We start from the raw sequence: 57,671 nt of genomic DNA, 5'->3' as shown, positions 1-57,671 counted from the left end.
TAACGCGACAGCGCTGCGGCGGCACGATTCTCCGACGACATCAATGCGATGTGCAGCATGTCTTCGCGCGACAGACGCGAGCCGACCGACAGGCGCGAACCCGTGCCCTTCTCGTAGTCGCGATCTTCGTCCGTCACTTCCATGACGTCCGTCATCGGCACGCCGGCGTCGAGCGACACCATCGCCGTCATCAGCTTCGAGATCGAAGCGATCGGCAGGACGGCTTGCGAGTTCTTGTCGAACAGCGATTCGCCAGTGCGCTCATCGACCACATAGGCGACCGAGGAACGGAGTGCGAGCGCGTCCGGCGTTTCATGCAGACCGAAAGCACGGCCCGTCGAGAGACGCTCCGGCGCTTGCGGCGCAAAGTTGACGGTGCGATACGACGTCACGACACGGCGCTTGCCGTTCTTGTAGACGACGCGTTTGACGGCGACCTTCTTCGCTGCGGGTCCGTCATCCTCGACGGCCGCGAGCTTACGGGCTTTGCCGCCAGCCTTGGCGCTCTTCGTTTCACGAGCGGCAGGTGTGGCGGCAGCGCGTTTGGCACCGGATTTGGACGTGGCGACGGCTTTCGTCGCCTTGGGATTCGCGCACGCGCGTTTCTGAGCGGCAGTCTTGGCCGTCTTCGGCGAGCATTCGCTCGTTTTACCGGCGGCGTGAACGACTGCCGGGGCACCGGCGGCGAGCGAGATCGCCACGACGGCAGCACCCCAGAGACGGGAGCGGCACAGACGCGCAAGGGTGGTGATCGCGTACATAGATTGGGGGTAGCGTAAGGTTGGCAGGCAACGAGTTTGGGAGAAGTTTAGTAACTTCCGAAAAAATAAGCAATATGAATGACTTAGCTGAAATACTTAAACCGGCATCTGGCAGTTTTGTGCAGCGCAACGCGCCAAATTACACATCCGCCAAATTTTGCCAAATTACGCCAACCCCTTGATATACGTTAGGTCAAAAAGTGCGCCCACTCGTCGAGCGGCGCGCGTTCGGTGACGAGACCGTTTTCCACGGCAGCAGGGTCGGCATAACCCATCGCCATGCCGCACACGACCATTCGGGTCTCCGGCAGTTGCAGCTCCGCAGCAATCGCCTGATGAAACGTGGCAAACGCCGCCTGCGGACAGGTGTCCAGCCCCCGCGCCCGCGCTGCGACCATCACGCTTTGCAGGAACATGCCGTAATCCAGCCAACTCCCCTGCTCCAGATGCCGGTCGATCGTGAAGAGCAACCCGACCGGCGCGTCGAAAAAGGTGAAGTTGCGGGCGTGCTGACCATGCATGCGTGCTTTGTCGGCGCGACCGATACCCAGCAAGCCGTACAGATCCCAGCCCACCTTGCGACGCCTTGCCTGATACGGCTCGGTCCATTCGCGCGGGTAGTACGCGTACTCCTCCTGATGCATCAACCGCTGCGCCGGATCGTTGAACGCGTCCAGCAGACGCGACGTCAACCGCTTCAATGCCTGCCCGGTGAGCACGTAGGTCTGCCACGGTTGGATGTTGCTGCCGGAGGGCGCTCGCGATGCCACCGACAGGATCTCCGCGATGGTGGCTTGCGGTACCGGCGTCGGCAAATAGGCTCGGATCGAACGTCGGCTACGAATCGCCTCGTCGACATATTTCACGCTTAGCCCGGCGTTCTCGTTGACAGACGAGGGATGCGTACTTTCCCCAGCCGGTGGCGTCGGTGCCGATATCGCGGCTGGCGCAGCTGGCGCGCCATCGGCACGCGAAGGGTCATACTTCATAGCGATACGCTCACTACAAATCGTGAATGGAAGGCGACGCCCTGCCCGGAACGATCACATCAGGCACGAGGCTCACGTTCCCGACGACGTCGCGGCGGCTGTCGTCGCCCGCCGCTCGATGACGAGCGCAACGCCAAGCGCCGCGACTACCATACCGGCCGCGCTCAGCGGCGAGAGTGTCTCGCCGAACAACAGCCATGCCATGACGGCGGTGGTCGGGGGCGTCAGATACATCAAGCTGGAGACCTTGGTCGCCGCGCCGTGACGGATCAGAAGAAAAAGCAGCGAAATCGCACCGATAGACAGCGCCAGCACCGACCAGGCGAGCGCCCCGATCATCTCGAGATTCCAGCGCACCTGCATCGTCTCCAGCGCCCACGCAGCGGGCAGCGTCACCACGAAGGCCGCGCCGAACTGCACGACGGTGCCCACGCGTAAATCGAAATGCGCACAGAAGCGCTTCTGATAGAGCGTGCCCGCCGTAATCGCGAACAGGCTCAACACGCACAGCAACACGGCACCCGCGCCGACGCCGCGAACGCCTACCTTGTTCGCCACCACCAGGCCGACACCGATAAAACCGCAAAGCAGCCCCAGCCACTGGCGACGCGACACCGGCTCCCCGACAACACGCGCGAAGATCGCCGTCAGGAGTGGCTGAATGCCGACGACCAGCGCCGCCAATCCTGCGGGCGCACCCTGCTTGATCGCCGCCCAGACGCCGCCGAGGTACACCGCCTGAATCAGAATGCCGGAGACGGCCAGGTGTGCGATCAGCGGCCAGTCGACCCGCTGGGGATTCGTCGCGGTCGTCGCAGACGCGCGCGTTAGGTGACCCGTTGTGTCACCCGTTGTGGCGACCGGGCGCATCGGCCACGGGGTGCGTGTCAGGAGCGCAATGGGCAACATCACGACCAACGTAAAGCCGAAGCGCCACGCAAGGAACGTCAGCGGTTCGGCGTTCGGCATGCCGTACTTCGCGACGATGAACCCGGTACTCCAGATCAGCACGAACCACCACGGCATGGTCGCGCTCCAGATCGCCGTGACCGAGCCGGCCGATGCCATTGGCGCACGTGGTGAACTCGATGCGGAAGTCGCCGACGGGGGCTGCGCAGGTGGGGCCGTCCGATGCTCGCTCATACGAGAACACCGCCTGCGCTTGCGTGAAATCCGCCACGAACAGTCCGCTGGAACCGACTGGCAAGACGAATCGTTGCAAAATGCGCGGCAACCGTCTGGTCGATATCGCGACCGTACCCGCCTGCCATCGCAATCGCCACCGGCAACCCGCGCTCGGCACAGGCCGTCAGCACCCGATGGTCACGTGCGAGCAGGCCGTCGTGCGTCAGCGAGAGACGCCCGAGCCTGTCATTTTCCAGCGGATCGGCGCCCGCCAGATAAATGACGAGCGCCGGCGTGAATTGCGCGAACAGATCCGTCAGCGCATGACCGAGCGCGACAAGATACTCATCGTCGCCGCAGCCGTCGGGCAACGCCACGTCGAGGTCGCCGGTCGCCTTGTGAAACGGGTAGTTGTGTTCGCCATGCAGCGAGAGTGTAAAGACGCTCGGATCGTGCTCGAAAATGGCGGCCGTGCCGTTGCCCTGATGCACGTCGAGATCGATGATCGCCACGCGCGTGCCCGGCCCCAGTTCGGCCTGCATCGTTCGCGCCGCAACGGCTGCGTCATTGAAGACACAGAACCCCTCCCCACGATCGGCGTAAGCGTGGTGCGTACCGCCAGCCAGATTGGCCGCCACGCCATCGGCCAACGCGGCTCGGCACGCCACCACCGTCGCCCCGGCAGAACGTCGGGAGCGCTCAACCATCTGCGGTGACCACGGAAACCCGATGCTGCGCTGCTCTTTCGGATCCAGCTCGCCTGCACTTACGCGCTCAACGTACTCCCGCGAGTGCACTCGCCCGAGCATCACGTCATCTGCGGGCAACGCCTCCGCCAGTTCGACGTGCGGCAGCTCACCGGCGACGCGTTCGCGCAACCGAGCGTACTTTTCCATTGGGAACCGGTGTCCGGGGGGAAGCGGCAGAACGAAGTGATCGCTGTAAAACGCTTGCATCGATGCGAGAGGCCGGCGGAACGGCACGCGAAAAAGCGTTGAATGACAGCGGCACTGGAGAACGGCAGTAGCGAGGCATTCCTCCAAACGCAGGCATGCCAGACACACGTGACCGCTCCGCCAGTGCCGGAACGAATCGATAGTACCATCGGCCGCCGGGGTCCGCCGGGGTGCCAAATTGGTGCAAAACCCGATGCCGTACACGGTGCAAAGCCGCACCACGACAGGATTTGCGTCTTAATGAATGTTCGCCGCAACGCGATGTCACCAATCCGTCATGGGATCCCAAGCCACTGATTTTGTAAGCTTTTGTTGAATTTGTGCAACGCACAAAAATGTCTTGACAGTCACAAAAATATCTCTAAACTTGCATTTGTGCGATGCACAAAAGAGATCGCACTTACTGAGAAGGCCCCAACCGTGTTTTCACCGGGATAAGGTGAGAACCAACGAGCGAACACGGAGTGGGTCGATATGTTGTGTATGACACCATAGGAGAACGCCATGTCGTTTCTGACCCCCGAGCAACTCGCCGCCGCACACAAAGCCAATCTGGAAACCCTGTTTGGTCTGACCAACAAAGCCTTCGAAGGCGTTGAAAAGCTGGTCGAACTGAACCTGCAAGCCGTGAAGGCATCGCTGGCCGAGTCCGCATCGACCGCACAAAAGGCTTTCGCTGTGAAGGACGCGCAAGAGCTGCTCGCCCTGCAAGCCAACCTGGTTCAGCCGGCTGCCGAAAAGGCACTCGCGTATGGCCGTCACCTGTATGAAATCGCTTCGTCGACGCAAGCCGAAGTGACCAAGGTGGCCGAAGCTCAACTGGCCGAAGGCTCGCAGAACGTGCAAGCGCTGTTCGACAACCTGGCCAAGAACGCCCCGGCCGGTTCGGAGTCCGCCGTTGCACTGGCCAAGTCGGCTCTGTCCGCTGCCAACAGCGCGTTCGACAGCGTCCAGAAGGCCACCAAGCAAGCCGTCGAAATCGCTGAGACGAACTTCGCTGCTGCGACGAACGTCGCCTCGAAGGCTGCGGCTCAGGCTTCGCGTGCTGCTACCGCCAAGAAGTAATCGATAGCGTCCTGTCAGTCGTTACCCGGGACGCCAACCGTTTGTCGCTGCACCCCAAGTTGTAGCAACACCCAGTTGTCTCCTCGGTACCGCAGGTACCTTTCGAACCCGGCCTTGAGCCGGGTTTTCTTTTTGTGTTGCCGCATTCGCGAAAGCGCGAGGCACGCCCCCACTTGCGACGCCCATAAAAAAACCGCCACTCCCAAGGGAATGGCGGTTCTTTGTTCCTGCGTGCTCGCGAACGCAGTATGCCAAATGCGCAGTCTTACTTCTTGCGCGGCGGCGGAACGTCGGTGCAAACGCCTTCGTAGATTTCAGCGGCCATACCGACCGACTCAGCCAACGTCGGGTGCGGGTGAATGGTCTTGCCGATATCGACAGCGTCCGCGCCCATCTCGACGGCCAGGCAAAGTTCGCCGATCAGGTCGCCCGCATGCGTGCCAACGATAGCGCCGCCGAGAATACGGTGCGTCTCTTCGTCGAACAGCAGCTTGGTGAAACCTTCGTCGCGACCGTTTGCAATTGCGCGGCCCGATGCGGCCCACGGGAACACGGCCTTACCGAACTTGACGCCTTCAGCCTTAAGCTGATCTTCCGTCTTGCCCGCCCAGGCCACTTCCGGATCGGTGTAAGCGACCGACGGGATCTGGATCGCGTCGAAATAAGCCTTTTCGCCGTTTGCCGCTTCGGCAGCCACGTGCGCCTCATGCACCGCCTTGTGCGCCAGCATCGGCTGACCGACGATGTCGCCGATCGCGAAGATGTTCGGCACATTGGTGCGCATCTGCTTGTCCACCGAAATGAACCCGCGATCGCCCACCACCACACCGGCCTTCTCGGCGCTGATCTTCTTGCCGTTCGGGCTGCGGCCCACGGCCACCAGCACGAGGTCGTAACGCTGCGGCTCCGCCGGAGCGGCTTCGCCTTCGAACTTCACGTAGATGCCGTCGGCCTTGGCTTCCGCACCCACCGTCTTGGTCTTGAGCATGACGCGACCAAAACGCTTGTCGTTCATCTTTTGCCAGACTTTGACCAGATCGCGGTCAGCGCCCTGCATCAGACCGTCGAGCATTTCGACGACGTCGATCTCCGCGCCCAGCGCGCTGTAGACCGTGGCCATTTCCAGACCGATGATGCCGCCACCGATCACCAGCATCTTTTTCGGAATCTGGCGCAGCTCAAGCGCGCCCGTCGAATCGACGATGCGCGGATCTTCCGGCAGGAACGGCAGCTTCACGGCTTGCGAGCCCGCAGCGATAATCGCCTGCGCGAACTTCACGACCGTCTTCTTGCCGTCCTTATCGACGACTTCGACGTGATTCGCATCGAGGAAGGCGCCGACGCCGGTCACGACTTCGACCTTGCGCATCTTCGCCATACCGGCCAAACCACCGGTCAGCTTGCCAACGACGCTTTCCTTGTACGCACGCAGCTTGTCGAGATCGACCTCGGGCTTCGCGAACGAAATGCCGTGATGGCCGAGCGACTGCGCCTCTTCGAGCACGGCGGCCGTATGCAACAGCGCCTTCGACGGAATGCAACCCACGTTCAGGCAGACACCGCCGAGCGTGGCGTAGCGTTCGACGAGGACCGTTTTGCGTCCGAGGTCAGCGCTGCGGAATGCGGCCGAGTATCCGCCCGGGCCTGCACCCAGCACGAGCACTTCACATTCGATGTCGGCGCTGCCGCTGTGTTTAGCAGCAACCGGGGCCGGTGCGCTCGCGGCAGCAGCGGGTGCCGCTGCCGGCGCTGGCGCTGCGGCCGGTGCGGCTGCGGGCGCGGCGGCCTTGGCGGCGCCGGCATCTTCCGCTTCCACGATGGCGATCAACGTTCCTTCGCTGGCCTTGTCACCCACTTTGATCTTCACTTCCTTGACCGTGCCCGCCACTTCGGACGGCACTTCCATGGAAGCCTTGTCGGATTCGAGCGTGATGAGCGACGCATCTTTGGCGATCTTGTCGCCGGGCTTGATCATCACTTCGATGACATCTACGCCCTCTGCGCCGATATCCGGCACCTTGACTTCAATGAGACTCATGCGGGGTCTCCCTGTCGCATTTATGACTTGATGGTGGTATCGATCGGAAACGCATGCACCTGATACGGCCCGGCCGAACTCTTGTCGAATTCCGCCCCCGCCTTCACGCCGGCTTCGGCGATGGCACGTGCGCTCAGATCCTGGTCGTAGAGGGCATACATGGCACCGAGCGCAAAATTGCGCCCGGAACCGATCCCCCAGAACCGATCGAAAACAAACACTTCCCGGTAGGAATAGACCCCGTAGATCCCTGTCGGATTCGCGATCACGCTCGTGATCTGCGACGACTCGTACGGGTCGTCTTCCTCTTCCTTGGTGTTGAGGAAATACTCTTCCTTAAGCTTCTGATGGACCCGGCAGAACGTGCGGAAAACTTCGTCTCGCGAATGGAGACGACACTCATCCGCCATACCGGAGAGAATGGCACGCATGACCGGAAAATGTGCCGTCGTGCCGGCCAGACCGACATAGGAATCCCCCACGAGAAAAACCTTGCGGTTCTCTTCGTAGGATTGCGACAGCCGGGTATCGCCGAACGTCACGAGCGAATCGGCGGCAATGGCGATTTCCCCTGCCTTCTTGACGACTACCACGGTGGTCATGATGCCCTCCCCGTCCAGAATCCTGAAGCTTGCGCAAATGCCGCCGGTGCGCTCACGCGCCGCCGGCGGCAAAAAACCATTACAGCATCGCGCGACGGAAGTCCGCCAACAGTTGACCCAGGTAGGCGTTGAAGCGAGCCGCTTCTGCGCCATCGATCACGCGGTGATCGTAGGACAGCGACAGCGGCAGCGTCAGTTGCGGCAGGAACTGCTGCTTGCGCTCATCCCACACCGGCTTCTGATACGAACGCGACAGACCCAGAATGGCCACTTCCGGTGCGTTGATGATCGGCGTGAAGGTCGTGCCACCGATGCCGCCGAGCGACGAAATCGAGAAGCAGCCACCTTGCATCTGGTCCGGCTTGAGCTTGCCTTCGCGCGCAAGCTTTGCCAGTTCCGACGTTTCGCGAGCGATCTCAAACACGCCCTTCTTGTCCGCGTCGCGCACAACCGGCACCACGAGGCCGTTCGGCGTGTCGGCAGCGAAACCGATGTGGAAGTACTGCTTGAAGACCAGATTGTCGCCGTCGAGGCTGGCGTTGAACGTCGGGAATTTCTTCAGGGCCAGCACGCAGGCCTTGATGACGAACGCAAGCATCGTGACCTTGATGCCGGCCTTTTCGTTTTCCTTGTTCAACTGCACGCGGAACGCTTCGAGTTCACCGATATCCGCTTCGTCGTTGTTTGTGACGTGCGGGATCATGACCCAGTTGCGGTGCAGGTTTGCGCCGGAGATCTTCTTGATGCGCGAGAGTGCCTTCGGTTCGACCGGACCGTACTTGGCGAAGTCGACCTTCGGCCACGGCAGCAGATTCAACTCGCCACCACCTGCCGGCGCAGCGCCTGCAGCGGCCGGACGGTTGCCGGAAAGCGCGCTCTTGACGAAATTGCGCACGTCGTCGACAACCACGCGGCCCTTCGGACCCGTGCCCTTGACCTGCGTGACATCCACACCCAGTTCGCGTGCGAACTTACGCACCGACGGACTGGCGTGGCTGATCGGCTGGCTGCCTTGTGCTGCCGCAGGTGCAGCAGCCGGTGCCGGCGCTGCTGCCGGAGCCGGCGCCGGTGCGGGCGCTGCTGCGGCCGGTGCCGGTGCAGCGGCGGGTGCGGCGGCCTTGGCGGGTGCCGCAGCCGGAGCAGCGGCCGCGCCTTCGAGCACGACGATCAGCGAACCTTCGGAGACCTTATCGCCGACGTTCACCTTCAGTTCTTTCACGACACCGGCGGCCGGGCTCGGCACATCCATCGAGGCCTTGTCCGACTCCAGCGTCACGAGCGATTGCTCGGCGGTGACGGTGTCGCCCACCTTCACCAGCACTTCGATCACGGGCACGTCGTCATAGCCGCCGATATCCGGCACCTTGACGTCGATCTTGCTGGTACCGCCGGCGGCCGGGGCAGCAGGCGCTGCCGGGGCTGCGGCCGGGGCAGCGGCGGGTGCCGCAGCTTGCGGTGCTGCAGCCGGAGCGGCCGGGGCAGCTGCACCATTGGCCTGTGCGCCCGAGCCGTTGGCGGTCTCGAGCGTCAAAATCACAGAACCTTCGGACACTTCATCGCCGACCTTCAGGCTCAGCGCTTTGATGACACCTGCTGCCGGGCTCGGCACGTCCATCGTGGCCTTATCCGACTCCAGCGTGATCAGGGCCTGCTCGGCGTCGATCTTGTCGCCCGCCTTCACCAGCACTTCAATTACGGGCAAGTCCTTGAAGTCACCGATATCCGGGACTTTCACTTCGATCACTTGACTCATTTTCCACAGTCTCCTCGAGGCTGCGCTTGACGTGCGGCACACGCCTGTACGTCGCTGGGGGGCGACTGACAGGCATGCTCACCGCACGCAGCGGCCTTTAGACGGTCATCGGGTTGGGTTTGTTCGGATCCAGGTTGTACTTGGCAATTGCCTCGGCAACCTTGCTAGCCGGAATCGTGCCTTCGTCGGCCAGCGCCTTGAGCGCCGCGACCGTGACCCAGTTACGATCCACCTCGAAGAAGTGACGCAGCTTTTCGCGCGTATCCGAGCGGCCATAACCGTCGGTGCCGAGCACAACATAACGGCCACGAACGAACGGACGGATCTGATCGGCATACGTACGAATGTAGTCGGTCGATGCGATGACCGGACCGCGCGTATCGTTCAGGCACTTCTCGACGTGCGACAGACGTGCCGTCTCAGTCGGATGCAGCAGGTTGTGACGCGCCACATCGTTGCCTTCGCGAGCCAGTTCCGTGAAGCTCGGGCAGCTCCACAGATCCGATTCGACGCCCCAGTCGTTCTTGAGCATTTCGGCAGCAGCGATCACTTCGTTGAAGATCGTGCCCGAACCCAGCAGTTGCACGCGCGGTGCCTTGCTGTTGTCCGTGCCGCGACGGAACGCGTACATCCCCTTCAGGATGTCGTTCTCCACGCCTTCCGGCATCGCCGGGTGCGCGTAGTTTTCGTTCATCACGGTGAGGTAGTAGTACACGTCTTCCTGATCCTGCACCATGCGGCGCAGACCATCCTGAACGATCACGGCAAGTTCGTAAGCGAACGTCGGATCGTACGGGAGGCAGTTCGGAATCGACGATGCCCACAGCAGCGAGTGACCGTCTTCGTGCTGGAGACCTTCACCGTTAAGCGTCGTACGACCGGCCGTGCCACCCACGAGGAAACCGCGCGCACGCATGTCGCCAGCGGCCCAGGCCAGATCGCCGATACGCTGGAAGCCGAACATCGAATAGAAGATGTAGAACGGGATCATCGTCTCGCCGTGCGTCGAGTACGACGTTGCGGCAGCGATCCAGTCACACATACCACCGGCTTCGTTGATGCCTTCCTGCAGAATCTGTCCGCTCTCAGATTCCTTGTAGAACATCAGTTGATCCTGATCCTGCGGGATGTAACGCTGGCCGACCTGGCTCCAGATACCGATCTGGCGGAACAGGCCTTCCATACCGAACGTGCGCGACTCATCCGGCACGATCGGCACAATGCGCTGACCCAGCGCCTTGTCCTTGAGCAGCACGTTGAGAATACGCACGAACGCCATCGTCGTCGAAATCTCACGGCCTTCGGCGGTCGCCTTGAGCAGTGCGTCGAAGGCAGTCAGTGCCGGCACCGGCAGCGAAGCGGCCTTGGTGCGGCGTTGCGGCAGGTAGCCACCCAGCTCCATGCGGCGAGCGCGCATGTATTCCAGTTCCTTCGAACCTTCTTCGAACTTGATGTACGGCACGTCAGCAATCTGATCGTCCGAGATCGGCAGCTTGAACTGGTCGCGGAATTTCTTGAGCGACTCCACCGGCATCTTCTTCTGCTGGTGGGTGATGTTCATGGCCTGACCGGCCTCGCCCATGCCATAGCCCTTAATGGTCTTGGCCAGGATGACGGTCGGCTGACCCTTGTGCGTCGTGGCCGAATGATAGGCCGCGTAGATTTTGTGCGGATCGTGGCCGCCACGGTTCAGCGCCCAGATGTCTTCATCCGACCAGTCGGCGACCATCGCCTTCAGTGCCGGCGTGTTGAAGAAGTTCTCGCGAACGAAAGCGCCGTCCTTCGACTTGTACGTCTGATATTCGCCGTCCACGCATTCCATCATGCGCTTCATCAGCAAGCCCTGCTTGTCACGGGCGAGCAGCGAGTCCCAACGGCTACCCCAGACCACCTTGATGACGTTCCAGCCGGCACCACGGAATTCCGATTCGAGTTCCTGGATGATCTTGCCGTTACCGCGCACCGGGCCGTCCAGGCGCTGCAGGTTACAGTTGATCACGAACACGAGGTTGTCGAGCTGTTCGCGGCCGGCCATGCCGATTGCGCCGAGCGATTCCGGCTCGTCCGTCTCGCCGTCGCCGAGGAATGCCCAGACCTTGCGGCCTTCGGTCTTCACGATGTTGCGCGACTCGAGGTACTTCATGAAGCGCGCCTGGTAGATCGCCATGATCGGGCCCAGACCCATCGACACCGTCGGGAACTGCCAGAAGTCCGGCATCAGCCACGGGTGCGGGTACGACGACAGACCGCCGCCGTCCACTTCCTGACGGAAGTTCTCGAGCTGCGTCATTTCCAGACGACCCAGCAGGAACGCACGGCTGTACACGCCCGGCGACGAGTGACCCTGCACGAAGACCAGATCGCCACCGTGTTTGTCGGACGGGGCGTGCCAGAAGTGGTTAAAGCCAACGTCGTAGAGCGTAGCGGCCGAGGCGAACGAAGCGATGTGACCGCCGACGTTCGTGTCCTTACCGGCACGCAGCACCATCGCGATCGCATTCCAGCGGGTGTACGAGCGGATCTTGTGCTCGACATCCTGATCGCCCGGAATACGGGCCTGCTGGTCGACGGGGATGGTGTTGATGTAGGGGGTATTTGCCGAGAAAGGCAGATGCTCGCCGTTGATTCGGGCGAATTCGATCAGCTTTTCGAGCAGGTAATGCGCGCGCTCCGGGCCTTCGGCAGCCAGCACGCCTTCGAGCGAGGCCAGCCATTCTTGCGTTTCTTGGGGATCGGCGTCCGCAGGGGATACGATCTTCAGGGCTTCTTCAGGTACGGCGGACATCGTGTCTCCTTGTCTGTCGTTAGCGGGTTGGCGTAATGGTCGTAACCCGCTTCATGGACGGGCCTACCGGCATTTTTACCGGGGCATTGTACGAAGGTTATTCCCGCCTTCGCAAGCGAAATTTCAGATTACGATAGCAATTTTCATAATGCGGAAATCTGCTGCACTGCACATAAAATCAATGGGTTGCCGACACCATCAGATCACGATTTTTGGGCGTACCGATCGGTCTCAAGGGTGATTTGAGCGGCCGTCTTACCAAAAAGATCGGACACTTCCGAAAAGCAAGGCCTGACTGACTCGGACAGCGGGAAACCGGTCGGCCTGCGCTACAATCTCGCCATGCTTTCGCCACGCCTCGCAAACTCATCCCCGCCGTCCCGGTCCGCTGCTACGCCAGCCCGCTCCAATCGTTGGTTGCAGGGGTTTGCGGAGTCGCACTACTACTTGCTGGTGCCGCTCGTCTCCATTGTGATCTTCCTGGTGGTGATGAGTTTGATTCTGTGGAGCCTGAACCGTCGCGAAACGGAGCAGCAGCAGGACACGCTTTATCGAAACGTCGCGTGGGCGCAGCAGCAGATCCGCCTCAATATGCTGGCCATTCAGGACCAGATCAGTTCGCTCGCGCGCGATACCGCGGCGAAGCCGCAGGACGTGGCGCACTTCCAGAACACGGCAAGCGAGCTGATGCAGAATCATGCAGACATTGTCTTCATGAACTGGCTGGATGCGTCGCAACGGCCGAAGTGGGCCGTCCCGGCGGACTCCCCTTTCGCTTCGCGGCTACAAGGCTCGGCTCAGCACCCCATGGAGGACGAGCTGTTGGTGGCGTTTCGCGCAGCGCGTGACTCACGGCGGTCCGCTTACTCCACGCTGATCTACGACGCCTCGGGGGCCAGCTACATCGTCGTTCAGGTACCTGTACTGCGCGAGCGCGAGTTTCTCGGCACGATCAGCGCGGTGTATTCGGTCGAGGGCCTGCTCATTCACGAGTTGCCTCAGGAACTCGGCGACAAATTCAAGGTGTCGTTCATCGACACGCACAACAACGAGCTGGCGACGACGTCCACACGACCACCGCTGCCACGCGACGTTTCGTACGAGTTGCTACTCGATCCGCCCGGCCACAGTCTTGCCGTGCGCATTTACTCGTATCCGGCGGTCGGCAACTTCGTCAATAACACGCTGGTTTGGCTGATTGCCGGATTGTCCTGCTTCGTGCTCTGGAGCCTCTGGAGCCTCTGGCGACACACGCGCCAGCGGTTCGAAGCACAGCAGGCGCTGTTTAATGAGACATCGTTTCGCCGAGCGATGGAGAACTCCATCGTGATCGGTATGCGAGTCCTCGACCTGCAAGGCCACATCACCTATGTGAATCCCGCGTTTTGTCGGATGACGGGCTGGGACGAGCCGGATCTCATGAACCGTGCGCCGCCCTATCCGTACTGGCCGAAGGACGATATTCACGAGATGCAGCGCCGCATCGATATGACGCTGCGCGGCAAGGCCCCGTCGCATGGATTCGAAATTCGGGTGCAGCGCAAGGACGGCACGATCTTTTACGCGCGCATGTTCGTCTCGCCGCTGGTCGATGCCCACGGCCGTCAGACCGGCTGGATGTCGTCACTGACCGACATCAGCGAGCCCAAACGCGCCCGCGAAGAACTCGCCGCTGCGCACGAACGGTTCACGACGGTGCTCGAAAGCCTCGATGCTTCGGTATCGGTGCTGGCCGTCGACAAGGCAGAGTTACTCTTCGCCAACCGCTATTACCGGCAATTGTTCGGCACGCGCCCTGAAGGCCACCTTGAGCTGTCGGGTGGGGGCGAACTGTCACCGACGTCGCTCGATCACATCGACATGGTCGATGCTTTTGCCGGACTGCCCGCAGCATCGCTGACCGATACGGCGGCGGAAACGCAGGAAATTTACCTGCCAACGCACCAGAAATGGTTCGAAGTCCGACGTCAGTACATTCAGTGGGTGGACGGCCATCTCGCGCAATTGCAAGTGGCGACGGACATTACGGCCCGCCGTCATGCGGAAGAGCTGGCCCGTCAGGAAGAAGAACGCCTGCAATTCACCGGCCGCCTGACGACGATGGGTGAAATGGCGTCGTCGCTGGCTCACGAGTTGAATCAACCGCTCGCAGCAATCAACAACTACTGCATGGGCACAGCCGCGCTGGTGCGTGCTGGCCGCACATCGCCTGAGACCCTGCTGCCGGCACTGGAAAAGACGTCGCAACAGGCGGTGCGGGCCGGGATGATCATTAAGCGGATTCGCGCCTTCGTGAAACGAAGCGAGCCGAAGCGACAACCGTCATCCATTTATGAGATCGTGGCGGACGCCGTCGGCCTCGCGGAGATCGAAGCACGCAAGCGCCGCATTCGTATCGTGACGGAGCTTCCGGCAGGACTGCCACAGATCAACGTCGATCCGGTGCTGATCGAGCAGGTGCTCATGAACCTGCTCAAGAACGCCGCCGAAGCGATGCACGGCTACACGCCCCCGCCGGGGCAACGACGCGACCCGACGGTGCGTTTGCATGTGGAGCGGCGGGATAAATCAGTTGAATTCCAGGTGTCCGATCACGGGCCTGGGGTTGACGAAGCGACTATCGAACGATTGTTTGAACCGTTCTTTAGCACCAAGTCGGACGGCATGGGCATGGGCCTGAACATCTGCCGTTCGATCATCGAATCGCACCACGGCCGTCTGTGGGTAGAAAACAATGAAATCGACGGCGTGCGGAATGGTTGTACTTTTTGTATTCTGTTACCGTTAGAAAGCGATACGACATCCGGATCCGGGGGAGGACTATGACGACACCCAATATCAATACCGATCAAGAAACCGTCTTTGTTGTCGATGACGACGAAGCTGTCCGCGACTCGCTTCGCTGGCTTCTGGAAGCCAATGGATATCACGTGCGAGGGTTTGGCAGTGCAGACGATTTTCTGCAGTTTTGCGCAGACGTTACGCAAAGCAACCGCCCGAACAACCTGATTGGCTGCCTGATTCTCGACGTCCGCATGCCGGGCATGAGCGGACTGGAGCTTCAGGACGCCCTGATCGAGCGCGGCATCAACCTGCCGATCATCTTCGTGACGGGCCACGGCGACGTGCCGATGGCTGTCGAGACGATGAAGAAAGGTGCTACGGACTTCATCGAAAAGCCGTTCGACGAAGGTGAGCTGCGCAAGCAGGTCGAGAACATGCTGAGAACCGCTCGCGAGGAGGCTGGCCGCCATCGCGAACAGCAAGCTGCGGAAGAACTTCTCAGGAAGCTGACGAGCCGTGAGCACCAGGTGCTCGAACGCATCATCGCTGGCCGCCTGAACAAGCAGATTGCCGACGATCTGGGCATCAGTATCAAGACGGTCGAAGCGCACCGCGCCAACATCATGGAGAAGCTCAACGTTAACACCGTTGCCGATCTGCTCCGCCTGGCGCTGTCCAAGCGATAAGCCGAATCACCCTGCACCTTCGGGTGCAGGGTATCGAGCCTTCGGGTGCTGCACTGACTCCCAGTTCGGTGCCCCGCCAAGCGCTCCCACCGACCGACCGCCGGTCGCGCGCCTCGGGTTGTGCCCTTCGTTCCCCCGCCAACGGTACTTACGCCAACGCTGACGTTAGCGCGTCACGCCGTGCCCCCTCTCCCGTGAGCACCAGCGCGCCGGTATAATACGGTCTTTGCGCTCGTCGCCCGCCCGACCCGCGTCGCCGTATCCGGCCCCTTGGGCCAGCCCCCTTCCTTCACACGATATCCACGCATCATGACCGCCACCCTCATCGACGGCAACGCCCTCGCCAAACGCATTCGCGCCGAAGTCGCCACGCGCGCCGCTGCACTGACCGCTCGCGGCCATCAACCCGGCCTCGCCGTGGTTCTGGTCGGCGAGGATCCGGCCAGCCAGGTCTACGTGCGCAACAAGGTCAAGGCTTGCGAAGACAACGGCCTGTATTCGTCGCTCGATCGCTACCCGGCAGATCTGACCGAGAGCGATTTGCTCGCACGAATCGATGAACTGAACCGTGATCCGAAGATCAACGGCATTCTCGTGCAACTGCCGCTGCCGAAGCACATCGACAGCCACAAGGTGCTCGAAGCCATTGCGCCGGAGAAGGACGTCGACGGCTTCCACGTCTCGAACGCCGGGGCACTCATGACGGGCGCGCCGCTGTTCCGTCCCTGCACCCCGTACGGCTGCATGAAGATGCTCGAATCGGTGGAGTTTCCGCTGCGTGGTGCCGTCGCCGTCGTGATCGGCGCGTCGAACATTGTCGGCAAGCCCATGGCCATGATGCTCCTTCAGGCTGGCGCTACGGTCACCATCTGCAACAGCAAAACGCGCGATCTGGCCGCGCACACGCGCAATGCCGACGTGATCGTTGCTGCGGTGGGCAAGCGCAATATCGTCACAGCCGATATGGTCAAGCCGGGCGCTGCGGTGATCGACGTCGGTATGAATCGCGACGACCAAGGCAAACTCTGTGGCGACGTCGATTTCCAAGGGGTTAAGGATGTCGCCGGCTTCATCACACCGGTGCCCGGCGGCGTTGGCCCGATGACCATTACCATGTTGCTGGTCAACACGATTGAGGCAGCGGAGCGTGCGCTCGGCTGATCGCCGGTTGGACCGTTGACCAGAAGCAACGGTCATTCCTGCAGCAACGCCTTATGGGGCGCGCACGGCCAACGGGTCGTACGCGCCCTTTTTTATTTGGGGGCGCACGCCGCACAAATCCGATGAGAAACGTCCACGTAGGACATCGGAATCGCCCGAAAGCCCGGCCCGCGTCGAGTAACACGACAAGGCATCCCGCTGAAGCATCGCTCGCACAAAACCTCGCCAAGGCAATCCTGATAAGGATCCGCGAGGAATTCTTGTTTGGTGACATCAATGACATCAGTTGAAAAAAACGACTGGAAAATTCGACAGGTTGCCCCCACACTCTTCGTAAGCCCCTTCAAGTGGATAACGAACGCATGAATACGCCGAAAAGCAATCCTCTTCTCGACATCGAGGGACTCCCCCGTTTTTCCGAAATTCGCCCTGAGCATGTGACGCCGGCCGTCGACGTGCTGCTGGAGCAGGCGCGCGCGGCCGTCGATCGCGCAGCCGACCCCGCAACGCCGGCGACATGGGCCAATATTCTCGACGCTGTCGAAGACGGCACCGAAGGCCTTGGCCGTGCGTGGGAAATCATCGGACACCTGAACGCAGTCGCCGATACCCCCGAGCTGCGCGCCGCCTATAGCGAAAACCTGCCGCGTGTCACTGAATTTTCGGCCAGCGTCGGCCAGAATCTCGCGCTGTTCGACAAGTACAAGTCGATTGCTGCCGGGCCGGAGTTTGCCGGACTGTCGACCGCTCGCAAGAAGATCCTCGACAATGAAATGCGCGGCTTCCGCCTGGGCGGCGCAGAACTCCCCGAAGATCAGAAGCCGCGCTTTGCCGAGATTCAGGAAGAACAGGCAAGCCTTGCGAAGAGCTTCTCCGATCACGTCCTCGACGCGACCAACAAGTTCTCCCTCGTCGTGACCGATGAAACGGAGATCGCGGGTCTGCCTGACGACGACAAGGCAGCCGCACGCGCTGCTGCCGAACGCGATGGCGTGGAAGGCTGGAAGTTTACGCTGCACTTCCCGTCGTATTTCCCCGTGCTCCAGTACGCCGACAATCGCGCACTGCGCGAGAAGCTTTATCGAGCGAACGTGACACGCGCGTCCGAGCTCGGACCGAAGTTCGGCGATGGCGATGCGGGTTGGGACAACACCGGTATCGTCGTGGAGCAACTCGCGCTGCGCCGCGAGGAAGCGCAAATGCTGGGCTTCAAGAACTACGCCGAAGTCTCGCTTGAGCCGAAGATGGCCGAATCGCCTGCGCAGGTGCTGGAATTCCTCGAAGACCTTGCCCGTCGTGCGCGGCCGTATGCGGAGAAGGACTGGGAAGAGCTTCAGGCATTCGCGGCTAAGTCGCTCGGCATCGACAAGTTGCAGCCCTGGGATACCGCATATGCGTCCGAAAAACTGCGCCAGCAGCGATACTCATTTTCGGAAACGGAAGTGCGTCAGTATTTCCCGCTCCCCAAAGTGCTCGACGGCTTGTTCCGCGTTGCAGGGACATTGTTTGACGTGACGATTCGTCCGCAAGAGGCCGAGACGTGGCATCCCGACGTCCGCTTCTTCCGCATCGAACGCAACGGCGAACTGGTCGCGCAGTTTTACATGGACCTGTTCGCCCGCGAAGGCAAGCGCGGCGGCGCATGGATGGATAGCGCACGCACGCGCAAGCGTCTGCACGATGGCGCACTGCAAACCCCGGTCGCCTACCTCGTCTGCAACTTCCCCGCACCGGTCGGAGAAAAGCCCGCCCTGCTGCCGCACGACGACGTCATCACGCTGTTCCACGAGTTTGGTCACGGCCTGCATCACATGCTGACGCAAGTCGAAGATGCAGGCGTTGCCGGCATCAATGGCGTTGAATGGGACGCTGTGGAATTGCCTTCGCAGTTCATGGAGAACTTCTGCTGGGAGTGGGACGTCCTTGAACACATGACAGCGCATGTCGATACGGGCGCCGCCCTGCCGCGCTCGCTGTTCGACAAGATGATCGCCGCACGCAATTTCCAGAGCGGCCTGATGATGCTGCGCCAGTTGGTCTTCTCGGACTTTGACATGCATCTGCATTACGACTTTGATCCGCGTGGCCCGGAGTCGGTGCTTGAGGTGTCGCGACGCATCAACGATCGTCTGCACGTCACCCCACAAGTCGATTTCTCGCGCTGGCCGAACACGTTCAGCCATATCTTCGCTGGCGGATACGCGGCAGGCTATTACAGCTATAAGTGGGCTGAAGTGCTCTCGGCCGATGCCTATGCCGCCTTCGAGGAAGCGTCCAAGGTGAGTGGTACGGTGCTGGATACCGCGACGGGGGCACGTTATCGCGACGAGATTCTCGCCGTGGGCGGCAGCCGTGAGGCGATGGAGTCGTTCATCGCATTCCGAGGTCGCGCGCCGCAAGTCGACGCTTTGCTGCGCCACAGCGGAATGTCGGCAAGCTGACACCTTGCATCACATGAGGAATGGGGGCTGACGGGCGTCGGCCCTCAGCCCTCAGCTATCGTCGTCGCAACCGTTCGGCCGCCACGTATAGCTGTGCGTCTCCTTATCGAGACAACGCGCGGCCTGAAAGCGAATGGTGCACCCGTTCTCGTACGTTCGCGTGCACTCACCATTGACGCATTGGGTGCGCATGCGGACCACCTGCCCAGTGGGTATCCGACACTGAGCCGGGGCGGCCTGAGCGGCCTGCGGTGGCGGCAAGCGCTTCCCAGGACGCTGACCGCTGTCGAACCACACTTGCGCGCCATCCGTCGAACACTGCCCACCTCGCTGGCAAACGACAAACGCATCCTGCAACGCAGAATCCTGCGTATCGCCTAGCGCTACCCCAACCTCACCATTGCTGGCGTGCACCACCGCCCAGTAGGCCGGGCCATTGCCCGCCATCAGCACCTCGCAGCGCCCTCCTCGGCTCCCTGATGCGAGTTGCGTTCTGCATCGGTTCACCGCCGCCAGTTTGGCCTTCGCCATCGACGTCTGGTTGGTGACGTAGACATATCGAAGGCCGCTTGCCGTGTGGACGCCCGCCACAGCAGACGCCGCGAGACCCGACTGGCTCACTGAGGCCAGCAGGCCTGCGAGCACAATCGCGCATGTCGCGGGAAAGAGGCGAAACAACCTGATCATGGCAAGACGGAGAGGAAAGCCCTGCGAGGAATGGTGAGAGTCCCCATCAGAACACAGGGCGAAACGGACGCAAGCGGTGAGCAAAGGGGAAATTGCCCGCTTATTGAGCTTGAGGCGGTCCGGGCGGAGGTAAATCAAAGGCGGACTAAAGCGGATACAGAGATCAAAACAAAACAGGCGGTGCATCTTTCGATGTCACCGCCTGTGTCGCCCGAAGTCTTCCTCAGGCGGGGCGTCACCTCACGGTGCGCCAGATGCGTCGGAACGACTTAGGTGCCGCGCTTGATCCAAGCCGCCAGATTGTGCGGACGCAGCGTGTCGTACTCTTCGAACGGCTGATGAATCCACGGATTCGTCGGCAGGAAATCGACCGCGTAATCCGGTGCCACCTTCGAGCAAGCCTTATGCCACAGCACGGCCGAGCGCACGTCCGTCACCTTCGTGAAACGCTCCTTCAGGTGCTTGCCGACGCGCTCGAGCGTCACGCCCGAATCGACCAGATCGTCGACCAGCAGCACACGACCTTCCAGCTCGCCGCGCGTGATGGTGATGTACTGAGCGATATCGAGGTCGCCACGAATGGTGCCTTCGGCTTCGCGATACGAACTCGTCGCCAGGATCGCGAGCGGCACGTCGTAAATGCGTGCGAGCTGGTCGCCCACACGCAAGCCACCACGGGCCAGACACAGGATCTTGTCGAACTTCCAGTTGGACTCATGGACCTTGAGCGCCAGGCGCTCGATCAGTCGATGATATTCGTCCCACGAGACCCAGAGGTTCTTATCGTCGTTTTGGGGCAGATTCATGGTGTGTCTTGCTTGTCGTGCTGTCTTTAGTTCTTGAAGGGGTGGCGCAGCAGGATCGTTTCGTCACGATCCGGGCCGGTCGACACCATATCGATCGGAATACCGCTCACTTCCTCGATACGCTTCAGGTAGTTCTGCGCCTGAGCCGGCAGTTGATCCCACGACGTCACGCCAACGGTGCTCTGCGTCCAGCCCGGGAAATCTTCGTAGACCGGCTCACAGCGCGCCACGTCGACAGCGCCGCGCGGCAGAATGTCGATCGCCTTGCCGTCGATCTTGTAACCGACGCACAGACGCACCGTTTCGAGACCATCGAGCACGTCGAGTTTCGTCATGCACAGACCGGTCACGCCGTTGATCTGAATCGAACGCTTGAGCGCTGCGGCATCCATCCAACCCGTGCGGCGCGGACGCCCCGTGACCGAACCGAATTCCTTACCCACCGTCGCGAGTTGCAGACCAATGGCTTCCTGACGGGCGGGATTATCCGCGTCGTACAGTTCGCTCGGGAACGGACCGGCGCCAACACGCGTGCAATACGCCTTGGTGATGCCAAGCACATAGTGGAGTTGTTGCGGACCGACACCCGCGCCAGCCGAAGCGGCACCTGCTACGCAGTTGCTGCTGGTGACGAACGGATACGTGCCGTGATCGATGTCGAGCAGCGTGCCCTGCGCACCTTCGAACAGCAGCTTCTTGCCTTCGCGGTTGACGGCATAAAGCTCCTGCGACACGTCGGCAATCATCGGACGCAGACGTTCGGCGTAGCTGAGCATCTTGTCCAGCGTTTCCTGGAAGTCGACAGCCGGCGCACCCAGATATTGCGTCAGAACGAAGTTGTGATAGTCGAGGTTTTCGCGCAGACGTTCGGCGAACGCCTTCGGATCGAACAGATCTTGCACGCGCAGTGCACGGCGGCCGACCTTGTCTTCGTAGGCCGGGCCAATGCCGCGACCGGTCGTGCCGATCTTGCCTGCGCCGCGACGCGCTTCGCGCGCCTGGTCGATGGCAACGTGGTACGGGAGAATCAGGGTACAGGCCTCGGAAATGCGCAGACGGCCGCAAACGTTCAGGCCAGCGCTTTCGAGCTCTTCGATTTCCTTGAACAGGGCTTCGGGCGACAGCACCACACCGTTACCGATGTAGCACGTGACGTCCTTGTGCATGATGCCCGACGGGATCAGGCGCAGGATCGTCTTCTTGCCACCGATGATGAGCGTATGTCCGGCATTGTGGCCACCCTGGAAACGCACCACGCCTTGCGCGTGATCGGTCAGCCAGTCGACGACCTTACCCTTACCTTCGTCGCCCCATTGGGTTCCGATAACGACGACGTTGCGTCCCTGATTCAAAGCATTGCCGGACATAACAATAGTTGGTTTGGTTAAAAACGTATTCTACCCGTGTTGGCGCAGGCGAGTGCCGCTTTTTTCAGCGAATTCACCGGGGCGTCACAACCCACTGGCCATTTTTCTCGACAAGTACGCGGTCTCCCGTGAACTCCTCGAAATCCTGGTCGTGCCCCGGCAGCATGCGGATCACGACCTCGCCCGCGTCGCGCAGGCTGTCGATCTTGGCGCGCAGACCCGGCACATCGTCAGCCGGGGCCAAAATCGCGTTACTGCGCGCTTCCACCGGCGAAATGGCCGCCAACTCACGCAAATCGAGCGAAAAACCGGTCGCCGGACGGTCGCGCCCGAACGCCTGCCCCACCTTGTCGTAACGCCCGCCGCGCGCAATCGCGTTGGGAATGCCATCGACATACGCCGCGAACATCACGCCGCTGTGGTACTGATAGCCACGCAAGTCAGCCAGATCGATCGAAAGCACCGCCGGACCGTCCTTGCTCTGCGACGCCGCCAGATAGGCCAGATCGTCGAGCGCAGCCTTCACGCCCGGCAGATCCGGCAGGACCTTGCGGGCGCGCTCCAGCGTATCCGCCGGGTCGCCGTACAACGTGGTCAGGCTCAGCAAGGCGTCGCGCACGTGTGCCGGCAGGTCTCGCGTCAATTCCTGTAGTTGAGGCACGTCCTTCGTTGCCAGCGCACCGAACAACTGGCTTTCGATAGCTTCGGCAGCCGGCACGCCTTCCAGCAGCGCCTCAAGCACACCCGCGTGGCAAAGATCGATACGAATCTGCTTCAAGCCGGCGAGTTGCAGGCAGAACAGCAGCAATTCCTGGATTTCGAGATCCGCCTCGAGACCGCTATGGCCGAAGATTTCGGCGCCGATCTGGAACGGCTCGCGGGTCGCCAGCAAATTACGCGGACGAGTAAACAGCACGCTACCGGCATAGCACAGACGCGTCACGCCTTTGCGGTTGAGCAAATGGGCGTCGATACGGGCGATCTGTGGCGTGATGTCGGCGCGCAGACCCATCGTGCGCCCCGAGAGCTGATCGACGAGCTTGAACGTGCGCAGGTCGAGGTCATGGCCGGTGCCGGTCAGCAGCGACTCGACATACTCGAGCATCGGCGGCATGACGAGCTCATAGCCGTACGTACGGAAACGATCGAGCATCAGTCGGCGCAGATCTTCGATCTTGCGCGCCTCGGACGGCAGCACGTCGGCGATATTTTCGGGAAGTAGCCAGTTCGGCATGGGTATTTCGGAATTCAGACGGCGCGTGAAAGCGCCTTTTAGTAATCGGCCAGCAGCATCAGAATCAGCCCCAGCAGGACGGCGGCCAGGCCGAAGAAGCGAATCTGGCCGGACGGCATTTCCGTTATTTTACGAAAACTTTGCCGCCACCGTTCCGGCGCGGCAAACGGAAACAATCCCTCCACGATCAGCATGAGGGCGAAAGCGAGAATTATCGTGCTGCTGGTCACAGGAGGGCTCGGCCAAAACGCCACCGCCCGCGTTGACGCGGGCGGTGGCAGCTACTCGGATGTCAGAAGCGCTATTTTCCCGCTTTTCCGGCTGACGCGCCAGCACCACCGGAACCGCGCATAAATCGGAAGAAGTCGCTGTTCGGGTCGGCGATGATCACGTCCTTCTTGTCACGGAAGGTCGCCTTGTACGCTTCGAGGCTCTGGTAGAACTGGGCAAACTGCGGATCGCGGCCAAACGCCTGAGCGTAGATACCAGCGGCAACTGCGTCGCCCTCACCCTTGACCTGCTGCGCCTTGGCATATGCCTCGGCGACGACCACGTCACGTTGACGGTCGGCATCGGCACGAATCTGCTCGGCTTCAGCTGCACCCGTCGAACGCAATTCGTTCGCCACGCGCTTACGTTCGGCGGCCATCCGGCTGTACACCGAATCGCTGATCCCTGCGGCCAGGTCCACACGACGCATGCGCACATCGACAATCTCGATACCCACTTGCGCGGCTTCGTCGCCCACCTTCTGCTTCACCCATTGCATGACCTGATCACGCTGCGTCGAGACCACTTCGGTCACGGTGCGCTTGGTGAACGCTTCCTGCAACGCCGAGCGAATCTGCTGCGTCAGACGATCCTGTGCGAGGCGGTTGTCGCCCTTGAAGCTCACATAGAACTTGCGCGGGTCGATGATGCGCCACTTCACATACGAGTCGACGATCAGGTTCTTCTTCTCGGCCGTGATGAAACGCTCAGGCTCCGGGTTGTCGATGGTCATGATGCGCTTGTCCAGATACAGCACGGTCTGGAGCGGCGGCGGCAACTTGAATTTCAGGCCAGGCTGGCTGTAGACGTCCTTGATCTCGCCAAGCGAGAACACCACGGCATAACGGCGCTGGTCCACCACGAACATGGTCGAGGCGAGCACGATCAGCAAAACGATCAGCGCGACGATAACGGTTCCAATACGGTTCATGCGCTTATCCCCTTAGCGTGAATCGCGGTCGCGGTTGCGCAGTGCCGCACGCGATCGATCATGGTCGACATCACTGCTGTCGCTCGCGGCAGGCGCACCTGCCGCTGCCCCCGTGCCTGCACCGGATGCCGGTGCCGGGGTCGATGCGTCGCTACGCGAACGCTCCATGATCTTGTCCAACGGCAGATACAACAGGCTGTTGTTCTTCGAATCCACCATGATCTTCGTGGTGCGCGAGTAGATCTGCTGCATCGTATCGAGATACATACGCTCGCGGATCACGCCCGGCGCCTTGGCGTAGGCTTCTTGCACCGACTTGAAGCGATCGGCATCACCCTGCGCCTGCGACACGACACGCGCCTTGTAACCGGCTGCCTCTTCCGTCAGACGCGACGCCGTACCCTTGGCACGCGGAATCACGTCGTTGGCATAGGCTTGCGCTTCGTTCTTCGCGCGCTCGAGATCCTGCCCGGCCTTCACGGCGTCGTCGAACGCTGCCTGCACCTGCTCGGGCGGCTGAACGCTTTGCATCGTCACGCTCGTGACGAGAATGCCCGTCTTGTAGCTATCCAGAATGCGCTGGATCGACGTGACGAGTTCGTTCGCGATTTCTTCGCGACCGGCATAGAGCACGAAGTCCATCTTGCTCTTGCCGACGATCTCACGCACGGCCGTCTGCGCCGCCAGATTGACCGACGATTCGGCATCCACGTTATTGAACAGGAACTCGGTCGCGTCCTTGATGCGGTACTGAACGGCGAAGCGAACATCAATGATGTTCTCGTCGCCCGTGAGCATCGACGAATCCTTCAGATCGGTATCGCGAATCGTGTTAGAGCGGCCGATTTCCACCGATCGGATCTGCGACATGTTGACGATCTCGACCGACTGGAACGGGTACGGCAAGCGCCATTGAATACCCGAGGTGGTCGTGTACTTGTACTTGCCGAACTGGGTGACGACACCGACCTGACCTTCCTGGACGATGAAGACGCCCGTGGCCAGCCAGATCAGGAATGCCAGCGCGACGACAACGCCCACGCCAATACCCGACCCACGCGAGCCACCGGAGAAATTGTTCGAGCCGCCGTTGTTGCCGCCTCCACCGTTCTTACGGCCGAAGATACGGTTCAGACGGCGATTGAAATCGCGCCACAGTTCGTCGAGATCGGGGGGGCCATCCTGCTGCGGTCCTTGCGGTCCGCGCGGCGGCTCCTTCTGATCCTGCGAATTCGGAGTGTTCGCACGATCGGGGCGGTTCGGCTCCTGATTACCGGACGGCGAATCGCCGCCGCCGTCCCGCCCCCAGCGCGGGTCGTTCAGGGAGAAAATCAAGCCAACTCGTCGCATCAAAGCTCTTGGAAGCATAGGTAGAAGCGTGGTGACTGAAGCGGGTTGGGCGTTGCGACCGGCGCGCCTCATATCGGAGCGCGCATGCTGCCGGTTCGCGCGTGGTTCCCGAATCTGGTTTGCCGATCGGCGGCCTTGCCCGGCCTCCGTCTAGTCTCTTGCCAGTTCGTCACCCGAGTCGGGACGTGCTGCCGGTGTTCCCCGTGGCAACGCGCCCTTCACGGTGCGACGTCTCGTGTTATCTGTCTTCTGCGCGCGGCACATCGTCCCAACGGTCGATGAGCCGGACATCGGGCGCTTCGTGCTGCGATTGTAACCCACCAGTGCCAGCCACAACCGCCTCGCTGATGGCCTCGCGCAGCAGGTCGAGGCCCTGGCCGGTGCGTGCGCTCAAAAAGACGCGCGTAATGCGCCCGGCCTCATCCCGTTCGATTCTCGGCCCTTGTGCGGCCAGTTCCGGCACCGCGTCGATCTTGTTCCAGACGAGAATCTGCGGGATATCGGCCGCGTCGATCTCCGCCAGCACGGCGTTGACCTCGGCCATCTGCTCCTTGCGCACCTGACTCGACGCGTCCACCACATGCAGCAGCATGTCGGCGTGCACCGTCTCCTCAAGCGTCGCACGGAATGCCGCCACCAACTGGTGAGGCAACTCGCGGATGAATCCGACAGTATCAGACAGCACGATGTTCCCGACATCGCCAAGATAAACACGACGCGAGGTCGTATCGAGCGTTGCAAACAGCTGATCGGCGGCGTAGGCGTTGGCCTTCGTCATCGAATTGAACAGCGTGGATTTGCCCGCGTTGGTATAGCCGACGAGCGAGATCGACATCGTGCCGCTACGCTGACGCGCGCGACGCTGCGTATCGTGCTGACGCTGCAGCTTCTCGAGCCGCACTTTGAGCGACTTCACACGCTCGCCGAGCAAACGACGGTCGGTTTCCAGCTGCGTTTCACCCGGCCCACGCAGACCGATACCGCCTTTCTGACGTTCAAGGTGAGTCCAGGCGCGCACGAGGCGCGTGGACAAGTACTGCAACTGCGCGAGTTCGACCTGCAGCTTGCCTTCATGACTCTTCGCGCGTTGGGCGAAGATATCGAGGATCAGGCTGGTACGGTCCACCACGCGGCGTTGCAGCAGGTGTTCGAGGTTACGCTGCTGACCCGGGGTCAGTGCGTGATTGAAAATCACCAGTTCGACGTCGTACTCGGCGATGGCGTCGCGCAATTCTTCAGCCTTGCCGCTGCCGATAAACAGCTTGGCGTCCGGGCTATGGCGACGGCCGGTAATGGTCACGACAGGCTTGGCGCCTGCGGATTGCGTCAGAAGGTCGAGTTCCTGGAGACTGGCTTCGAAATCGAGTTTGCCGAAATCGATGCCGACGAGCGCGGCGTTGGTGGTCAAGCTACGCTGGGATTGGGAATTGGGACTGTTGGACAAGAGCGGGCGGTGGGGAAGAGAAATTCGCCCGGCCGGAGACTCCCGGTCGGGCGAGCCTGAATCAGGACTGCTCGGCTTCCGGATGGAAATTCACCGGACGCGCAGGCACGACCGTCGAAATGGCATGCTTGTAAACCATTTGGGTGACCGTGTTGCGCAGCAGGACGACATACTGGTCGAACGACTCGATGTTTCCCTGCAGCTTGATACCGTTGACCAGATAGATCGAGACGGGAACATGCTCCTTACGCAAGGCGTTCAGAAACGGGTCTTGTAGAAGTTGCCCTTTGTTGCTCATAAGTTACTCCATTGTATTTTTAGCAAATGACCGTAAGCCAGGGCGTGTGCGCGCTTCCCACCCTGACTTCCACACTATAGCCGATTTTGCTAGCGTCGCCAGCAAAACCCCGCCCCAGGCGGGCTTTCACTCGCCCTTGGCGTAAGGGTTCGCGCTGTTGCGGAACTCTATGCGTAATGGAGTGCCCTTCAACTTAAAAGTTTCGCGGAAACGGTTCTCAAGGTAGCGACGATAGCTATCGGTCACGCCATCCAGACTGTTCCCGTGAATGACGATGATCGGCGGATTCGAACCACCCTGGTGGGCATAGCGCAGCTTCGGACGCGAGAAGCCCGCCCGCCGCGGCTGCTGGTGCTCCACGGCCTCGATCAACGCCTTCGTGAGCTTCGGCGTCGGCAACTTCGTCATCGCTGCGGCGAACGCTTCGTCCACCGAACGCATCAGCGGACCAATGCCCGTCGCCTTCGCGGCCGAAATGAAGTGGAAGTTCGCAAAACCGAGGAATTTGAGCTTTCGCTCCAATTCCTGTTTCGCCTGATCGCGGGTGTATTCGTCCAGCCCGTCCCACTTGTTCACGCCCACGACCACGGCACGCCCCGACTCCAGAATAAAGCCGGCGATGTGCGCGTCCTGATCGGAAATATCCTGACGTGCGTCGAGCATCAGGATCACGACGTTTGCATCAGCAATCGATTGAAGCGTTTTCACAACCGAGAACTTCTCGATCGCCTCGAACACTTTGCCTCGACGGCGCAGACCCGCCGTATCGATCAGCGTGTAGTTCTTGCCCTGACGCTCGAAGTCGATGTGAATCGAATCGCGCGTGGTGCCCGGCATGTCGAATGCGATCACGCGCTCCTCACCCAGCAGCGTGTTGACCAGCGTCGACTTCCCGACGTTCGGACGGCCGACGATGGCGATCTTCACACGGCCATCGTGCTTGTCGTCGTCTTCGTTCTCGTCCGGATTCGCGTAGAACGGGGCAATGGCTTCGTCGATGACTTCCTTCACACCGTCGCCGTGCGCGGCCGAAATCGCCAGCGGATCACCCAGACCGAGTTCGTAGAAATCGTTCGCGACCGCGGAGTACTTCATGCCCTCGGCCTTGTTGACCACGAGCATGATCTTGCGCCCTGTCTTGCGCAGATAGTCGGCAATGATCTGGTCTTGCGGCGTCAGCCCCTGGCGGCCGTCCACGATGTAGATCACCACATCGGCTTCGACCACGGCCTGACGCGTTTGCTTGGCCATCTCGTGGAAGATACCTTCCTTGGCCACGGGTTCGAAGCCGCCAGTATCGATCACCAGATACGGATGCTCGCCAACGCGCCCCTCGCCATAGTGACGGTCGCGCGTGAGCCCGGGCATGTCGGCAACGAGTGCGTCGCGCGAGCGGGTCAAACGGTTGAATAGCGTCGATTTGCCGACGTTGGGGCGCCCTACGAGCGCGATCACGGGTTTCATGAATAAGCCCTAAAAACGAAGACGGCCGGCGCGCTGCCGGCCGTTCCCGGAAAATGCCCGGGTGCTTGCCGGTTACCGGTTATTCCGGACGGAAGCCATAAATGTTGCCGTCGCGGGTTTGCACAACCAGCGTCTGACCGGCGATGACCGGCTGTGCGCTGATGGCTCCGCTCAGCTTGACGCGGGCGAGGAACTCACCGTTGTCACGAGACAGGAAATGCAGATAGCCCTGCTTGTCGCCCACGACCACCACGCGGCCGAGCGCCAGCGGCGCCGACAGATCGCGGTACTTGAGCTTGTCGTTCTGCCACAGTGTACTGCCATCGGCAGCGTTGAACGCGTACACGGCACCATCGGTATTGACGGCAGCCACCACACGCTCGTCCTGCGACACACCGTTCGGCGACGAGAAATCGCGCGCCCACAGACCGTTGCCGGTCTGCACGTCGGCGCAACCCACGCGGCCCTGGAACGTCGCGCCGCAGACCTGACGACCGAACACGACCGGCGAGCCGGTGACGTCATTCACACGCTCGACTTCCGTCACACCCTTCGGGTACGACAGCGGCGTGATCCACTGCGGATTGCCGGTATTGGCGTCGAGCGCCACCAGCTTGCCGCCCGGGAAGCCCGTGATGACCGAACGGTCACCCACGAACGCCATGCCGGTGCCGGTACGCAGCGTCAGCGACGTTGCCGGTTGCGAATACGACCAGCGCACCGAACCCGTGCCCGAATCGAACGCGGTCACACGGTTGTTGATGGCACGCACCACCACCAGACCACGTCCCACCAGCGGCGCCGTCAGCACTTCGCTGCCGGCGTTCGCTTTCCATGACTGCTTGCCGTCATGATCGAAGGCAATCACATCGCCCTTGTGCGTGGCGACCACCGTCGTCTCGCCATCGCTGCCCGGACCTGCGGTGATGTTCGTATCCGCCTTGGCCGACCAGGTCGACGCTCCCGTTTCCGCATCCACGCGCACGATGCTGCCGTTCGCGCCAGCCGCGAACACGGCGTTGCCCACGGCCACCGGCGCAAAGCTGTAAGCGCCGGCCTTGCCAACGCTTGCCGTCCACATCTGCTTGACGGTCAGCGCCTGCTTGATCTCCGTGAGCGGCGTGGGCTCATGCGCCGGCTTGCTGCCGAACAGCCCGCAACCACCCAGCGTGCCCAACACTGCCAGCGTCAGCACAGCGGTGCTCGCGCGCTTGAAAATGCCACGGCGCGGCGAAACCGTCTGGGCGACCTGCACGGACTGTGACATGGCCATCGTTTGCGGCATCGATCGACGGAAGTCGTTAAGGATCATCATGTACCCGGTTATGCGTTATGGGAGGGTAATACTTGCCAACGGAATGCCGACGCGCGTCAGGCCCCCAGCGCGTCGAGCTTGAATTGCACGAACTGGCGCATGCCCGAATCCTGCTTGTCGAGCTTGTCGAGCGCCAGCTTGTAAGCGGTTCGTGCGTCGGCCACCTTGCTCTGGGCGACGAGGACATCGCCGCGGCGATCGGCAAACAGCGCAGCATACGGTGCCGGCGGGTTGTCGAGCATCTTGAGCGCTTCGTCGTAAGCCTTCTCGTCGAGCAGCACACCCGCCAGACGCAGCTTGGCCAGTTGCTTGTACTCGTCGTCCTTGGCGTTCGACACTGCCCATTGCAGTTGCGCCTTGGCACCTGCCACGTCACCGCTATCGGCCAGCGTCTTGGCGGCGAGCAGCGCGGTCATCTGCGCATACGGCGTGCCGCTGAACTTGCTCTCCATGTCAGACGCGATACGGGCAACCTTCACCTTGTCGTTCGCAGTGACGGCCGTTTCCAGTTCGCCATACAGCACGCCGGCTTCCACCGCCTGCTTGCGCTCGTAATAGCGCCACAGGTTCCAGCCGCCATAGGCCAGCATGATGACGACGAGCGTCCAGATAACGTAATTGCCGTACTGCTTCCACCAGGCCTTTACGTTCTCGATCTGTTCCTGTTCCTCGTGATAGCTGCTCATTCGCCGGGTTCTCCGTGTCTGGCGTCTTGGATTAATGAAGCGTTTCGTTGCCTGCGCCGTCGTCGGCCAGGCTTTCGTTCACGCTCTCATCGGCACTGGCGACGATGGCGTCGATCAGATACTCGGCGAGACCGTCGAACGGCACGCTTGTCTGGTTGTTCGTCTGCTCGGCGGCACGCAGATGTTTGACTTCGGCAGTGCCCGACGCCACTTCGTTCTCACCGATGATGACGGCGAAGTTGGCACCGCTGGCGTTCGCGCGCTTCATCTGCGACTTGAAGCTGCTACCGTTGCCGTCCGGGCTGCAATGGAACACCACGTTCAGACCGGCATCGCGCATGCGTTCTGCTGCAATCAGCGCCGGCGCCACGGCCGATTCTCCCTGATGCACGACGTAGACGTCAGCACCTTCGGCCTGCGGCACAAGATCGTCTTCGCGCAGCAGTTCGAGAATGCGTTCGACACCCATCGCCCAGCCGCAAGCCGGCGTAGCATCGCCACCCAGTTGCTCGATCAGCGGATCGTAACGACCGCCACCGGCCACCGTGCCCTGCGCACCCAGCTTGTCCGTCACCCACTCGAACACGGTCAGATTGTAGTAATCCAGACCGCGCACGAGACGCGGATTGATCGTGAACGGGATGTTGTTCGCCTTGAGCAGCGACTGCACGCCCTCGAAGTGCTTGATCGACGCTTCGCCGAGATAGTCGATGAGCTTCGGCGCACCTTCGACCATTTCCTGCATCGCCTGGTTCTTCGTATCGAGCACGCGCAGCGGATTGGTGTAGAGGCGACGCTTGCCGTCCTCATCCAGCAGATCGACGTGCTTCTCGAGGTAGGCGATCAGATCGGCGCGGTGACGCGCGCGCTCTTCGCCCTGCCCCAGCGAGTTCAACTGGAGGTGGATACCGGTCAGACCGAGATCGTCCCACAGACGCTGGCACATCAGAATGATTTCGACGTCAGCGTCCGGGCCTGCCAGACCGAGCGCTTCCACGCCGACCTGATGGAACTGACGATAGCGGCCGCGTTGCGGCTTTTCGTGACGGAACATCGGGCCGAAGTACCACAGACGCTTGGGGCCGCCGTACAGCAGATTGTGTTCGAGCGTTGCGCGAACCGCTGCCGCCGTACCCTCCGGACGCATCGTGAGTTGTTCGCCATTGAGCGAGTCGGTGAAGCTGTACATCTCTTTCTCGACGATGTCCGTCACTTCACCGATACCGCGCGTGAACAATTGCGTCTGTTCGAGGATCGGCGTACGGATCTGTTGATAGCCGTAGGCACGCAACATGGCGCGCACCGATTCCTCGAAAAACTCCCACAGGGCTTCGTCCTGCGGGAGGATGTCGTTCATGCCTTTGACCCCGGCCAGTTTGGCGAGGCGATTCTTCTTTGCGTCAGTCATATTCTCTTGTGTTCTGCCTGCGTCCCTGCGACGCACTGCTCACGGTGTGCTGGCGCACATAGCGCATGCCCGCTTAGGCGGCCACTGCGCCTTCGGCCTGACCGTAATGCGTCTTCACATAGTCGTCGACGATCTGCTGGAATTCCTCAGCGATGTGATCGCCACGCAGCGTGCGCACCTTTTCGCCATCGACGAAAACCGGTGCTGCCGGCGATTCGCCCGAACCCGGCAGGCTGATGCCGATGTTCGCGTGCTTCGATTCGCCCGGACCGTTCACGATGCAGCCCATGACCGCGACGTTCATGTTCTCGACGCCCGGATATTGAGCCTTCCACACCGGCATTTGTTCACGCAGGTATGTCTGAATATTCGACGCCAGTTCCTGGAACACCGTGCTCGTCGTACGGCCGCAACCGGGGCAGGCGATCACCATCGGTGCGAACGCACGCAGGCCCATCGTCTGCAGGATTTCCTGCGCCACCACGACTTCGCCCGTACGCGCGCCTCCCGGTTCCGGCGTCAGCGAAATACGGATCGTGTCGCCGATGCCTTCTTGCAGCAGCACCGACAGCGCAGCCGTCGAAGCGACGATACCCTTCGAACCCATACCAGCCTCGGTCAGCCCGAGGTGCAGCGCATAGTCGCAACGCTTGGCCAACTCGCGGTACACCGCGATCAGGTCCTGCACTGCGCTGACCTTGCACGACAGCAGAATCTTGTCGGCCGCGAGACCCACGCGTTGCGCGAGTTCGGCCGATTCGAGCGCCGACGTGATCAGCGCTTCGTACATCACGCTCTGCGCGTCCCACGGCGTGGCACGTGCGGCGTTTTCGTCCATGATGCGAGCGAGCAACGACTGATCCAGGCTGCCCCAGTTCACACCGATACGCACCGGCTTGTCGTACTTGATCGCCATCTCGATCATTTGCGCGAACTGCGTGTCGCGCTTGGCGCCCTGCCCGACGTTACCCGGGTTGATGCGGTACTTCGACAGCGTCTCAGCACATTCCGGATAGTCGGCGAGCAGCTTGTGGCCGTTGTAGTGGAAGTCGCCCACCAGCGGCACCATCACGCCCATGCGATCGAGTTGCTCGCGGATATGCGGCACGGCAGCAGCCGCTTCCGGCGTATTCACCGTGATCCGCACGAGTTCGGAGCCGGCCTGCGCCAGTTCCTTGACCTGAATGGCCGTACCGATCACGTCGGCCGTGTCGGTGTTGGTCATCGATTGCACGCGAATCGGCGAATCGCCGCCAACCGTCACCAGTTGACCGCCCCAGCGAATCCCGACCTTGCGGGACTGACGGCGGGGTGCCGGACCACCGATGATCGGCATGCATTCTACAGAAGCCATGATTACCCTCTTTCGGTCTTACTGGAGCGTCAGACGCGCCACGTTGCCCGCATTGCGGGACTTGATCTCGACCGGTTGACCGTTGAATTCCAGCGACTCGACGCCCGCGACGTTACCCACAACGATCTTGAGCGGCGCATCGCCCGTGATTTCCTGTTCGGCACCTGCACGCATCAGTTGGGAGAACAGCACCTTGCCGTCCTTCGAACGCACTTCCACCCAGCTGTCTGCCTTCAGATGCAACGCAATCTTGCCATTACCCGGCGCACCAACGCTCGACGCCTTCGCTTCGGCCGGTGCCGCAGGCGTTGCTGCGCTCGTCGCGGCCGCAGCACTGGCGATCCCCGCAACCACGTGCGTCGGATCGACGGCGGCGATCAGGCCCGGGCCTGCAGCGGCCGCACTGGCCGATGCGTTATTGACCGTACTTTCCGTATTGCCGTTGTTCGTCGCATTGGCGACGTTCGTGGCGGCACCGCCTTCGGCCCCCGGCGGCGTGCCGTTGGCATCGGCGACCACCGGCTGACTGGCCGGCTCTGCGGCATCGGCCGCACCTTGTGCCGACGCGCCGCTTGCCAGATCTGCCGCTTCGATGTTGCCGCGCCCAGCCTTGTGGGCATTGCCGAAGTACCACGCAGCCCCCGCGATCACGACCAGCGCGGCCAGTGCCCAGGGCCACTTGGCCTGAGAGGCGGCGACCGGCGAGCGGAAACGCACCGGGCTCTTCGGAATGCTCGGCTGCCCCGACTGCGGTTGCGGGATATCGATGGGGACCGGTGCCGTGCCGCTCACGCGGCGCAGCGATTCGATCATCGGTTCGGGATCGCCCCCGACCATGCGCGCGTAGCTACGCACCACACCCTGAATAAACGGCATTTCCGGCAAGGCATCCCACTCGCCGGCTTCGAGACGCTTGAGCTTCTGCACCGAGACCTTCAAACGCGCCGACACGTCCTCAATGGACATGCCGCGCTTCTCGCGCAAAGCGGCCAGTTGCGCACCCACTTGCGCGCCCAGCTCCGCCCATCCGGCAGGTGCTCCCTGCGGCAAGCCCTGGCCTTGAGCCCCGGTTTGCCCGCCTGCATCCGCCTGATTCTGGTTATCCATCGATACGCCCCCGTTCGTAAGCAGCCGCCCGCAGCGGCTGAGGATATGCTCGCGACAGCTTCGCTACATCGTCCCCCGTGCGCGCGGCGTGAAGATCTGCGCGGCGCATCGGGCGATTTTGCATGTCACTGACGAAATTGCGCGGAACGCGAAACGCGCCCCGCGCAAGGAATGCTTTTGTGCACGACTGATCCGACGCAAGGCATGGCACGTGCGGGGCCGACGGCCCTAGCCACGGTCCACGCCCGCCCATGCGAAGCCTCATACGCTACGCACCTCGACCGCGATTTTCCCGAATTTGCCGCGCTGTGCAAGCCGCGTGCGATCCTGCACTTCGCCGGCCAGCTGACCACAGGCGGCGTCGATGTCGTCACCGCGCGTCTTGCGCACCGTCGTGACGAGGCCTGCGTCGAGCAAAATCTGCGCAAATCGCTTGATTTGCGGATCCTTCGAGCGCAGCAGACCGGATTCGGGGAACGGATTGAAAGGGATCAGATTGAATTTGCACGGCACGTCGCGCGTCAGTGCGACAAGCTCGCGCGCATGCGCTTCGGTGTCGTTTACACCGTCGAGCATGCAGTACTCGAACGTGATGAAATCGCGCGGCGCCACTTCCAGGTAACGCTCGCACGCGCCCATCAGTTCGCGTAACGGATATTTTTTGTTGAGTGGCACGAGCACGTCGCGCAGCGCATCGTTCGGCGCGTGCAGCGAGACGGCCAGCGCCACGGGCAGTTCCTGGCCCAGGCGGTCCATCATCGGCACCACACCGGACGTCGACAAGGTCACGCGACGACGCGACAGCCCATAGGCGTTGTCGTCGAGCATCAGGCGCATGGCACCGACCACGTTGTCGAAATTGAGCAGCGGCTCGCCCATCCCCATCATCACCACGTTGGTGATAACGCGTTCGTTCTTGCCTTCGCGCCCGAGGTCGCGGCGCAATGCAAACTCGGCCATCCACAACTGGCCGATGATTTCGCCAAGCGACAGATTGCGCGAAAAACCCTGCTTGCCGGTCGAACAGAACCGGCAATTGACGGCGCAGCCCGCTTGCGACGAAACGCAAAGCGTGCCACGCGTCTCCTCAGGGATGTAGACGGTCTCGACGGCATTGCCGTTACCCACATCCAGCAGCCATTTGCGCGTACCGTCCGCCGACAGATGGTCGGTGATGGCGGCAGGCGCGGCGATGTGCGCGCGCGTTTTCAACTTCTCGCGCAGCGACTTGGCCAGATCGGTCATGCCGTCGAAATCGGCGGCGCCCATCTGGTGGATCCAACGCTGGAGCTGGCGAGCACGGAACGGCTTTTCGCCGAGCGTGCCGCAATAGGCGGCCAGACCGTCCGGATCGTAATCAAGCAGATTCGTAAGGTTGGTCATGGCCCTGGTCCGTCAACATCCCTTCGGTAACTTCCTGCAATTGAGCGACTATACGCGGCTTAGCGCGAGTAGACGTTCATGCCCGGGAAGAAGAAAGCCACTTCCACAGCGGCCGTTTCAGCAGCGTCCGAGCCGTGCACAGCGTTGGCGTCGATGCTGTCGGCGAAGTCGGCGCGAATCGTGCCCTTCTCCGCCTTCTTCGGGTCGGTGGCGCCCATCAGTTCGCGGTTCTTCGCGATGGCGTTTTCACCTTCCAGTGCCTGGATCATCACCGGGCCCGAGATCATGAAGTCGACCAGATCCTTGAAGAACGGGCGCTCCTTGTGCACGGCGTAGAACTGCTCGGCATCGGCGCGCGACAGGTGCACCAGCTTGGCAGCGGCGATCTTCAGGCCGGCGGCTTCGAAGCGGCTGTAAATCTGGCCGATCACGTTCTTAGCAACGGCATCGGGCTTGATAATCGACAAAGTGCGTTCGACTGCCATGAAAAACTCCAAAAAATTAAGCAGTTATATAACCAACATGAACCCGTAATTGTAGCACGAAGGCTGTTATGATGGGGATGGAACCTACAGTGCGCGTACCGCTCAAACGCAGGACGGCCGGGACGATCCGGCTTTTCGCGAAGTTGACACAAGGGTGTGATTCCGGCGCCCTCCCTTGATGGGAGGGTTGACGAGCGCAACGGCCGATTGAAAATGGGACTTTTGCCCCGAGATTTCGAGAATCGTCCGAGCGCTTTGCGCAGGGGATTTCGGTATCCTTGCACTTCGACGACAAGCCAGACCAACGGCTGCGGGGGATTCGCCGGCAACGGTTGCCGGTCATCGTATGCGTCATAAGGCGCCTGCCGGCCCCGCCAACAGGCACAACGACCACGGAGAACACAATATATGAACCAGGATTTCCAACGCTTCGGCTACGGCGGGACGGGTGGCGTCTCGACCGCACAGGTACGCAACAAGGTGCTGCGCAACACGTATTGGCTGCTCGCGCTGTCGATGCTGCCGACGATTGCAGGTGCCTGGCTGGGTGTGACCTACGGCTTCGCGCTGTTCGCGGGCAGCCCGGTGGTCAGCATGGTCCTGTTCCTCGCAGTTGCTTTCGGCTTCATGTTCGCGATCGAACGCTTCAAGAATAGCGGCGTCGGCGTGGCACTACTGTTGGGCTTCACGTTCTTCATGGGCCTGATGCTCACGCGCCTGCTGAGCTTCGTACTGGGCTTTTCGAACGGTGCATCGCTCATCATGCTGGCGTTCGGCGGCACGGCTGTGATCTTCACCGTGATGGCAACGGTTGCGACGGTCAGCAAGCGCGACTTCAGCGGCCTGGGCAAGTGGCTGTTCATGGGCGTGATCGTGATCCTGCTCGCCTCGATCGCCAACATCTGGCTGCATCTGCCGGCACTGATGCTGACGGTCTCGGTCCTCGCCATCGCGATCTTCTCGGCGTACATCCTGTTTGACGTGCAGCGCGTGGTGAACGGCGGCGAAACGAACTACGTGACGGCAACCCTCGCGATCTACCTCGACCTGTACAACATCTTCACCAACCTGCTCGCCATCCTCGGCGTGCTGGGCGGCAACCGCAACTAAGCGGCGAGGTAATGACTGGCGGTCAGCGCCGCCAGCTAGTCAGAAGTAAAAAAGCCAGTCCTTCGGGACTGGCTTTTTCTTTGGGGGATTCGGATTCGCGGTGGACGACCGAGAGACAGCAACCTGCGGCCCCTGCCTGGCGGGCGCCTAGTGCGTTTTCAGCCCCATCCGCGAATACTTAGACACCCTCGTGGATGACACCCTCACCATCTGTCGCACCGGCAATCGCCTCGACACCTTCGTCGGCGGGCTCATCGGTGGCATCACCGGATACGCGCACGCGCGGCACCCACGGCTGCCCGATGCTCTCATGTTCGAATACCGCCATCGATTCCACGTGCGAGGTGTGCGGGAACATGTTCACGACACCGGCCAGTGTCAAACGATACCCCGCCTCATGCACCAGCAAGCCGGCGTCGCGTGCCAACGTCGCCGGGCTGCAGGAAACGTACACGATACGCTTGGGCAGACCCTCGTACCCTTGCTGCGCCAGTTCGGCCAGCGCCTTCGACACCGCCAGCGCACCCTCGCGCGGCGGATCGATCAGATAGCGGTCGAACGCGCCGAGCGCACGCATGTCGTCCGCAGTGATATCGAACAGGTTGCGGCACGCGAACTCCGTCCGCTCGGCCACGCCGTTGCGCTGCGCATTGGCCAAGGCGCGTTCGGTCAACGCTGTGCTGCCCTCAATCCCCATGACTGTGCCGGCACGACGCGCCAGCGGCAACGTGAAGTTGCCCAGCCCACAGAACAGATCGAGCACGCGCTCGTTCGACTGCGGCGCAAGCAGACGCAGCGCACGATGCACAAGCACGCGGTTGATTTGATGATTGACCTGCGTAAAGTCCGTCGGCTTGAACGGCATCCGGATCTGGTATTCCGGCAGCGTGTAATGGAGTTCCGGTTCGAGCGGATAGAACGGCACGGCCGTGTCCGGCCCCTTCGTCTGCACCCAGAACTGAACGCGATTCGCGTCCGCAAACGCGCGGAGAATGTCTTCGTCCGCCGGCGTCAGCGGCTCGAGAATACGCAGCACAAGCGCCGTGACGTCAGCACCAATCGCCAGTTCGATTTGCGGCAGGCGCTCACGAATCGACAGCGATTCGACCAGACGACGCAGCGGCACCAGCATGTCCGACACGTGACGCGGCAGCACCTCGCACGAATCCATATCGGCGACGTAGCTGCTCTTGCGCTCATGGAAACCGATCAGTACGCCACCCTTCTTGGGCACGTAGCGCACCGTCAGGCGCGCGCGGAAGCGGTAGCCCCAGTCGGGGCCCTGAATCGGACGAAGCATCGCCTCGGCACGAACTTTCCCGAGTCGGGCGAGATTGTCCTCAAGAACGCGCTGCTTGATGGCGATCTGCGCTCGCGGCTCCAGATGCTGCATCGAGCATCCGCCGCATTTGCCGAAGTGTGGACATTGCGGTTTGGCGCGCATCGAACTCGACCGGAGCACGCTCACCGTTTCCGCTTGTTCGAATTTGGGCTTGCGGCGATAGCTCAGATACGTGACGCGCTCGCCAGGCAGTGCGCCCTCGACGAAAATGACCTTGCCGGGTTTGAATTCCGGCGTACCCGGCTCGCCCTCGGGCGCGGTGCGGCCAACGCCGCGCGCTTCCATGTCGAGCGATTCGATATCGATGATGCCGGGCTCAGCACTGGGCCGGCCGCGCGAGGAGTTTCGGGAGGAGCGGGTCACGTCTTTGTTCTCATATGCGACAGCAAACCCGGCATTTTAATCGATTCGTCCGCAAGTGAGATATGGCGACGGCCGACCACCCCGCCCAAATCGCGGAAATATACGAAAGTGCGGGACGAAACGGCGACGGATTACCCCCAGGCGCCGAGATACTCCTTCCAGTGGGCCGCAGGCTCCTGCTCAAGCGATCGCTTCACAAATTCGATCTCCTGTTCGTACTCGGCCTGACGCAGGCCACCGCGCATCAATTGATACCGGCAATAGACCAGATACGTATTCACTACGTCGGTCTCGCAATAATTCCGGATCTCTTCGAGTTTGCCGTCGCGATACGCCTCCCATACTTTGCTGCCGTCCATGCCGAGCTTGCCCGGAAAGCCGCACAGCTTGGCGAGATCGTCCAACGGCGCATTTGCACGCGCTTGATACATGGCGAGCACGTCCATCAGGTCCAGATGGCGCTGGTGATAACGACTGATGTAGTTATTCCATTTGAATTCGCGGTCGTCTTCGCCCAGATCCCAGTAGCGCGGCGCGGAAATGCCGTGAATCATGGCGCGATAGTGCAGCACCGGCAAATCGAAACCACCGCCATTCCACGACACGAGTTGCGGGGCGTACTTTTCGATCGTGCGGTAGAAGCCCGACACCAGCGCGCCCTCCCCGTCCTCCAGCGTGCCCAGCGACTTCACACGAAAACCGTCGCGGTCGCGAAATACACAGGAGATTGCCGCCACGCGCTGCAGATGCAGCGGCAAAAAGTCGTGCCCCACTTTTTCGCGACGTGCAGCGAATGCCGCTTCGGCAACGGCGTCGTCCGACAGCCCGGCGTACGCGGGCTCGAGCCGGCGAAGGCCATCGACATCGGGGATCGTTTCAATATCGAAGACGAGAACGGGAGATGGCATGATGAAAATCAGAAGAAAAAATCAGAAAGCATCGGCATTCGACGCCGACGCATCAGAGAAATGAGCAGCAAGTAACGGCCACGCACGTGACGGTGGCCCACCGAATCTCAGAGCACCGCGTCCTTGCGCACCCCGTTCGAGGCGAAATAGCGCTTGAGCTTCACGAGCGCCTCTTGCTGAATCTGGCGCACGCGCTCACGCGTGAGGCCCATTTCGTCCGCCAGTTCTTCCAGCGTCGCAGGCTCCACACGGTTAAGTCCGAACCGGCGTTCGATGACATAGCGATGCTTGGTCGACAGACGCGACAACCATAGCCGCATGAGGTCTTCCAGTTCGCGATGCTGAACCTCGTGCTCCGGCGCCTCGCTGCGATCGTCGGAAAGCAGATCGAGCAGACTGCTGCCCGGGTCGATTTCAAGCGGAGCGTCGAGCGACGCCACATGCTCGTTGAGCGCGAGGATGTCGGTGATTTCCTCGGGCGTCTTCCCCGTCAGATCCGCAATGTCTTCGATGCGCGCGTCACGCTGCTCGCCACCGTCGACATAAGCCGCGCTCTTCTCAAGGTGACGCTTCGCGCGCAACACCTGATTGAGTTCCCGAATGACGTGCACCGGCAAACGCACCGTACGCGCCTGATTCATGATGGCGCGTTCGATACTCTGACGAATCCACCAAGTTGCGTACGTCGAGAAACGGAACCCACGCCCCGGATCGAACTTCTCGATGGCGTGCATCAAACCGAGGTTGCCTTCTTCGATCAGGTCGAGCAACGGTACGCCGCGATTGAGGTAGCCCTTGGCGATGCTCACGACGAGCCGCAGATTGCGCTCGATCATGACCTGACGCGCCGCGAATTCGCCCGCTTGTGCGCGCGTGGAGTAATCGAGCTCCTCCGCAGGCGTTAGCAGCGGTTTGACACTGATGCGATTGAGATAGTGCTGAACGGTGTCGGCCGTGAGTTCGGCCTGCAGCACGGTGCCGAAATCGTCGGCGTCGGCAGACTTGCGTTTGCGTCCGGTGGCGGAAGAGGACGAACCCTCTTCACTGCCATCGGATGACGAGGCGTCGTCATCCTCCGCCTCGCGCTCGTCGAAAGCGTCGTCCACGTCCTCGTCTTGCCGGGACTGCCGATCATCAGCTTCCTGATCGGACTCCGGGACAGCGAGGTCTTCCTCTTGCGAAGTGCGACGCTTTCTCTTGAGCATTCGAACCTGCCTATTTTATCGAGGCGGCAAATACTTCTCCGGATCCACAGGCTTGCCATCCTTACGTACCTCAAAGTGCAGCATCACGCGATCTGCATCCGAGTTACCCATTTCGGCAATTTTCTGACCCCGCGTCACGGAGTCGCCTTCCTTGACCAACAGTTTGCTGTTGTGCGCATACGCCGTCAAGAAGGTGCTGTCGTGTTTAATGATGACGAGGTTGCCATAGCCGCGCAGCCCTGCCCCCGAATACACGACTTTACCCGCGCCGGCCGCAAAGACGGTATCGCCGACCTTACCGCCGATATTCACGCCCTTGTTCTTCGAGTCGTCGAAGTGGCCGACGACGGTGCCAGCAGCCGGCCACGACAATTGCAGCGCACCGCTGGAGACGGCCGAAGGCGCGGTGGCGTTCGACGACGTCGCCGGCGGCGGCACCACGGCAGGCGGCACGGCGGCCGGGCTGCTGCCGTTGCTCGGCGGCGTGCTGGCCACCGGCGGCGGCAGCGGCGTGCCGGTATCGCCGGCAGGCGGCTTCACGCGCAATACCTGACCGACCTCGATCTGGTCCGGGTTCTGGATGTTGTTCCAGCGCGCGATATCGCGGTAGTTCTGGCCGTTCTCCAGCGCGATGCGATACAGGCGGTCGCCCGGCTTAACGCGATAGAAACCCGGCGGCACCGGCGTATTGTCGATCACCGGCGCAGTCGCGCCCGGCAGACTACTGTCGGTCGTCGTACCGCCTACGGTACGGTCGACGACCGGCGCCCCGACTTGTCGCGATGCGCACGCTGCCAGCATGCTCAGCAACAGGACACTGGCGACGCGTTGTTGGAAACCCGCTCGCAAATTCACTCAATTCCTCCGCAGAATAGACCCGACGGGCTTAAATGATGCCCGATTTTAAGGGGACGAATAACACCCTATCAAGCTGCGTCTCGCGCCACTGGCGCGCACCGATGCGCTCGATGAGGGTCAAAATTTGTTGCTCGCCGCCCACCGGGGCGACGAGCCGTGCGCCGACAGCCAACTGATCGACCAGCGCATCCGGAATTTCAAGGCCGGCGGCAGCGATCACAATGCCGTCGAACGGCGCGACCGCAGGTAATCCGAGACGCCCGTCACCGTAATGCAGACGAATATTCGGCACACGCAACGGACGCAAATTGGCTTTGGCACGTTCATGTAACGGACGAACCCGCTCAATGGAGTACACGTCCCGCGCTACACATGACAAAACTGCCGCCTGGTATCCGCATCCGGTACCGATTTCCAGCACCTTTTCCAGCGGACGTCCGCTCGCGAGCAGCAGTTCGATCATGCGCCCCACGACCGACGGCTTCGAGATCGTCTGTCCATGACCGATGGGCAGCGCCGCGTCCTCGTAGGCCTGATTGGCCAGTGCGGCGTCGACGAAACCGTGACGTGGCACGGTGGCCAGCGCCGCCAGCACGCCCGGGTGTTTGACGCCCGATGCCGCAACGCGTTCAGCCATACGCGCACGCACGCGCTCCGACGTCAGCCCGATGCCCTCCGGCGAATTCAGAACCGACGCGGTATTCGTACGCACGATGGCCCCTGCGCCGACGCCCACGGCAGGCTTGGCCGTACCGACTGACGTCGTGGCCGCCTTCGTCACCGTCTTGACTGAACCTTTGCCCACGACACCGCCAACGGCACCGCCTTTCTGGGCGACACCCGCGCTATGCGCCTTGGCCACCGGCCTCGGCGTGTGCTTGGCGACGTGTGAGGCGTGCGAACCGTGCGGTGCCGGTTGCGCGTGCGGCGCAGCGGCCGGCCGCGCCAACCCCTTCGGCACGACCGCGTGCGCGGTCTGCGCCCCGGCAGGTCGCGCGGACGCGCCCGCCATCGGCGTCGACGCCGCCCGCAAATTGTTGCTGTTACCGCCGGTCGGCGTCTTCCCACTTCCCTGATTCGCCTGCGACGTACCACGCGTCATCGCAGCAGGCGGCGCGCCGGCCGGACTCGCACGCGACGCCTTGTCGAGCACCGGCGCTTTGCGCTGCCGGCGGGTCATCACTTCGGCCAGAGGAAGAGGAAAACGCTTCGGCGGTGTCGTCATCGTTGGGCTACCCCTGCGCTGGCCAGCCAATCGTGCACGACGCCAAGTCGTGCGGTATGCGTGAGATCCAGTTGCAAGGGGGTCACCGAGACGTAATCGTGCGCCACGGCATGGAAGTCGGTGCCTTCGCTGCTGTCGCGCGCGTCGCCAGCCGGACCGATCCAGTAAATCGTTTCGCCGCGCGGATTCTCCTGACGGATAACCGGCTGCGATTGATGTCGCTTCCCAAGACGCGTCGACAGCGCGCCCTTGAGGCGCTCATACGGCAAATTGGGAATGTTGACGTTCAACAAGAAGGGCGCGCCCAGCGGCCGCTCCATATAACGCTCGATCACCTCGCGCGCCACACGGGCCGCACTGTCGAGATGATCCCAGCCCTTATTGACTTGCGAGAAGGCGAACGAAGGGATCCCGAACAGGAAGCCCTCGGTCGCAGCCGCCACCGTACCGGAGTACAGCGTGTCTTCGCCCATGTTCTGGCCGTTATTGATGCCGGAGACCACGATATCGGGCCGCTCCTCGAGCAGCCCGGTCAACGCCACGTGGACGCAATCGGTCGGCGTGCCATTGATGAAGGTGAAGTCATTGGGCGCTTTGAAGACAGAAAGCGGCCGTTGCAGGGTCAGAGAATTGGACGCACCGCTACAGTTCTGTTCGGGCGCCACCACGGTAATGTCGCCAAGCGGTGCCAGCGCTTCGTAGAGCGCGGCCAGGCCTGGCGCCTGATACCCATCGTCGTTGCTGAGCAGGATTCGCATGCGGCAATTGTAACCGAGGAAAGGTGCTCGGATATGACGCCATCGAGGCATCGGTGGCGCACCACCCCGCCCGCTTCATGGCGTCATTCCGTCACATCCGGTTACATCTTTTCGGTCTCTCCGGCTTGCGGTTGCCAGACCAGCAAACGCCGCTCCACGACGCCGACGAGTCCATCGAGCACCAGCGCAAAGGCCGTGAGAATCAGCACCCCGGCGATCACCGCATTGATATCGAACGTGCCTTCGGCCTGCAAGATCAGGTACCCGACGCCGCGCGACGATCCCAGATACTCGCCGACCACCGCACCGACGAACGCGAGTCCGACCGAGTTGTGAAGACTGGAGAACACCCAACTCGTGGCACTGGGCAAATACACACGGCGCAACAACTGACGCTGATTGGCCCCCAGCATCCGCGCATTGGCGAGCACTACCGGGCTGACTTCCTTCACGCCTTGATAGACGTTAAAGAAGACGATGAAGAACACCAGCGTCACGCCCAACGCCACCTTCGACCAGATACCGAGCCCGAACCACACGCCGAAGATCGGCGCGAGAATCACGCGGGGCATCGAATTGGCCGCTTTGATGTACGGATCGAGCAAGGCTCCCGCACTCGGCGAAAGCGCCAGCCAGAGCCCCACGCCGAGCCCGAACACGGTGCCGATGGCGAACGCCAGCACCGTCTCGAGCAACGTCACGCCCAGATGCAGATAGATCTCCCCGCTGGCGAACCACTGCCAGACCTGGAGCAGCACCTTCTGCGGCTCCCCAAAGAAGAAAGCCGCCTTGTCGGGGCTGTCGAAATAGAACGCGGGCAGCAGCGTCGGGCTGGTGAGGACGTACCAGACGAGAAATGCTACGACCAGCAGCAGCCATTGCCACAGGCGCAGGTGCCGCATGATGGAACGATTACGCATGACGAACGAATTCCGGGAATATCAGACGTGCGGCCGGACCGGTCATCAGACCAGCCAGTCGAACAGGCCAAAGCCGTCCGGCAAATCGAACCAGTCCATCCAGTCGAGCCACCCCGGCCAGTTCAGCCAGTTCAGCGAGACCGTGAGAATGCCGGCGATTTGCCACATGACCACTCAGACCGCCTTTAACTGTTGTGCGTAGCCCTTGAGGACTTCCTCGCGCAGCACATCCCATATCTGGGCGTGCAACTCGGTGAAGCGCGGATGGTTACGAATTTCCGCCACGTCGCGCGGACGCGGCAGATCGATCCGGAACTCCCCGATCGGATGCGTGCCCGGCCCTGCGGCGAGCACCACCACCCGGTCGGACAACGCAATCGCCTCATCGAGATCGTGCGTGATGAACAGCACGGCGCGGCGCTTTGCGGCCCACAGCTCCAGCAACTCGTTTTCCATGAGCTGACGCGTCTGGATGTCGAGTGCCGAGAACGGCTCGTCCATCAGGATGATGTCGGGATCGAGAATCAGCGTCTGTGCCATGGCCACACGCTTGCGCATGCCGCCAGAGAGCTGATGCGGATATCGATCGCCGAAACCGCCCAGTCCCACGCGCTTGAGCCATTCATGTCCGCGCGCCTTCGCTTCCTCCGGCGCGACACCGCGAAACTCCAGTCCTGCGGTCACGTTGTCGATCGCGTTGCGCCAGGGCATCAGTGCCTCGGCCTGGAACATATATCCAGCGCGCGAATTGATGCCCTTGAGCGGCTCACCGAAGACCTTGATCGATCCGGACGACGGGGCGAGCAAACCCGCGGCCACATTGAGCAACGTGGATTTGCCACACCCCGTCGGCCCGACGACCGAAACGAACTCGCCCGGCGCGATGTCGAGCGACGTATCGGCCACGGCCGTATAACGCTTCGATCGATCGTCGCGGGCGACAAAGGTGCACGTAATGCTGTCGAAACTCAGAGCCGGCGCAGTCATCATTTGTACTTGGCGTCGGCCTTCTTCGTGAACTCGTTCGTGAACGTCTTCGACAGATCGATCGTCTTGCCCTTGACCGTCTCGTCGAACGCCTGCAAGGTGCGCAGCGCCGTCGCCGGACCGTCGGCCGGGATCAGACCATCGGGAGAGATGGCCTCTTTCACGCGGCTCCAGGCATCGAGGTACAACGCGCGGTCACCCAGCAGGTACGCTTCAGGCACCGTCTTGATCAGGTCGGCCTGCCCGGCGGTCTGAAGCCAGCGCAGCGCGCGCACCATCGCGTTGGTCAGCGCCTGCGTGGTGTTCGGATTCTTCTGAATGAACGATTCGTTCGTGTAGAGGCAGCCTGCGGGCATATTGCCGCCGAACACCGAGACCGTCTCTTTGAGTGTGCGCGTATCCGAGATCACGCGGATCTCCTTGTCGCGCTCCAGCATGGTGATGACCGGGTCGAGGTTGACGATGGCGTCGATGTTGCCCGAGCGAATCGCGGCCAGCGCACCGGACGACGCGCCCACACCCACGAAAGCGACTTCATTGGGCTTGATGCCGCCCTTGGCCAGCACGAAGTTCGCCATGATGTTGGTCGACGACCCCGGTGCGGTCACGCCGATCTTCTTACCGCGCAAATCGGCAATCGATTTGTAGTTCGGCATCGTCTTGTTCGACACGCCGAACACGATCTGCGGCGCGCGGCCTTGCAGCACAAACGCACGAATGTACTGGTTCTTCGCCTGCAGCAGAATCGTGTGCTCGTAAGCGCCCGACACCACGTCGGCGCTACCGCCGACCAGCGCCTGCAGCGCTTTGGAGCCACCGGCAAAGTCCGAGATTTCGACGTCGAGCCCTTCGTCCTTGAAATAGTTCAGGCGTTCGGCAATCGTGAGCGGCAGGTAATAGAACAGGTTCTTGCCGCCGACGGCAATCGCGACCTTGGTCTTCTCAAGCTTGTTTTGCGCGAAGCCGGGGCGAATGCCTGCGCCGATCAGGCCGGTCGCGGCCAGTGCCGTGACGAATTGACGTCTTTGCATGGTGGTGTTGTCTCCGTGGTTGCAGCGTTCTTTCTTTGTAAGTTCGACGTGCTTTATTGACGGGACGCGGTTGCTGCCGCGCCCGTGGCGCTTTGCGCGTAGTGCCGTGTCAGATGACCCCGTTCTCGCGCAATGCTTTGATTTGCCCGGCATCATAACCCAGTTGCCCAAGCACTTCGTCCGTGTGGGCGCCGAGTTCCGGGCCGAGCCACTGGGTCTGCCCCGGCGTCTCCGAGAGCTTCGGCGAGATGTTCGGCAGATCGATCGGCGTGCCGTCCGGGAACGTATGACGCTGGATCATCTGACGCGCGATGAACTGCGGATCCTTGAACATGTCGGCCACGGTGTAGATGCGGCTCGCGGGTACGTCCGCGCCCTGCAGCACGGCCAGCGCTTCATCGATGGAGCGCGCTTGCGTCCAGCCGCCGATGGCGTCGTCGATCTCCTGCGTGCGCGGCACGCGACCGTCGTTATGCGCCAGCCCCGGATCCTCCGCGAGATCGGCACGGCCAATGGCGTGCATCAACCGCTTGAAAATCGGATCGCTATTGCCGCCCACCACGATCATGCCGTCAGCGCACGGATAAGTGTTCGACGGCACGATTCCCGGCAGCGACGCCCCGGTGCGCTCACGCACCATACCTGCGACGCTGTACTCGGGCACCACGCTCTCCATCAGATTGAAGACGGCTTCGTAAAGCGCGACATCGACGACCTGCCCTCGCCCGCCATTCACATTACGGTGATGCAACGCCATCATCGCGCCGATCACCCCATGCAGCGCCGCAATCGAGTCGCCGATGGAAATGCCGATGCGCGGTGGCGGCAATTCCGGATAGCCCGTGATATGCCGCAATCCGCCCATCGACTCGGCAATCGCGCCAAACCCCGGCCGGTCGCGATACGGGCCGGTCTGACCGTAACCGGACAGGCGCACCATCACCAGCCCGGGATTGTCGGCGGACAACTGTTCGTAGCCCAATCCAAAGCGCTCCAGCAACCCAGGGCGGAAGTTCTCGACAACGATGTCCGCCTGTGCCGCCAACTTGCGCACGATGGACTGACCTTCCGGCGACTTGAGGTTGATCGTCACCGACTTCTTGTTACGTGCCTGCACGGCCCACCACAGCGACGTGCCCCCTGCGTCGGGGTGCAATTTGCGCCATTTGCGTAACGGATCGCCGTGCTGCGGATCTTCGATTTTGATGACCTCCGCGCCGAACTCGCCCAGCATGCGCGCCGCGAACGGGCCGGCGATAAGCGTGCCAAGCTCGAGCACCTTCACACCGGCGAGCGCGCCGAAACCGGGCATGCCGTTCGATGGCTTGGCCGCATTGGCCGATTCGGAAGATTGACGGGAAGCGTCGGAAGACTGGGGGGCGGGTGCGGCAGACGCATGGTCGCCCTGCGGCGAAGTGGATGCGAACGGCGTAGACGACTTAGACAACGCTTGGACTCCTGAGCCTCGTCGACGGCCATCACCGTCGAGTTCGGGACACTGCCATGAAGGCAGCGTCCGTGCATATGGGTGGCAAATGAAGTTTGTATAGTAATTCGGCAGTCGGCTATCGGCCAATAGCCTCAAGGGGAATCCCGGACGATTCCGAGACAGTTCGTCGCAGATTCCGAAGATTGCGCCGATTCAGCGGGGGGTGCCCGTTAGCGATCGATCACGTCTCGAACAGATGACGCGCGCCACGCTGCGCTGCAATATAAATGGCCTCACCACGATTGCGGGCCCCCAGACGCCGGTAAAGCGCCGACACGTGCGTCTTCGCCGTGCCTTCGGAGATCACGAGCTGCTGGCATATGGTCTTGATGGACAGCCCTCGGGAGAGCAGCGCCAGAATCTCGTATTGCCGCTGAGAGATGCCGAGCAACGCAGACTCGGCCAGTTGCGTCGCCTTGTCCCCGCCAAGCGGAAACACCGGCAGACGGGAGAGCGGCAGCGCCTCGCCTAACGCCTCCTGACGCCACAACACCAGCAACGCCGAGAGCGCCTCCTCCGGCACGAAGCGCCCGCCGGAGAACGCCAGGTCGAACACCGAACGAATACGTGCCACCGAGTTCGGCCACGGCAAACACGCCGTGACGCCGGCTTGCAGCCAGCGGATGATCTCATCGGGAAAACCCGCATCGCCGACGACGATGACCGGCACGGGCGGAACGCACTCGGCAGCCGCCGAGCACAAAGTGTCGAGCGCGGGCGTACGCGCCACGGACTCATCGAGTACGAGCGCGCGACGCGAAGGCAACTCGCGCAGCCATACCCAGTCCTGCGTCGCCACGCTATCGACGTGACGCAAGACCGGCGGCGTCGCGTTCGCTTCGGTTTGCAACGCGACCTGGAGGCCGCTCAGCCAGGCGGCAGCCTCACCTAGGACCAGCACACGCATGATTTCCCCTGTCATTCCGGTCGGCATCCCCATGCCGCCGCCCCGCTTTCTTTTCGAACGTGCTGCGCCTTTAGCGTTGCTTTTAGCAGGACGAAATTGAAGAAAATCCGAAGAAATCCTCCAACCTTCGTCACGGTTTACACATAAGGCGTCATCTTGCTTTCAAGCCAGTTTATGCGCTAAGCCCGCATGGCGGCGAATCCCTTTCTCGCGGAGCCTTATCCCTGTTGCCTCAGCGCGACAATCCGCAATTTGCGTAAATTATTTACTCAAATTTCAGAAATTCCGCTATTACTTTTTCCCCTTTCTTTTCTCATCCGACGCAATAAAATACAAAAAGTCTGAGAGGACAGTCAGCGGAGGCCGGGGGGCACGCCATGTTCAAAATTTCCGTCAGCACGACGCGCAGCGCGGTGTTTTGTCTTGCCGCCGCGTGCTTTGCGACTACTGCGCAGGCCGACATCGTCGGCATGGGCGGTATCCCGGCGACAGTCAGCGACGCCTTGCTCGCCAGCACTCACGCCGCCAACGTGTCGCGAAGCCTGGTCACCAGCATCGGCAACGCCGGTCCGACCACCATCGCTCCGGTCAATTCGACCGCCACCGTTGCCAACAACGTTCGACTCTGGGACGAAGTGATTCCGCCCGCCCCGTCGCCCAAACCGACGCAGGCATCGCTGCCCGCCACGGCGCAGCCACGCACAACGATTGCCGTTTCCTCGATGCCGCAGACGACCGGCATGATGGCCACCAACCTCAAGGTCAATGCAAGCGGCCGCATGGGATCTGCGGCCGCTCGCTGATTTCTCCTACCCGATCACGCCTCAGAACGTGTACGGGAAACGAACCCCGATCACGTAGTTCGGTGCGTCCGGCGACATGCCGGCGTTGACGTAACCGTTGACCGTCCAATGCTTGTTGATGGCGTAGTTGATGCCGAAGTTGAGCGACGCCGCGTTGGTCGTACTGCCTGCCACCGTCGTCCACGGACCACCCGGCGAAGCCGTCTTCGTCGCGCGCGAGATGGCCGTCGAATACGAGATCGACAACGCCGTCTTGTCGTTGAGCGCCAACGCCATCCCCGCCCCCACCTGCACGATATCGCCAAGCTTGACCTTGGCAGGCTGCACAACGCCTTCGATAGTCGAAATGTCGTCGAACGACTTCGCCACGTTGTACGTGTACGCCACGTTCGCGAACAAGACGATCGGGTCGTAGGTGCGCAGGAACGACAGGCCAGCGGTAATGGCCCAGATGCCGTTACCGGTGGGCAGCCGCGACGGCGTGGTCAGGTTGTTGTTCGTCGGGTCGGGTGTTCCCAGCTTGATGCCGAACGGCGACGTACCGGTCGGCGCGGTCACACGCAACGACGCCACGATATCGGGCCAGTTGGCGTTTTCCTTCATGAGCTGGTAGTACAACGACGCGTTCACGTCGCCGATATTCGCCGAGTTCTTGCTGATATCGCTGATCGACGATGCCGCACCGCCGACCCCGCCGGAGATGAAGTCCGAGTTGCGGTACAGGTACGGCACGTCGAACGCCACGCTCAACCGGTCGGTCACCCCGTAACGCGTGTTGACGTCGAACGTCCACACGTTGGCCTTGGTCTGGCCGAGGTTCAACTGACCGAGGAAAATGGCGTCGAGGGCGAGAAAGCCGCTCAGCACCAGTTGGCGACGATCGTAGTAGCTGTAGCTGATACCCGCATCGATGGTGAGCTTGCGGTCGAAAAGCGGCGCGTGCTGCGCCTGAACGACGGCTTCTTCGGCAGGCGTGCGTTGCGAGTCGGTCTCGCTCTTTTGCATCTGCTGCGTCTCGCCGATGGGTGTGGCCGACGTCGGTCCGGCCGCCCCGGCAGCGCCGCCACCGGGTGTACCTGCGGAGCCGGCGGCCGAGCCATCGCCCGGCGAGACTTGCGCGATCTGCGCGGTATCCCACGCGGTCAGACCGCGACCGCGTTGCGCCATCTCGATATCCGTGAGGCGCTGCTTCAGAGAAGAAATTTCCCGCTGCTGCCGGTCAACCATGTCCATCAACATCTGGAGACGGTTATCCGGCGATGGGTCCGTATGCTCCTGAGCCTGGGCCGATAGCGTGAAAAGCAGTACCCCCAACGGAATAGCGGCAACGGGAAAAAAGCGGTGAGTGTTCATGATCCCCCCCGGGTGAAAAAGCGGACGGGTGTCCGCGCGCAATCCAACAAACACGTGTTGCAACAACGGTTGTCCTTGCTGCTCGACTGCGGGGTGATGCGTACGGAACACGAGACAGAGATCGAAAGCGTCAACAGCATCGCCGATGCACCCTGCCCGGGTCCTGCCGACATCACCTTCTTGTACGCCGCGAGTGTTTTGCGGCGGCGCCCCACGTCTAGTTGTCATGGCGTCCGGCATAGACCTGCCGGACGTTGCTGCCGGCGTCGCGCCGAATGCATCGACCACGACGCCGTCACTTCGCTTGCTGCGCCCTACCTTTCACTTCCGTTCACTTCAAATGCGTCGCTTCAAATGCGTTTAGTGCCGAATGGCGACCATATTCGCCATCGCGTTCTGAATGCCGAGCTGACGCAGGCCGCCCGACGTCAGCGCACTCGTCTGCAGACTCAGCGTCATGGTGTTCATCACCTGCTGCGCGTTCCCTGCTACCTGAACGACCTGCATGATCTGATTCATCGCCCCACCCGCACCGCCTGCGACGCTCTGGCCGAGATTGCCGTTCGGGGTATTGAGCGAGAGCTGCATGCCGGCCGAACTGATCGCCACGCTCGCACTGAGGTTGCCGACCGTCGTGCTCGAGTTACTGGTCGACTGGTTGCTGATCGGCACCAACAGGGCGAGCGACACGCCCGGACCGTACTGGATGATGGCCTTGTTCAGCGCGTTGTTGGCATCGCCCGCAACCTGCGTAATCTGCGCAACGCCATTGACCAGTGCGTTGGCGGTGCCGGTCACCGCTTGTGTGGTCGGGGCGATGGCATTCACAACGCCCGGGATGATGGCCGTCGACGAGCCGGTCTGCACCTGGCCTTGATTCACGCCAAGCACGCCGGTGGCGAGCAGGCTCGCGCCGGTGGGCATTTGCCACTGAGACTGCATGACGAGCTGAAAGCCCGAGATCATGTTTTGTTGTGCGTACTTGCCGGTCGCGTGCGAGAGCACTTCATCGCTCACAGGCGTCCAGCCCTCAGGCACCACGTTGGAGGCGAACGCCGGCACGGCGCTTGCAAGCAGCGGGATGGCCAGCATCGGGACGTATCGATTCATGATGGTCTGGTCTCAAAACAGGTCCGCCCGGATGATGCCGAAGTCCACCATCGGGGTCGGTGACGTCCCGGTCGCCAGCGCGCCATCGCGCAACTTGGCAGCCAGGGATTCGTTTCCTTTGAGCAGCGGTGAATCCTCCAGGAACGGCTTGCCGATGACCGCCAGCACCAAGCCATTCCACTGCTTGGCAAAATCGGCCTGCTCGATGATGCGATTGCCCAGCGCCGGGTCGGACACGAACACACGCCCGTCCTTCGCTGCCTTGATGACCACAAAGTGCTGATAGCCGTTGACGTCGATAAGTGCGATGACCGGGATCTTCAGGTCATAAAGCGCACTTACGTCGACTTTGAATCCGCGCCCCTCGAGTCCGAGCGTCTCCACGAATTTCTTCATGTCGAGCATCGAAAACCCGTTCTTGATGACGGTGTCCGGATTAGAGAACGCCATCATTCGCTGAATCATTTCGGTCTCGGGAATGTTGATCCCGTAGCCATAACGCAGCAGCGTTGCCAGTGCTGCGGAACCACAACTGAAGTCGTATTCCTGCTGGACCAGATTCACGTAGTGCATCGATTTGAACGAGCGCATCTTCTTGACCGCCGGTACACCGGTCGAAGACTCCAGGTTCACCGATGCATACTGCGCGTGCCCGGCCACGCTTGCGCACGCCAGAGCGCAAACGGTAGCGATCCTCACTGCGGCACGACGCGCATCATTCATGACACACCTCATGAAAAAACCGGTCCGGAAGTTTCTCCGGACCGGTTGGCTACATCACTTGATTGCCGAGATCGACAAGTTGTTGGACTGAACGTTGCCGATACCGGCTGCTACGTTCACGCCCACGTTGCCCGTTGCCATCTTGAGCGCACCGGCGCCGAGCGAGGCATTGGCGACGAAGTCACCCGAGGCCTTCATGCTGGCCGACTGGTCGGTTTGAGCCGTTGCGTTGGCTGCACCGCCCTTGTACCAGCCGGTCGACTGCGATACGGCCGCGGCCATGCTGTTGCCCTGCACGTTGCCGATACCCGAGGCCACGTTCACGCCGACGTTACCGCTGGCGTTGGCGAGAGCGCCGTCACCCACGCTGGCATTGACCATGAACTGCGAGAGGCTTGCCGAACCCTTCGACGACTGGTTCGAGAACACCTGGGCCGAGGCATACACCGGCTGAGCGTTGAGCGAAGCGATCGCGACGTTGTTGGCCTGTGCGTTGTCGGCACCTGCCGCCACGTTCACACCGACGTTGCCGTTGGCGTTAGCCAATGCGCCGTTGCCGAGCGTTGCACCCATCGTCTGGTATTGCGCCGTGTTGAAGTGCACCGTAATGGCACCCTTCTGCCACGCAGTCGACTTCGTGTACGTATCGGAGAAGCCCCACAGTGCGCCTGCGGCAATCGACTCGCTCGAGACCGACGCCTGACCTGCGTTGAACAGGCCATGGAACGCTGCGTCGAAGCTCTTCTGCGTGTTCAGGAAGCCACCGGCGAGGAACCCTGCGGCCGATTGCGACTGCTGACCGTAGGCGTAGCCACCCCAAGCCGAGCCCTGACCTGCACCGAAGTTGCCGACCAGATAGCCACCATAGAGAGCGAGGCCGCCAGGAAGCGGAATCACGCCGCCACCGATGATGCCTCCGCCACCGGCGATGTTCGAGTATTGATACCCGCCACCAGTGATGAAGCCACCCGAGCCGGAGCTCGACTGCCCTGCCACATACCCGGCACCGGCCTGGAAGGACTGGCTGGTGTTCAGGTGACCGTTGGCTTCTGCGTTGACCCACGACGTCGTGTTGTTATACGACGTGGTGGTCACGCCACCGATCAGATAAGCGCCGCCCGTGTTCGAAACCGTGGTGGTCTTCGAATCGACACCGGTCGTCACATGCCCCGTGACATAGGTGCCCATCAGCGGTCCCTTCAGGTTGACGTGGTGCACGTCGACGCTCTGGTTGCTCTGCACGACGGCGTTGCCGGTGTTGTCCACCGTGACGCAGCCGCGAATGCCGACCAGACCGAAAATGCCGACCAGGTTCAGAACGTTGGTCTCGTTGCCGATGAACGAGAAGCTATATTGCTGGTGATTGGGGGAAGCCATCGCGGTTCCCGTTGCTACCAGCAGTGCAGCCGCTGCAATTGCTTTCGTTTTCATGACCATCTCCTTGACGAGAGAATTACCCAGTTAAAAAGATGTGCCCGCCGGGGGACGGAGCACAAAAACATTTGCGGTTACATTGCCTATCCCAGCCGACTGGTTCACTTGCAACACACCGCTCACCCCGCGGAAGGCGTCACCGGAAATCGACGCCGTGCGGAACTGATCGTTAAGGTTGTTGTGGCCAGCCGGGCCACCCTTGGAGATCGCAGCGGATAGTGCCGTATCCGATACGCTCGCCACTCCAGACGCATCGCCAGTCACAATGACGGTCGCGTTGCGTTGAAGATTGCCGGCACCGCTCGCCTGGTTGACTTGCGTCACCCCCGAGGTGCCTGAAAATGCATTGCCCTGAATTGCGGCGCTTGCGGCCCCCGTCGTCGTGGTGACGAGTGCCTGTTGATTCGTGCTCGACGTACCAGCCGTCAGCCCGCCGCCGTTGGAAAGCACGGTGCTGTTCGCCTGAGCGTTATTCACACCGGCCGCCTGATTCACACCGAGGGCGCCGGCCACACCGACCGCAGCACCGTTCTCGATGGTGGCGTGCGTGCCGAGAAGCTCACCGTTCGTGATCCAGATGTCCTGTGCCTGCGACACGCCGCTGATGACAGTCAAGGCGGTCGTTGCGGCCAGCGCGATGGCGCGCAAGGCATTGCGTTGTGCGCTCATTTCGCCGCTCCTGCTGCACCGATCGTGGAGAGCGGCGCAAGCGCCGAGTTGATCACCGACGGGACGAGCGTGCCGATGCTGCCGATACCGCCACCCGCCGATCCGGCCGCGAAACCACCGCCGACACCGTTGCTGGTATTGAGCGCGTTACCGCCGCGGGCGTTGCCGACGAGCACGCCCATCACCGGATCCATCCCCGAGCGCACGGCACCGGTCACGAGCCCGGCCGAGGCGTGCGCCGTCAGATCGTTATCCGTCACTGCCGTTACTGAACCCAACGCGGTGCCGAACGGTCCCGTAGGAAACGCCGAGACGGCGAGACCGATCGCATTCTCATCGCGCGGCAGGCCGCGATAAGCGATACGCGGGCCGATGTTGCGCTCGATCACGATATCGCCCGGCGTCGCCGGCTCGGCCTTGGCCTGGCCGGGGAGCATTGCCGGCGTGAGCGCCACGAGCAACGTGGCGAACACAGCGGGCGAGAGAGAGAATTGGGTCATGTCGATCACCGCGTGGTGTAGGTCACACGCGTCACCTGGACATTGCCCACGCCGTTCGACAGTTGCTGCGGACGCGGCGTCGGCGTGATACCGCCGGGCAGTTCGTCCCACAACGTCACACCATTGGCGAGTGCCATGCCGGGCGACTTGACCATCGCGGCGCCCTGCAGATTTCGGCCGCGCTGGCTTCCCAGTTGTTCGTCGTCGATACGGGCAGCGGCGAGCGGCATATTCGACGCGCCGATGGTCTGGCTGTCGTCGTTGCCGGCCACTGCGGGGACTTGCTCCGGCGCCACGGAGGCGGCGTCGGCGACCGGTGCCACAATGGCGGCATCCGCATCGGAAATCGGGGCGGCGGGCATCGACGGCGTCGTGAACGATGCCGGCACCATCGAGCCAGTGAGCATTGCCAGCTGCATGAGCGGCGAGCGCGAGATGTTGTCCTGCGCTTGTGCCGGTGCAGCACACAGTCCGAGTGCCACAACGATGGCTGCACTCAGTGCGCCTGCGCCGTGTCGTACGCGGTACTGCATTTCGGTGGTGAGAATTCGCATCGCTGTGTCCTCCTTGCCCGGACCAATAAAGCGACTTCCGTGCCACCCCGCTTAAGTGCTTGAAAACATTGACGTTAAATTTTCGCCCCTCCTGGCACGCCGGGATGAGTGGCCGAAAACGTTTCAGCATTGATACGTGGGGGGTGCCAGGCGGGGTTTGTCACGTCATCGACGCACATCTCAAACATTCCGAACTACGAACGATATCGGCGCGAGCAGAGACGCATGCCGCAAACGCCCTGTTTACAAGGATCTCGCGTGACAGATTTGCGGCAGATCGTGGGGGTCGGAACGAAACGACACAGGTCCGTCACAGTCGCCCGATTTTTTCGACAGCGCGCTTTTCACCCCGGATGTTTCATCTTTGATGTCTGTGCGGGACAACCCTTGCACCCGATGTTTCGATATTTGAGGCAACGCAAAGCGTATGAAACGGTGGCATCGAAAGACATCATGGGAATGCCCGGAATCGCCCGTCGTTATTGGCGATGGCAGCGGTCGCGAAATGCGACGATGGGGCAAAACAGGTGGGGAGAATGCGTTTGATGCGCGATGTTTTCACGCCTTACGGACGCATTGCTTTAGGCATTGCTTTAGGCATCGCACAGCGCATCGACCGTGAAATATTCAGGATCCCAAAAAGAAACGACCGCCCTGCTCATCACAGGACGGTCGCCCTCTCTTCGC

General features: G+C 61.7%; 50 protein-coding genes and 1 pseudogene (1 of these 51 running past the window's edge). 7 read left to right on the top strand and 44 right to left on the bottom strand.

Translation table 11 applies throughout. From position 1 onward, the window contains the following. From pbpG to PAQ31011_RS16850, 4 genes are all read right to left on the bottom strand, one after another. Positions 1–761, bottom strand: the 5' portion of a protein-coding gene (gene pbpG, locus PAQ31011_RS16865) for a D-alanyl-D-alanine endopeptidase (RefSeq protein ID WP_150576879.1). It extends 508 nt beyond the left edge of the window; the window shows 761 of its 1,269 coding nt (coding positions 1–761); it begins with the start codon at positions 759–761; its stop codon lies off the left edge, out of view. Between the two features lie 188 nt (positions 762–949). Next, positions 950–1,627 (bottom strand): nitroreductase, encoded by a 678-nt coding sequence (locus PAQ31011_RS16860; RefSeq protein WP_150576878.1) that lies wholly within the window; start codon positions 1,625–1,627, stop codon positions 950–952. 195 nt (positions 1,628–1,822) lie between these two features. Next, positions 1,823–2,818, bottom strand: a complete 996-nt coding sequence (locus tag PAQ31011_RS16855; RefSeq protein ID WP_150576877.1) for a DMT family transporter — start codon at positions 2,816–2,818, stop codon at positions 1,823–1,825. Between the two features lie 71 nt (positions 2,819–2,889). After that, positions 2,890–3,831 carry a histone deacetylase family protein gene (locus PAQ31011_RS16850; RefSeq protein ID WP_150576876.1) on the bottom strand — a complete coding sequence of 314 codons (942 nt, stop codon included), beginning with the start codon at positions 3,829–3,831 and terminating at the stop codon, positions 2,890–2,892. A 504-nt stretch (positions 3,832–4,335) separates the two neighbouring features. On the opposite strand from PAQ31011_RS16850, the gene PAQ31011_RS16845 reads away from it, so the two are divergent. Next, on the top strand, positions 4,336–4,896 hold the full coding sequence (locus PAQ31011_RS16845; RefSeq protein ID WP_150576875.1) for a phasin family protein: 561 nt from the start codon (positions 4,336–4,338) through the stop codon (positions 4,894–4,896). A gap of 265 nt (positions 4,897–5,161) precedes the next feature. Here the strand turns inward: PAQ31011_RS16845 and lpdA are convergent, their stop codons facing one another. From lpdA to aceE, 4 genes are all read right to left on the bottom strand, one after another. Continuing rightward, a complete protein-coding gene (lpdA, locus tag PAQ31011_RS16840) occupies positions 5,162–6,934 on the bottom strand; it encodes a dihydrolipoyl dehydrogenase (protein WP_150576874.1) in 1,773 nt (590 codons plus the stop codon). 20 nt (positions 6,935–6,954) lie between these two features. Next, entirely contained in the window at positions 6,955–7,536 is a 582-nt protein-coding gene (locus tag PAQ31011_RS16835) for an Ntn hydrolase family protein (protein ID WP_150576873.1), read from the bottom strand. 79 nt (positions 7,537–7,615) lie between these two features. Continuing rightward, entirely contained in the window at positions 7,616–9,289 is a 1,674-nt protein-coding gene (gene aceF, locus PAQ31011_RS16830; RefSeq protein WP_150576872.1) for a dihydrolipoyllysine-residue acetyltransferase, read from the bottom strand. Positions 9,290–9,386: 97 nt separating this feature from the next. Continuing rightward, a complete protein-coding gene (gene aceE / locus PAQ31011_RS16825) occupies positions 9,387–12,074 on the bottom strand; it encodes a pyruvate dehydrogenase (acetyl-transferring), homodimeric type (RefSeq protein ID WP_150576871.1) in 2,688 nt (895 codons plus the stop codon). 342 nt (positions 12,075–12,416) lie between these two features. Between aceE and PAQ31011_RS16820 the strand changes: the two genes are divergently transcribed. The 4 genes from PAQ31011_RS16820 to PAQ31011_RS16805 all read left to right on the top strand — a co-directional run bounded on the left by PAQ31011_RS16820 (position 12,417) and on the right by PAQ31011_RS16805 (position 19,146). Further along, positions 12,417–14,900 carry a PAS domain-containing sensor histidine kinase gene (locus tag PAQ31011_RS16820; protein WP_224786829.1) on the top strand — a complete coding sequence of 828 codons (2,484 nt, stop codon included), beginning with the start codon at positions 12,417–12,419 and terminating at the stop codon, positions 14,898–14,900. Continuing rightward, positions 14,897–15,544, top strand: a complete 648-nt coding sequence (locus PAQ31011_RS16815) for a response regulator transcription factor (protein WP_039399048.1) — start codon at positions 14,897–14,899, stop codon at positions 15,542–15,544. The genes PAQ31011_RS16820 and PAQ31011_RS16815 overlap by 4 nt, the downstream gene beginning before the upstream one ends. Positions 15,545–15,853: 309 nt before the next feature. After that, complete coding sequence (gene folD / locus PAQ31011_RS16810) at positions 15,854–16,705, top strand: bifunctional methylenetetrahydrofolate dehydrogenase/methenyltetrahydrofolate cyclohydrolase FolD (protein ID WP_150576870.1); 852 nt, start codon at positions 15,854–15,856, stop codon at positions 16,703–16,705. Positions 16,706–17,067: 362 nt separating this feature from the next. Then, positions 17,068–19,146 (top strand): M3 family metallopeptidase, encoded by a 2,079-nt coding sequence (locus PAQ31011_RS16805; protein ID WP_150576869.1) that lies wholly within the window; start codon positions 17,068–17,070, stop codon positions 19,144–19,146. Between the two features lie 51 nt (positions 19,147–19,197). Here PAQ31011_RS16805 and PAQ31011_RS16800 read toward each other — a convergent pair whose 3' ends face one another. From PAQ31011_RS16800 to ndk, 17 genes and pseudogenes are all read right to left on the bottom strand, one after another. Further along, entirely contained in the window at positions 19,198–19,833 is a 636-nt protein-coding gene (locus PAQ31011_RS16800; protein ID WP_174990162.1) for a DUF4189 domain-containing protein, read from the bottom strand. 269 nt (positions 19,834–20,102) lie between these two features. Beyond that, complete coding sequence (locus PAQ31011_RS16795) at positions 20,103–20,639, bottom strand: phosphoribosyltransferase (protein WP_046291611.1); 537 nt, start codon at positions 20,637–20,639, stop codon at positions 20,103–20,105. Positions 20,640–20,665: 26 nt separating this feature from the next. Continuing rightward, positions 20,666–22,006, bottom strand: coding sequence for an adenylosuccinate synthase (locus PAQ31011_RS16790; protein ID WP_150576867.1), 1,341 nt, complete (start codon positions 22,004–22,006; stop codon positions 20,666–20,668). 73 nt (positions 22,007–22,079) lie between these two features. After that, the gene (locus PAQ31011_RS16785) at positions 22,080–23,240 is read right to left on the bottom strand and encodes an ATP phosphoribosyltransferase regulatory subunit (protein ID WP_150576866.1); all 1,161 of its coding nucleotides are present in this window, start codon (positions 23,238–23,240) and stop codon (positions 22,080–22,082) included. A 38-nt stretch (positions 23,241–23,278) separates the two neighbouring features. After that, a complete protein-coding gene (locus tag PAQ31011_RS16780) occupies positions 23,279–23,470 on the bottom strand; it encodes a DUF2065 domain-containing protein (RefSeq protein ID WP_052252941.1) in 192 nt (63 codons plus the stop codon). Between the two features lie 71 nt (positions 23,471–23,541). Further along, the gene (gene hflC, locus PAQ31011_RS16775) at positions 23,542–24,441 is read right to left on the bottom strand and encodes a protease modulator HflC (RefSeq protein ID WP_150576865.1); all 900 of its coding nucleotides are present in this window, start codon (positions 24,439–24,441) and stop codon (positions 23,542–23,544) included. Positions 24,442–24,453: 12 nt separating this feature from the next. After that, positions 24,454–25,776 (bottom strand): FtsH protease activity modulator HflK, encoded by a 1,323-nt coding sequence (gene hflK / locus PAQ31011_RS16770; RefSeq protein ID WP_150576864.1) that lies wholly within the window; start codon positions 25,774–25,776, stop codon positions 24,454–24,456. Between the two features lie 343 nt (positions 25,777–26,119). Continuing rightward, positions 26,120–27,199 (bottom strand): annotated as a pseudogene (gene hflX / locus PAQ31011_RS16765) (GTPase HflX); the annotation flags it as partial. Positions 27,200–27,296: 97 nt separating this feature from the next. Then, positions 27,297–27,533 carry an RNA chaperone Hfq gene (hfq, locus tag PAQ31011_RS16760; protein ID WP_010807283.1) on the bottom strand — a complete coding sequence of 79 codons (237 nt, stop codon included), beginning with the start codon at positions 27,531–27,533 and terminating at the stop codon, positions 27,297–27,299. A 126-nt stretch (positions 27,534–27,659) separates the two neighbouring features. Further along, positions 27,660–28,997, bottom strand: coding sequence for a ribosome biogenesis GTPase Der (gene der / locus PAQ31011_RS16755; RefSeq protein WP_150576863.1), 1,338 nt, complete (start codon positions 28,995–28,997; stop codon positions 27,660–27,662). 79 nt (positions 28,998–29,076) lie between these two features. After that, positions 29,077–30,264 (bottom strand): outer membrane protein assembly factor BamB, encoded by a 1,188-nt coding sequence (gene bamB / locus PAQ31011_RS16750; protein WP_174990160.1) that lies wholly within the window; start codon positions 30,262–30,264, stop codon positions 29,077–29,079. Between the two features lie 104 nt (positions 30,265–30,368). Next, entirely contained in the window at positions 30,369–30,998 is a 630-nt protein-coding gene (locus PAQ31011_RS16745; RefSeq protein WP_150576861.1) for a tetratricopeptide repeat protein, read from the bottom strand. Positions 30,999–31,029: 31 nt separating this feature from the next. Beyond that, a complete protein-coding gene (gene hisS / locus PAQ31011_RS16740; protein WP_150576860.1) occupies positions 31,030–32,406 on the bottom strand; it encodes a histidine--tRNA ligase in 1,377 nt (458 codons plus the stop codon). A 73-nt stretch (positions 32,407–32,479) separates the two neighbouring features. After that, entirely contained in the window at positions 32,480–33,760 is a 1,281-nt protein-coding gene (ispG, locus tag PAQ31011_RS16735) for a flavodoxin-dependent (E)-4-hydroxy-3-methylbut-2-enyl-diphosphate synthase (protein WP_039399076.1), read from the bottom strand. 18 nt (positions 33,761–33,778) lie between these two features. Beyond that, a complete protein-coding gene (locus PAQ31011_RS16730) occupies positions 33,779–34,867 on the bottom strand; it encodes a helix-turn-helix domain-containing protein (RefSeq protein WP_150576859.1) in 1,089 nt (362 codons plus the stop codon). 261 nt (positions 34,868–35,128) lie between these two features. Then, complete coding sequence (rlmN, locus tag PAQ31011_RS16725; protein WP_039399078.1) at positions 35,129–36,250, bottom strand: dual-specificity RNA methyltransferase RlmN; 1,122 nt, start codon at positions 36,248–36,250, stop codon at positions 35,129–35,131. A 59-nt stretch (positions 36,251–36,309) separates the two neighbouring features. Then, a complete protein-coding gene (gene ndk / locus PAQ31011_RS16720) occupies positions 36,310–36,735 on the bottom strand; it encodes a nucleoside-diphosphate kinase (protein WP_150576858.1) in 426 nt (141 codons plus the stop codon). Positions 36,736–37,143: 408 nt separating this feature from the next. Here ndk and PAQ31011_RS16715 point away from each other — a divergent pair, with 408 nt between their 5' ends. Next, positions 37,144–37,845 carry a Bax inhibitor-1/YccA family protein gene (locus tag PAQ31011_RS16715; protein WP_150576857.1) on the top strand — a complete coding sequence of 234 codons (702 nt, stop codon included), beginning with the start codon at positions 37,144–37,146 and terminating at the stop codon, positions 37,843–37,845. A 178-nt stretch (positions 37,846–38,023) separates the two neighbouring features. On the opposite strand, the gene rlmD is transcribed toward PAQ31011_RS16715, so the two are convergent. The 12 genes from rlmD to PAQ31011_RS16660 form a co-directional block, all read right to left on the bottom strand. Beyond that, positions 38,024–39,550 carry a 23S rRNA (uracil(1939)-C(5))-methyltransferase RlmD gene (rlmD, locus tag PAQ31011_RS16710; protein WP_281350009.1) on the bottom strand — a complete coding sequence of 509 codons (1,527 nt, stop codon included), beginning with the start codon at positions 39,548–39,550 and terminating at the stop codon, positions 38,024–38,026. A 131-nt stretch (positions 39,551–39,681) separates the two neighbouring features. Continuing rightward, positions 39,682–40,458 carry a 3'-5' exonuclease gene (locus PAQ31011_RS16705; RefSeq protein ID WP_039399083.1) on the bottom strand — a complete coding sequence of 259 codons (777 nt, stop codon included), beginning with the start codon at positions 40,456–40,458 and terminating at the stop codon, positions 39,682–39,684. A gap of 107 nt (positions 40,459–40,565) precedes the next feature. Then, positions 40,566–41,663, bottom strand: a complete 1,098-nt coding sequence (gene rpoS / locus PAQ31011_RS16700; protein WP_150576856.1) for an RNA polymerase sigma factor RpoS — start codon at positions 41,661–41,663, stop codon at positions 40,566–40,568. Between the two features lie 15 nt (positions 41,664–41,678). Continuing rightward, positions 41,679–42,464: a peptidoglycan DD-metalloendopeptidase family protein gene (locus tag PAQ31011_RS16695; protein WP_150576964.1), complete on the bottom strand. Its 786-nt coding sequence runs from the start codon at positions 42,462–42,464 to the stop codon at positions 41,679–41,681. Positions 42,465–42,549: 85 nt separating this feature from the next. Beyond that, the gene (locus tag PAQ31011_RS16690) at positions 42,550–43,746 is read right to left on the bottom strand and encodes a protein-L-isoaspartate(D-aspartate) O-methyltransferase (RefSeq protein ID WP_150576855.1); all 1,197 of its coding nucleotides are present in this window, start codon (positions 43,744–43,746) and stop codon (positions 42,550–42,552) included. Next, positions 43,743–44,504: a 5'/3'-nucleotidase SurE gene (gene surE, locus PAQ31011_RS16685; protein WP_150576854.1), complete on the bottom strand. Its 762-nt coding sequence runs from the start codon at positions 44,502–44,504 to the stop codon at positions 43,743–43,745. Before surE ends, PAQ31011_RS16690 begins: the two co-directional genes overlap by 4 nt. 101 nt (positions 44,505–44,605) lie before the next feature. Then, on the bottom strand, positions 44,606–45,424 hold the full coding sequence (locus PAQ31011_RS16680; RefSeq protein WP_150576853.1) for an ABC transporter permease: 819 nt from the start codon (positions 45,422–45,424) through the stop codon (positions 44,606–44,608). A gap of 45 nt (positions 45,425–45,469) precedes the next feature. Further along, the gene (locus PAQ31011_RS26910) at positions 45,470–45,592 is read right to left on the bottom strand and encodes a hypothetical protein (RefSeq protein ID WP_257125701.1); all 123 of its coding nucleotides are present in this window, start codon (positions 45,590–45,592) and stop codon (positions 45,470–45,472) included. Positions 45,593–45,598: 6 nt separating this feature from the next. Then, complete coding sequence (locus PAQ31011_RS16675; protein ID WP_150576963.1) at positions 45,599–46,411, bottom strand: ABC transporter ATP-binding protein; 813 nt, start codon at positions 46,409–46,411, stop codon at positions 45,599–45,601. Continuing rightward, complete coding sequence (locus PAQ31011_RS16670) at positions 46,411–47,442, bottom strand: ABC transporter substrate-binding protein (protein WP_150576852.1); 1,032 nt, start codon at positions 47,440–47,442, stop codon at positions 46,411–46,413. The genes PAQ31011_RS16675 and PAQ31011_RS16670 overlap by 1 nt, the downstream gene beginning before the upstream one ends. A gap of 109 nt (positions 47,443–47,551) precedes the next feature. Beyond that, complete coding sequence (locus tag PAQ31011_RS16665; RefSeq protein ID WP_150576962.1) at positions 47,552–48,754, bottom strand: CaiB/BaiF CoA transferase family protein; 1,203 nt, start codon at positions 48,752–48,754, stop codon at positions 47,552–47,554. A 358-nt stretch (positions 48,755–49,112) separates the two neighbouring features. Next, positions 49,113–49,838 carry a response regulator transcription factor gene (locus PAQ31011_RS16660; protein ID WP_150576851.1) on the bottom strand — a complete coding sequence of 242 codons (726 nt, stop codon included), beginning with the start codon at positions 49,836–49,838 and terminating at the stop codon, positions 49,113–49,115. A 377-nt stretch (positions 49,839–50,215) separates the two neighbouring features. On the opposite strand from PAQ31011_RS16660, the gene PAQ31011_RS16655 reads away from it, so the two are divergent. After that, positions 50,216–50,641, top strand: a complete 426-nt coding sequence (locus tag PAQ31011_RS16655; protein WP_150576850.1) for a hypothetical protein — start codon at positions 50,216–50,218, stop codon at positions 50,639–50,641. 21 nt (positions 50,642–50,662) lie between these two features. Here PAQ31011_RS16655 and PAQ31011_RS16650 read toward each other — a convergent pair whose 3' ends face one another. From PAQ31011_RS16650 to PAQ31011_RS16620, 7 genes are all read right to left on the bottom strand, one after another. Beyond that, complete coding sequence (locus PAQ31011_RS16650) at positions 50,663–51,808, bottom strand: hypothetical protein (RefSeq protein WP_343031679.1); 1,146 nt, start codon at positions 51,806–51,808, stop codon at positions 50,663–50,665. Positions 51,809–52,354: 546 nt separating this feature from the next. Continuing rightward, on the bottom strand, positions 52,355–53,104 hold the full coding sequence (locus PAQ31011_RS16645) for a hypothetical protein (protein WP_150576848.1): 750 nt from the start codon (positions 53,102–53,104) through the stop codon (positions 52,355–52,357). A 12-nt stretch (positions 53,105–53,116) separates the two neighbouring features. Then, positions 53,117–53,827 carry a C39 family peptidase gene (locus tag PAQ31011_RS16640; protein ID WP_246179615.1) on the bottom strand — a complete coding sequence of 237 codons (711 nt, stop codon included), beginning with the start codon at positions 53,825–53,827 and terminating at the stop codon, positions 53,117–53,119. A gap of 54 nt (positions 53,828–53,881) precedes the next feature. Then, on the bottom strand, positions 53,882–55,258 hold the full coding sequence (locus PAQ31011_RS16635) for a hypothetical protein (protein ID WP_150576847.1): 1,377 nt from the start codon (positions 55,256–55,258) through the stop codon (positions 53,882–53,884). A gap of 30 nt (positions 55,259–55,288) precedes the next feature. Then, entirely contained in the window at positions 55,289–55,930 is a 642-nt protein-coding gene (locus tag PAQ31011_RS16630) for a hypothetical protein (RefSeq protein ID WP_246179614.1), read from the bottom strand. After that, positions 55,927–56,430 carry a hypothetical protein gene (locus PAQ31011_RS16625; protein ID WP_150576846.1) on the bottom strand — a complete coding sequence of 168 codons (504 nt, stop codon included), beginning with the start codon at positions 56,428–56,430 and terminating at the stop codon, positions 55,927–55,929. The genes PAQ31011_RS16630 and PAQ31011_RS16625 overlap by 4 nt, the downstream gene beginning before the upstream one ends. 5 nt (positions 56,431–56,435) lie before the next feature. Then, entirely contained in the window at positions 56,436–56,984 is a 549-nt protein-coding gene (locus PAQ31011_RS16620; RefSeq protein WP_150576845.1) for a hypothetical protein, read from the bottom strand. Positions 56,985–57,671: the final 687 nt, after the last annotated feature.

It is taken from the genome of Pandoraea aquatica (assembly GCF_902459565.1).
Taxonomy (GTDB): Bacteria; Pseudomonadota; Gammaproteobacteria; order Burkholderiales; family Burkholderiaceae; genus Pandoraea; species Pandoraea aquatica.
The sequence above is the reverse complement of the archived record's forward strand: the minus strand, read 5'-3'. Positions and strand labels throughout refer to the sequence as shown.

Coding starts and splice junctions, on each gene's coding strand:
- PAQ31011_RS16855 (WP_150576877.1), bottom strand. CDS start 2,818: ATGGCATCGGCCGGCTCGGTCACGGCGATCTGGAGCGCGACCATGCCG.
- PAQ31011_RS16850 (WP_150576876.1), bottom strand. CDS start 3,831: ATGCAAGCGTTTTACAGCGATCACTTCGTTCTGCCGCTTCCCCCCGGA.
- PAQ31011_RS16845 (WP_150576875.1), top strand. CDS start 4,336: ATGTCGTTTCTGACCCCCGAGCAACTCGCCGCCGCACACAAAGCCAAT.
- lpdA (WP_150576874.1), bottom strand. CDS start 6,934: ATGAGTCTCATTGAAGTCAAGGTGCCGGATATCGGCGCAGAGGGCGTA.
- PAQ31011_RS16835 (WP_150576873.1), bottom strand. CDS start 7,536: ATGACCACCGTGGTAGTCGTCAAGAAGGCAGGGGAAATCGCCATTGCC.
- aceF (WP_150576872.1), bottom strand. CDS start 9,289: ATGAGTCAAGTGATCGAAGTGAAAGTCCCGGATATCGGTGACTTCAAG.
- aceE (WP_150576871.1), bottom strand. CDS start 12,074: ATGTCCGCCGTACCTGAAGAAGCCCTGAAGATCGTATCCCCTGCGGAC.
- PAQ31011_RS16820 (WP_224786829.1), top strand. CDS start 12,417: ATGCTTTCGCCACGCCTCGCAAACTCATCCCCGCCGTCCCGGTCCGCT.
- PAQ31011_RS16815 (WP_039399048.1), top strand. CDS start 14,897: ATGACGACACCCAATATCAATACCGATCAAGAAACCGTCTTTGTTGTC.
- folD (WP_150576870.1), top strand. CDS start 15,854: ATGACCGCCACCCTCATCGACGGCAACGCCCTCGCCAAACGCATTCGC.
- PAQ31011_RS16805 (WP_150576869.1), top strand. CDS start 17,068: ATGAATACGCCGAAAAGCAATCCTCTTCTCGACATCGAGGGACTCCCC.
- PAQ31011_RS16800 (WP_174990162.1), bottom strand. CDS start 19,833: ATGATCAGGTTGTTTCGCCTCTTTCCCGCGACATGCGCGATTGTGCTC.
- PAQ31011_RS16795 (WP_046291611.1), bottom strand. CDS start 20,639: ATGAATCTGCCCCAAAACGACGATAAGAACCTCTGGGTCTCGTGGGAC.
- PAQ31011_RS16790 (WP_150576867.1), bottom strand. CDS start 22,006: ATGTCCGGCAATGCTTTGAATCAGGGACGCAACGTCGTCGTTATCGGA.
- PAQ31011_RS16785 (WP_150576866.1), bottom strand. CDS start 23,240: ATGCCGAACTGGCTACTTCCCGAAAATATCGCCGACGTGCTGCCGTCC.
- hflC (WP_150576865.1), bottom strand. CDS start 24,441: ATGAACCGTATTGGAACCGTTATCGTCGCGCTGATCGTTTTGCTGATC.
- hfq (WP_010807283.1), bottom strand. CDS start 27,533: ATGAGCAACAAAGGGCAACTTCTACAAGACCCGTTTCTGAACGCCTTG.
- der (WP_150576863.1), bottom strand. CDS start 28,997: ATGAAACCCGTGATCGCGCTCGTAGGGCGCCCCAACGTCGGCAAATCG.
- bamB (WP_174990160.1), bottom strand. CDS start 30,264: ATGTCACAGTCCGTGCAGGTCGCCCAGACGGTTTCGCCGCGCCGTGGC.
- PAQ31011_RS16745 (WP_150576861.1), bottom strand. CDS start 30,998: ATGAGCAGCTATCACGAGGAACAGGAACAGATCGAGAACGTAAAGGCC.
- hisS (WP_150576860.1), bottom strand. CDS start 32,406: ATGACTGACGCAAAGAAGAATCGCCTCGCCAAACTGGCCGGGGTCAAA.
- ispG (WP_039399076.1), bottom strand. CDS start 33,760: ATGGCTTCTGTAGAATGCATGCCGATCATCGGTGGTCCGGCACCCCGC.
- PAQ31011_RS16730 (WP_150576859.1), bottom strand. CDS start 34,867: ATGGATAACCAGAATCAGGCGGATGCAGGCGGGCAAACCGGGGCTCAA.
- rlmN (WP_039399078.1), bottom strand. CDS start 36,250: ATGACCAACCTTACGAATCTGCTTGATTACGATCCGGACGGTCTGGCC.
- ndk (WP_150576858.1), bottom strand. CDS start 36,735: ATGGCAGTCGAACGCACTTTGTCGATTATCAAGCCCGATGCCGTTGCT.
- PAQ31011_RS16715 (WP_150576857.1), top strand. CDS start 37,144: ATGAACCAGGATTTCCAACGCTTCGGCTACGGCGGGACGGGTGGCGTC.
- PAQ31011_RS16705 (WP_039399083.1), bottom strand. CDS start 40,458: ATGCCATCTCCCGTTCTCGTCTTCGATATTGAAACGATCCCCGATGTC.
- rpoS (WP_150576856.1), bottom strand. CDS start 41,663: ATGCTCAAGAGAAAGCGTCGCACTTCGCAAGAGGAAGACCTCGCTGTC.
- PAQ31011_RS16695 (WP_150576964.1), bottom strand. CDS start 42,464: ATGCTGGCAGCGTGCGCATCGCGACAAGTCGGGGCGCCGGTCGTCGAC.
- PAQ31011_RS16690 (WP_150576855.1), bottom strand. CDS start 43,746: ATGACGACACCGCCGAAGCGTTTTCCTCTTCCTCTGGCCGAAGTGATG.
- surE (WP_150576854.1), bottom strand. CDS start 44,504: ATGCGAATCCTGCTCAGCAACGACGATGGGTATCAGGCGCCAGGCCTG.
- PAQ31011_RS16680 (WP_150576853.1), bottom strand. CDS start 45,424: ATGCGTAATCGTTCCATCATGCGGCACCTGCGCCTGTGGCAATGGCTG.
- PAQ31011_RS26910 (WP_257125701.1), bottom strand. CDS start 45,592: ATGTGGCAAATCGCCGGCATTCTCACGGTCTCGCTGAACTGGCTGAAC.
- PAQ31011_RS16675 (WP_150576963.1), bottom strand. CDS start 46,411: ATGACTGCGCCGGCTCTGAGTTTCGACAGCATTACGTGCACCTTTGTC.
- PAQ31011_RS16670 (WP_150576852.1), bottom strand. CDS start 47,442: ATGCAAAGACGTCAATTCGTCACGGCACTGGCCGCGACCGGCCTGATC.
- PAQ31011_RS16665 (WP_150576962.1), bottom strand. CDS start 48,754: ATGCCCGGTTTCGGCGCGCTCGCCGGTGTGAAGGTGCTCGAGCTTGGC.
- PAQ31011_RS16660 (WP_150576851.1), bottom strand. CDS start 49,838: ATGCGTGTGCTGGTCCTAGGTGAGGCTGCCGCCTGGCTGAGCGGCCTC.
- PAQ31011_RS16655 (WP_150576850.1), top strand. CDS start 50,216: ATGTTCAAAATTTCCGTCAGCACGACGCGCAGCGCGGTGTTTTGTCTT.
- PAQ31011_RS16650 (WP_343031679.1), bottom strand. CDS start 51,808: ATGGCGCAACGCGGTCGCGGTCTGACCGCGTGGGATACCGCGCAGATC.
- PAQ31011_RS16645 (WP_150576848.1), bottom strand. CDS start 53,104: ATGAATCGATACGTCCCGATGCTGGCCATCCCGCTGCTTGCAAGCGCC.
- PAQ31011_RS16640 (WP_246179615.1), bottom strand. CDS start 53,827: ATGAATGATGCGCGTCGTGCCGCAGTGAGGATCGCTACCGTTTGCGCT.
- PAQ31011_RS16635 (WP_150576847.1), bottom strand. CDS start 55,258: ATGAAAACGAAAGCAATTGCAGCGGCTGCACTGCTGGTAGCAACGGGA.
- PAQ31011_RS16630 (WP_246179614.1), bottom strand. CDS start 55,930: ATGAGCGCACAACGCAATGCCTTGCGCGCCATCGCGCTGGCCGCAACG.
- PAQ31011_RS16625 (WP_150576846.1), bottom strand. CDS start 56,430: ATGACCCAATTCTCTCTCTCGCCCGCTGTGTTCGCCACGTTGCTCGTG.
- PAQ31011_RS16620 (WP_150576845.1), bottom strand. CDS start 56,984: ATGCGAATTCTCACCACCGAAATGCAGTACCGCGTACGACACGGCGCA.